The sequence below is a fragment of the Microbacterium album genome (genome assembly GCF_014643695.1).
Lineage (GTDB): Bacteria > Actinomycetota > Actinomycetes > Actinomycetales > Microbacteriaceae > Microbacterium > Microbacterium album.
Genome location: NZ_BMJY01000002.1, coordinates 376,221 through 433,891 on the forward strand (window position 1 = coordinate 376,221; position 57,671 = coordinate 433,891).

Genomic DNA, 57,671 nt, shown 5'->3' on the forward strand with positions numbered 1-57,671 from the left:
CGCAGGAGCAGCCGGATCCGCGGGTGCGCCGCCCGGTCATCCGGCGCGACGGGCTCGTGATCGCTCCGCTCGCGCCGGAGCATTCGCCGATCCTGACGTACAAGATCACCTATCCGCCGACCGACGCGCTGCCCGATCTGCGCGTGCACGACGGGTACGAGTGGCTGTACGTGCTGCGCGGGCGCCTGCGCCTCCGGCTGGGCGAGCAGGACCTGATGCTGCGCCGCGGCGAGGCCGCGGAGTTCGACACGCGCGTGCCGCACGCGATGTCGGCCGCGGGCGGGCGTCCCGCGGAGATCCTCAGCATCTTCAACGAGGCCGGGGCCCGCATGCACACCCACACGAGCGACGGGGCGACGGCGGACGAGAGCCGCTGAGCGATCAGCCGCCCGCCGCAGGTTCGCGGCGTGCGAGCAGACCGTGCTCGTCGACGAGCGCGAGCGAGAGCGTCTTGTAGCCCTCGCTCGCGAAGAAGGCCGTGAGGCGGTCGTCCTCGACGGACATCACGGTGCCCTCGCCCCACTCCGAGTGACGCACCCGGTCGTCCACCGCGAAGCCCTCGTCCGCCCCTCCGGTGCGGCCTGCGGGTGCGTCCGCGTACGCGGATCCGTCGGCGCACGTGTCGCAGTTGCCGCACGGTGCGTCCGGCTCCTGACCGAAGTAGCCCAGCAGGACCTGCCGGCGGCATCGCCGCGTCTCGGCATAGCCGCGCAGCATCTCGACGCGCGACCGGTCGATACGCTCCCGGGCGTCGGCGCGCTCGAGCGCATGCTCGACGGCCTTCTCGGGCGCGATGCCCCGGCGCAGGCGCGCGCCGCAGCGGTCCACCCGCACCGAGGCCGTGTCCGACAGGAGCGTGAGGAGACCGGTCAGCCGACGCGGCGACACGTCGGCGCGCGCGGCCAGATCCGCGCGACGGCGGGCACCGTCCTGGAGCGCGTCGACGACACGCCGGAGCTCGTCGGCCCCCGGGCTCCGGCTCGCGAAGTAGCGGCGCAGCGCCAGGTCCTCGGGACGGTAGTGGAGCGTCCCCTGCGCCGGGCCGCCGTCGCGTCCTGCGCGTCCCAGCTCCTGGTAGTACGCGTCGACCGAGTCCGGGGCGTCGGCGTGCACGACGAAGCGCACGTCCTCCTTGTCGATCCCCATCCCGAACGCCGAGGTCGCCGCCACGACGTCGACGGAGCCCTCGAGGAACGCCTCGTGCGCGCGAGCGCGTTCCGCGGCGCGCAGCCCCGCGTGGTACGGGAGCGTCCGCAGGCCGCGCTCGGCGAGCTCCGCGGCATAGCGCTCGGCGTCGCGGCGCGTGGCGGTGTAGAGCAACCCGGGGCCGTCCAGTCCCGCGATCTCGTCCAGCACCGCCTGGCGCTTGTCGTGCTCCTCCGCGTGCCGGTGCACGGCGAGCGAGATGTTGGGCCGATCCATGTCTCCCACGAGGACGGCGGGGTCGCGGAGCCCCAGGCGCTCCGCGATCTCCTCGCGCACGGGCGTCGAGGCGGTCGCCGTCAGCGCGACGATCGGTGGCCGCCCGAGCCGGTCCGCCATCGTGCCGACCAGCAGGTAGTCGGGGCGGAAGTCGTGCCCCCAGGAGGCGATGCAGTGCGCCTCGTCGATCACGAGGAGCGAGACGTCGAGCTCGGCGAGGTCGCCGAGGACCTCCTCCTTGGCGAGCTGCTCGGGAGCCAGCAGCACGTACTCCGCGTCCCCCGCCCTCAGGCGCCGCCACGCATCCCTGCGGGAACGGGATCCCCGCGCCGAGTTCAGCACGACCGCCTCGGGTGCGTCCGGAGCCTCCTGGAGGCCCGCCAGCTGGTCCTCCTGCAGCGCGATGAGCGGCGAGACCACGACCGTGATGCCGCGCCGGAGCGTCGCGGCGATCTGGTACACGGCCGACTTGCCGTATCCCGTGGCGAGCACGGCGAGCACGTCGCGTCCCGCCACCGCCGCCTCGATCGCCTCCCGCTGCGCGGGTCGCAGCGTCTCCAGGCCGAAGGACTCCCGCGCCACCCGTTCGATCTCATCCCTCTTCACCCGTCCACCCCAGCCCATCGCGCGCGGCGGCTCAACGGGGTTGCGCCGCACGCGCGCGGCATGCGGTGACGCGCGTGCGCCGTCACGGGGAACGGAAAGCCCGGGGGCCGCGGGCTGCGGCTGTCCGCTCACGGGGGTCGTGAGGGGCCCGTCCTCGTTGTCGTGTCCTGCCGGATCGAGGACACGCGCCTCTGGGGGGCGGGCGCGCCTGCCGCCGAATGTGGGGAGGGCGCCGCGGAGGGCGGTCGCCTGGCGCGTCGCAGGACGGGCACGCGCCGAGCAACGACGAAAGCGACCCCATCATGTCGATACCCGATCATTCCTCCCTGCGAACCGGAACGCGCGTGCGTCGCGGGACGTTCGCCCCACGGCGTGTGCGGCGCCCGCTCGGTACGACCGCGAGCGTCGCCCTGGTCGCGTCCCTCGTGGTGTCGGGCATCCTGGCCGCCGCGGCGTCCGCCGTGGCGAGTCCGACCGTCGCAGAGGACGATGCCGCGCCCATCCTCGAAGACACGGCACTCGCCCACGCGGACGGGGACGCCGTGGGTGGGGAGAAGCTCCCCGCGGCGACCCCGGAAACCGCCGCCGAGCCCGCGCGGGGCGTGTCCGAGCCCGCCCCGAAGGCTGTCTCGAACGAGATCCGGCCCGGCACGGCGCAGATCGTCCCCATTCGGTTCGAGGACGTGAGCGAAATCCTCGTCGTGAGCCACGGTGCGCCGCAGATCCGGATCCAGACGATCGACCCGCTCGACAACGTCCTGTTCAGCACGCAGGGAGGACCGACGACGCACCATCGCGTGCACGACGAGGGGCGGATCCTGCCGTCGGGTGTCTGGCGCGTCGAGCTCCACAACGACGGCGACCAGCCCGCCCGCGTGGCATACGAGATCGCCTCCCGGCGCGCGGACGTGGCGCTCACGCCGCAGGGGTTCCCGCCCGACCACGGACTCGCGGTCGGCACGAGAGCGCTCGTGAACGGCGAGCCGCTGCCCGCGGACGCCGTCGCGACGGCCATGGTCACGGCGCCGGACGGCTCGTTCCGCACCGCCCTCATGTATCGCTCCCCGGACGGACGGGACTGGCGGGCCGACTTCCCGGGTGCGTCCCCCGGTGTGTACGTGGCGCGCACGATGTTCGACGTCTCCGGCCGGCGTTCGTCCACGGCCTTCACGGTCGTCGCGGGTGTACCGGAGACGACGCCGCCCAGCCTGGAGCTGCTCACCGTCCCGGCCGCCTCGAACGCGCGCGGCTGGTTCGCGCGCGACGTCCAGGTCACGATCCGCGCCAGCGACGCCGGCTCGGGCGTCGCGCAGGTGGAGCGGCGGGTCGACGGGGGAGAGCCCCAGACGACCGGCGAGTCGGTCGTGGTGATCGACCTGGCGCACGGCGAGCACACGATCGAGTACCGCGCCGTGGATCGGCTCGGGAACGCGACCGGCTGCGCACGCGCGAGATCCGGATCGACACGGTCGCCCCGGAGATCGACGTGCAGCTGCCGGTCGACGGCGGCGAGTACGTCCGGGGCAGTTCTCACACGGTGCGGTACTCGTGCGAGGACGACCTGTCCGGCATGTACGAGTGCACCTCGGCCACACCGGACGGAGGCCCGCTCGACACGACCTACCCGGGCGAGTACGTCCTGCGCATGAGCGCGATCGACCGCGCCGGCAACCTCACGCAGCGCGAAGTCTCCTATCGCGTCGTGGAGCCGGCGCTGCCCACGGTCGGCCTCTCGATGCCCGAGCCCGACGGACTCGATGGCTGGTACCGGACGAGGCCGCTGTTCGCGCTCGAGGCACTCGAGGGCAACACGGAGGTGGCGAGCGTCCACTGGCGGTACTCGATCGACGGCGGGGAGCCCACCGAGGTCCGACGGGAGGGACCGCGCGCCGCATTCTCGCCGCCGCTCGACGGCACGTACGAGCTCACCTACTGGGCGGTCACGCGGGATGGCCGCGCCGGAGTGCCCGAGACGGTCACCTTCGGGGTCGACACCACGCCGCCGAATGTCGAGGTGCGCGCTCCCCGGGGCCCGGAGGTGGCGGCTCTCGCGCTCGCCAGCGGGCAGTACCGGCAGGGTGAGCAGCTGATCGCCGACTACGCGTGCGACGACGCGACCTCGGGCATCGTGGACTGCCGGGGCACCGTGCCCTCCGGCGCCCCGGTGCCGACGGACACGGTGGGCCTGCGGGAGTTCGTCGTCGAGGCGACCGACGCCGCCGGCAATGAGAGGCGGATCGTCGTGGCGTACGAGATCGTGCCCGCCCCGGCTCCGGGCGAGGATCCGCCGGGCGAGGACCCGCAGGGCGAGGATCCGCCGGGCGACCCCGGTGCCGACCCCGGTCGGGACCCCGGTCAGGACCCCGGCACGGATCCGGCTGCGGATCCCGGTGCTCAGCCCGCCCCCGCCGCGCCGTCGGCGGACCGGCGTCCCGCCGCGGGGGACACGTCCCGCCCCGCCGGTCTGGCGTCGACGGGCCTCGAGGTTCCGTGGGGGCTGGCGGGCGCGGGCATGGCCCTCCTGCTGGGCGGAGTGCTCCTCATCCGGAGGCGCGTGCGCTGACGCGCGAAGCGGTGCCGGCCCGATCCTTCACTCTGGATCGGGCCGGCGCACGTGCGTGTGCGGGGACGCGCTCAGTCCCTCGGCTCGCCCGCGCGCGCGCCGAACCCGGCCTCTCGCGCCATGACGATGAGCGCGCTGCGGTCCGGGGCTCCCAGCTTCGTGACGATGCTGTAGACGTAGTTGCGGACGGTCTTGCTGGTCAGCACCAGCGTGCGCGCGATCGAGCCGTTGTCGAGGCCCCGGGCGACGAGCTCCAGCACATCCGCTTCTCGTTCGGTCAGCTCCGGGAAGCGCGCCGGGCGGCTCGCCGAGGCGCTGCCGGTGAGATACGCCACAGCCCGGGCGGCGACGTCGGCGCCGAACAGTGCCTGCCCCTCGGCCACGGCCTGGATGGCGCGCTCGACCTCGCGCGGTGCCGCGACCTTGAGCAGGTACCCGCGTGCGCCCGCGCGCATGGCTGCGAACAGCGAACGGTCGTCGCTGTGCATGGTGAGAACGAGGACGGCCACCGAGGGGTGGCGCTGGGTGATGGTGCGTGTGGCGTCGAGACCGGACTCCTGCCCGAGATCGAGGTCCATCAGCACGACGTCCGGCTCTCGCGCGGCAACGAGGGCGAGCGCGTCGGCGACGGATGCCGCGTCTCCGACCACCTCGACGCCCTCGAGGGTCTCGAGCAGCGAGATGATGCCGCGCCGGAAGAGCGGATGGTCGTCCACGACGGCCACCGTGACCGTCCGCGCTGTCTCGCCGTTCATGACCGTCGTCTCCGTTCCCCGCCGTCGGCGCTGCTCCGCCCGTCCGTCGCCGCGCGCGCGGCCTCCCACACCGACAGTGGCCGTCCCAACGTCCTTGCCATCAGAGCGCTCCGTCCCGGATCGGCACCGGCGGCACCGCCTCCGCGCCCGGCGCGGCCGCCTCGGCGGGCATCGGCGGACGGTCGAGCGCGCCGAGGTGCGCCCCGGCCGGCTCTCGCGCGATCCGCACCCGGACCGACGTGCCGGAGCTGCTCGTCGAGACCGTGAGCTCGCCGCCCAGCGCGGCGGCGCGCTCGCGCATCGACGCCATTCCCACGCCCGGGACGGCGTCCGAGGGGATGCCCGACCCGTCGTCGACGACCTCGAGGACCGCCGCTTCCTCGGTCGCGCGGACGCGGGCCGTGACGCTGCGCGCGCCCCCGTGCCGCACGGCGTTCGCGATGGCCTCCGCCGTGATGAAGTACAGCGTCTCGGCGATGTCCGCCGAAAGGTCGGCGGCCCCGGTCGCGTCGGCGCGCACGCGCAGCTGCGGCGAGTCGAATCGCCCGGCCAGGCGCGAGAGCATCTCGGGAAGCTCGTCCGGCTCGAACTGAGGCGTCGACACCTCGTCGGCGAGCGCGCGCACCTCACGCGCTCGCTCGCGCACGTCGTCCGCGAGCTCCGTCAGCAGCGCGCGGGCGCGCTCCGGGTCGCTCGGGCCGATGTTCACGGCGGCGGCAAGGGCGAAGCCCGTGCCGGCGAGGGCGGGGCCGAGGCCGTCGTGCAGCTCACGGCGGATCGCACGGCGTTCTTCGGCGCGCCGTGCGGCGAGCGCCGCGCGCGCGGCCTCCAGCAGGCGGTGCGACTCCGCCAGCCGCACCACGGTGGCGACCAGACCGGCCACGTCCGCCAGGACGGTCCGCGTGCGGCGGTCCAGCCGTTGGCCGGGCACGGGACCCGCCGTCAGCTCGCCCAGGGGTGTGTCGCCGATGGTGAGCGGCGTGCGGACCGCGTCCGCGGTGCGCGCGGACCCCGAGCTGACGTGCAGCTCGGCGGTCCGGATCTCGAGCCAGCCCAGGCGCAGCACCCGGCGCAGGGTGTCGGCCAGTTCCCGGACCCCTGCGGCGCCCGGCGGCAGTTCGCCGATTCTCCCGCCCAGACGGCCGAGCAGAGCCCCGGCGTCGGCCCCCTCGCCGTAGATGAGGCGGTCGATGCGGCGCTGCAGCCAGCCGCGCAGCGGCAGCACCGCCAGGGCGATCACGACCGGAACCACGAACGCGAGGGCTCCGCCGGCGCCGATCGTCGCGGGCACGAGCGCCACGACGGCGAGGTAGAGCACGACGCCACTCACGCTGAGCAGGAGCCACAGCAGCACGCGGCTCACCACGATGTCCACACCCCAGAGCCGCTCGCCGAGGATCACGACCACGATGCCCGCGGGGAAGAGGATCTGACCGAGCACGGGCGTCAGGAATGCGAAGTCGATGATCCAGCGGGGCGCGCCGACGTACTCGGGCAGCGCCTGGGCGATGTACGAGGCGGTCACGAAGAGCTGCCCGACCGCCAGCCACGCCAATCCGAACCGGGCGCGCCGGCGACGCGAGGCACGCCAGCGCGCGAACACGACGCCGCAGGACAGCAGCGAGATGGCCAGTGCGAGGCCGGACAGCGTGGTGTAGACGGGCGGCAGCATCGCCTGGTAGGCGGCGACATCGACGCCGAGCGGATTACGGGGTGGGACCGGCGCCTGGTTGGTCAGGGAGGCGACCGTTGCGACCGCGGCGATGGCTCCGGTCCCCATCACGACCCCACGCTGCCACCGCGGCAGCCGGTTGCGCGTCACGAGGAGCGGCACCGCCGCGATCAGGAAGGTCCCGGGAACGAAGGCCCACCCCGCCGCATATGCCAGCAGCCCCCAGAGCGGCAGGCCGTCGACGCGCGTGCCCAGCAGTCCGTACTGGATTCCGAAGGCCGCGAGCCCGGACCCCACGGCGTAGCAGGCGAGCGCGATGCCCACGGGGTGCGGCCGTCGGGCGAGGATGAGCGCACTCGCGGGGCCGTAGACGAGGGCGACCGTGACGTCGATGGGGTAGGCGAGCCGCCGGATCTCCTGCGGCGCCTCGGAGAGGAAGACGTCCGGCAGCGGGTCGGTCGGCAGTCGTGCGCCCCAGGCGAGAAACGCGGACGCCGCCACCAGCAGCCACGACGCTCCCCAGACGGCCGCCGCGACGCCCACCCGTCCGCGCGTGGCCGCGGTCATCGTGGGAACTCCGCCTCGATCGTGCCGGCGCCGGCCGCGACCGCGTCGCCGGTGTGCGCCCCGAACTCCCGCGCGCGACGCCGGATCGTCCTCGCGTCCTCCGGGTCGAACGGCCCCGGCTCGACGTGCACGGAGATGCGCGTGGATGTGTCGCCGAGGACGATGGAGCAGCGCGCCCACCGGATCGACTCGCTGCGCCGCGCGAGGTTCAGGCACTCGGCCAGCAGCAGGTAGACGCGCAGCTGATCGTCCGATGCGAGCACATCGGAGCCCCGCGCATCGATCTCGACCTGCAGCTCAGGCCCGGAAACCGCGGTCGAGAGCTCGCCGAGCGCGCCCTCGAGGTCTCCCTGGTCGAGCGCGGTGGGAAGCAGCATGCGGGACAGCCGGCGCACGTCCTCGGTGAGCGCCGAGGTGTCGGCACGCAGCGCCCGAAGTTCGTCGTTCCAGCGGCGGTCGCCGCGCGAGAGCATCGTCTCGGCGGCCGACAGCCGCATTCCGATGCCGGCGAGGGCCGGGGCGAGCGAGTCGTGCAGCTCGCCGTGCAGGAGCCGGCGCTCCTCGCGCTGCACCTCGAGCGTGCGGCGTCGCGTCGCGGCCACCTCCTCGTTCACGACGGCCAGTTGCACCGCGACCGCGATCAGGCCGGCGGTCTGTCGCAGGACCGGCAGGACGGCGTCCTGCAGCGAGTGCCGTCCGCCGCCGGTGAGCGTGAGGGTGCCGACGGGGCGCCCGGCCGAAGCGAGCGTCAGCGTGATGGGCGCACCGTCGGGGTGGCCGGCGGTTGCCCGTCCGGCTGCTCCGAGGTCGATGTCGACCGAGGCGAGAGTCCACGTGTCCTTGAGTGCGGTGGCCAGGTCGCCGAGGCCGCCCGAGCCCGGCCGCGCGAGGTGCTCTCCGAGCCGCGCGAGGACCTGCCTCGCGTCGGGAGGCGGAACCGCGAAGACGGCGTCGAGCCGTGCCCGGGTCATGCGGACCGTGGCGCCGAACACCAGGGCGAGCGCCGCCGCCGCGAGCGCCCCGCCGAGCCGCGGATCCATGCCCACGGAGGCCGCCGCCACTTCCACGGCCAGGTACGCGCTGATGCCGAAGGCGAGGGACTGTGCCACCGCGACGATGTCTCCCGTGTGTCGCGTCCGCGAGGTGACACCGCTCAGAGCCAGGATGCCGAGCGGCAGGAAGGCGTGGGAGAGGACGAATCCGGCGTCGGCGAGTCCGATCAGCGGTGCGGGCAGCTGCGGCAGCAGGCGCGCATAGCTCGCCAGCAGCAGGCTGGCGCCGAGCAGGAACCACCGCGACGCCGCGCGTTCGCGCGGGCTCGAGGGACGCCAGCCGCGCGCGATCACGACCGTGGCCGTTCCCAGGCTGAGGATCGCGACGGCGAGCGGTATGGGAACGTCCCATCCGGCCGACGGCAGGATCAGCCCGCCGAGGGTGGCGGCGATCTCCAGCACGAGGGCGGTCGCGCCGATCGCGACGCCCGCCCGCGGTGCCGGAATGTGGCGCGGCATGAGCAGCCAGGCGAGCAGTCCGAGCGCGGACAGCTCGGCGAGGCTCCACAGGTGCGACGTGACGACCAGCACCGCGAACAGCGGTGCGACGTCGGGGGACAGCATGTGCAGCACCGAGAACAGCGCGACCCAGCCGCTGAGCACCGAGAGAGCCCCCTCGATGAGCGCGACGTCGTACCGGCGGAACCGGATGCTGACCGCCGCGACAGGGGCGTAGATGCCCGCCGTCGTGAGAAGCCGCACCCAGGGCGTCAGATCCGCGTCCGTGGCCATGCCGACCCCGACGGCCGCCGCTACCGGCGCGATCGCGGCGGCGAGGACGAGCCCGGCCAGGACGGCGCGCACGCCGACTCGCCCCGCGGGGCGACGCGCCGTGGTGGCCAGCGATCGGGTGGTCATCGGCACAAGTATCCCGGCGGGACCGCTATGGGGCGAGCGCTTCTTCCCCGGGCACGGGATCGTGCCGGCGTCCGGGCGCGGGCGACGGCCGTCCGTGCGCCTCGATCAGGGCGCGCCAGCACCGCCGCCACCGCGTCGTCTCGGCTCGCGCCGGCGGGCGAGCCGCCGCGTCACCCGGAGGGCGGCCGGGCTCTCGGCCGGCGCCGGATGAGGGCGTTGGGTGCCGGCCGGTAGGTGCCGCGTCGGTCGATCCAGGGCGGTGCTTTGATGACTGGGATACCTGCGCGCATGCGGATGTCCCATCCGGAGCGGTCGAGGTTGTGGTGGTGCCACCAGCAGACGAGTACTCCGTTGTCGGTGTGGGTGGGGCCGCCGTTCGCGTGTTCGTCGACGTGGTGGATCTCGCACCACGCCGCCGGGATCGTGCACCCGGGGATGACGCATCCGCCGTCGCGGGCGGTGATCGCCCGGCGCTGGTGGGCGTTGAACACCCGCTCCGGAGTGCCGAGGCGGATGATCCTCCCGGTGCGGTCGTGGATGATCTTCTGCACGGCCCCGGTGCACGCGATCCGGTGCGCGGTGGACACCGGCACGCGGGTGTCGTCGATGCGCGCCGCGGCAGTGGGGTCGTGGAGATCGTCCTCGGCGACGGTGACCACCAGGGTCGGGGCGGCACCGCCGAGCGTGGGGGTCTCCGTCGCCTTCGCGGCGGCTTGGATGATCACGGCGAGCACGTCGTGCCGTTTCTGTGTGTTCGTGCGGGGGTCGTGCACGGCCTCGTCCTGTGACCAGGCTTCGGTTTCGTCCCGGTCTTCGGGGTCGAGGGTGGGGGTGAAGCGGACGGCGGGGTTCAGGTGCGCGTCGAGCAGTCGCTGCAGCCCGGCGGCGACCTCCGGGAGGAGGGATCCGCGTAGTGGGACGAGCCCGTCCCGGGGTGTGCCGAGGGTGAGGCCTCGGTTGCGGGTGGCGCGTTCGGCGTCGGGTTCGGGGCCGTCCTGGTCCAGGTACGCCGCCCAGGTGCGTGCATGCATCTCGACTTCCGCGAACGTCGGCGGGATCATGCCGGCCTGCTCTTCCAGGGCACCGGTGGCGTACGCCACGGTGGTGGCTTCGGCCGCGTCCCACTGCTGAGGGTCGGCGCGGTCCTCCACCCGTGCGAGGGAGCCGGTGATCTCGTGCGTCGCGTCCACACCGAGGGTGCCGTCTCGTAGTGCTTGGCCGACGTGGGGGAACCGGGCCGGGAGTTCGTCTCCGGTCAGCGACATCCGGGGTCGGGTGCGCTTGTCCAACCGGATACGGGCGTTGATCGTCTTCGCCGACACCCGGGTGGTGCGCTCGAGCAGTTCGACCCCGTTGCGGCACCCGAACTTCGCCGAGAGGCGGTCCTCGGAGTCGCGGGCAGACCGGACGTCCACCTCGCCGGCCAGGCGCACTCGGGCGGCGTCGACCATCCGCCCCAGTGCCTCTACCGTGCCGACCGCGGCGACCAGATCGGCGTCCGCCAGGGCCCCGGTCTGCTGAATCAGGGCACGCAACGCATCGACCGAAGCGAGGACATCCCGCCCCTCGTCACTGGTCGCGTACCGCTGTTCCATACCCCCACGGTAGGCCGGACCACCGACATTCGAGGCGCCGGGAAACCGCCGATCCACACCTGAAAACCAACCCCGTGGACAACTCGCCCCGGGCCCGTGCTGGGGACGAGAAGTCGGCGCCGTCAGGGGAGCGGAGGGGCGGTGTCGAAGCCGAGACTCAGGCGGCGCAGCAGTGCCGCCAGGCGCTCGCGCTCCGTGCCCGTGAGGCGGCGCAGCAGCTCAGACTCGGCGTCCATGAGGCGCGTGATCGCGGCGTCCACCCGGACCCGGCCCTCGTCCGTGAGCGTCACCAGTACGCTGCGGCCGTCGGCCGGGTCGGACTCCCGCCGCACGAAGCCGCGCTCCACCAGCCGGTCGATGCGGTTCGTCATGGTGCCGCTCGACACCAGCGTCTGCTGCAGCAGTTGCTTGGGGCTCAGCTGGTACGGCTCGCCGGCCCGACGCAGCGCCGACAGCACGTCCCACTCCCACGGGTCGATGTCGGTGCGCCGGAACGCGTCCCGTCGCGCACGGTCGAGGTGGCGCGACAGCCGGTCCACGCGCGAGAGCACCTCCATCGGAGAGAAGTCGAGGTCGGGGCGCTGCTGCTCCCACGCGCCCACGATCCGATCGACCTCGTCCGTCTCCGATGCCATCCCGCCATTATCCCCCGGGGTGTCCGGTCCCCGCGGACCCGGGCGCCCGCGCGACGCGCGCGTGACGGCACCCCCGTCAGTGGCAGACTTGTCGAGCGGCCGCGCTTCGGTGAGCGGCCGCGGTCCGCCATGGTGTAACGGCAGCACGACAGCCTTTGGAGCTGTGAGGACCAGGTTCGAATCCTGGTGGCGGAGCATGACCCAGAGTGAGACGGCGAGCCAGGCCGAGCTGGCGATCGTGATCCTTGCGGCCGGTCAGGGCACCCGCATGCGGTCGGCCCTGCCCAAGGTCCTCCATCGCATCGGCGGACGCACCCTCGTCGGCCATGTGCTCCACACGGCTCAGCAGCTGCCGGCCTCGATCGTGCACGTGGTCGTCCGGCACGAACGCGACCGCGTCGTCGAGGCGGTCTCCGACGTGCCCGGCGTGCGGATCGTCGACCAGGACGACGTGCCCGGCACGGGGCGCGCCGTGCAGCTCGCGGTCGAGGCGCTGCCGGGCGAGTTCGACGGCGACGTGCTCGTCCTGAGCGGCGACGTCCCGCTGCTCGAGCCGGAGACGCTCGCCGGCCTGCTCGACGAGCATCGCGCCTCCGGGGCCGAAGCGACCCTGCTGAGCGCGACGCTCGACGACCCGACCGGCTACGGCCGCATCGTCCGCCACGACGACGGGTCGGTCGCCCGCATCGTCGAGCAGAAGGACGCCTCGCCCGAGGAGGCCGCGATCGCCGAGATCAACGCGGGCGTGTATGTCTTCCGGGTCGCCTCGCTTCGCGGCGGACTCACCCGCGTGGGGACGTCCAACGCGCAGGGGGAGATGTACCTCACGGACGTGATCCGGCTGCTGCGCGAGGACGGTGGGCACGTCGCGGTGCGCACCGCGGACGACGCGCGGATCGCCCTGGGCGTCAACGACCGCATCCAGCTCTCGGAGGCCGCCGCGATCCTCAACGCGCGCACCGTGCGACGCTGGCAGCGCGAGGGCGTGACCGTGCAGGATCCCGCCACCACGTGGATCGACGACACGGCGACGCTCGCGCAGGACGTCACCATCCTCCCCAACACGCACGTGCTGGGCGCCACGACGATCGGCGAGGGAGCCACGATCGGCCCCGACACGTCGCTCGTCGACTGCGAGGTCGGGGAGGGAGCGACCGTGCGGCGGGCCGACGCCACGCTCGCCGTGATCGGGGCGGGGGCGACCGTCGGGCCCTACGCCTACCTGCGCGCGGGCGCCGAACTGGCCCCGCGCGCGAAGGTCGGCACCTACGTCGAGGTCAAGAACTCCCAGATCGGCGAGGGCAGCAAGGTGCCCCACCTGTCGTACATCGGGGACACCACGATCGGCCGCGGCGTGAACCTGGGCGCCGGTGCGATCACCGCGAACTACGACGACATCACCAAGCACCGCACCGAGATCGAGGACGAGGTCCACACCGGCTCGCATAACGTCTTCGTCGCGCCCGTTAGGATTGCTGCTGGCGCGAAGACGGGAGCGGGGGCGGTCATCCGAAAGGACGTCCCGGCGGGGGCCCTGGCTCTGAGCGTCTCCCCTCAGCGGAACATCGAGGGGTGGGTCGAGAAGAACAGGGCGGGCACCGCCGCGGCCGCGGCCGCGGAGCGCGCCCGAACGGCAGAAAAGGCGGCCGATGGCGCGCAAGAGCAAGACGACGACTGACCACGAGCTGAAACGGGGCATCGCACCCGGACTGGTCGCCAAGACGAAGAAGCGGCTGGTGCTCGTGTCGGGCGGCTCGCACCCCGAGCTCGCCGATCAGATCGCCGCGCAACTCGACATCGCCGTCGCTCCGACCGAGCGCCGGACCTTCGCCTCCGGCGAGATCTACACGCGATTCGAGACGTCGATGCGCGGGTGTGACGTGTTCGTGATCCAGACCTTCGGCCAGCCGGTCAACGAGTGGATCATGGAGATGCTCATCATGATCGACGCGCTCAAGCGCGCGTCGGCCAAGCGCATCACGGTCGTCGCGCCCTACTATCCCTACTCGCGGCAGGACAAGAAGGGGCGCGGGCGCGAGCCCATCTCCGCGCGCCTGGTCACCGACCTGATTGCGACCGCCGGCGCCGACCGCATCATGAGCGTCGACCTCCACGCCGCCCAGATTCAGGGGTTCTTCGACGGCCCCGTCGACCACCTGTTCGCCAAGCCGATCCTGCAGCGCTACTTCGAGGAATCGCTGCAGGGGGAGGACCGCGAGACGCTGACGGTCGTGTCGCCCGACATGGGCCGCGTGCGCGTGGCCGACATGTGGGCCGACGCCTTCGGTGCGCCGCTCGCGATCATCCACAAGCGCCGCGATCCCAAGGTCGCCAACCAGGTGACGGTTCACGACATCGTCGGCGAGGTCGAGGGACGCACCTGCCTGCTGGTCGACGACATGATCGACACGGGCGGCACGATCGTCAAGGCGGCACAGGCGTTGAAGGCGAACGGTGCCGGCAAGGTGATCGTCGCCGCCACTCACGCGATCTTCAGCCATCCCGCCGTCGAGCGCCTCCAGGACGCCTCGATCGACGAGGTCGTCGTGACCGACACCGTGCCGCTCGACCCGGAGCGGCGCTTCGACAAGCTCACGGTGCTCTCCGCCGCGCCGCTCCTCGCGCGCGCGATCAAGGAGGTCTTCGACGACGGGTCCGTCACGAGCATGTTCGACGGCGCAGCCTGAGTCGGCGCGCTCGTACGGCGGGCGGGGGAGCGCTGCTCCTCCGCCCGCCGTGTCGTTCAGGCGTCGGCGCGCGGCACCTCGACGTCGAGCACCCACGTCACGCCGAAGCGGTCGCGCAGCATGCCGTACAGGGGCGCCCAGCCCGACGGCCCGAGCGGCACGACGACCGAGGCGTCGGCCGACAGGGCGTCCCAGTAGCGCGTGAGCTCGGATGCGTCCTGGCCCCGCACCGACACGAAGACCGGGATCACCCCTGGTTCGTAGGCCGTGTGCCCCGGCACGTCGTACGCCATGATCCGGAATCCGTCGCGCGACGCCACCTGGCCCCACATGATCTGGCCCGCCTCGGCCTGGTCGGTGACGGCGCCCGCGTCGGCGTAGGTGACGACCGCGAGCTCCCCTCCGAACACGTCGCGGTAGAACTCCAGCGCGCGGCGCGCATCGCCGCGGAAGTTGAGATGGGTGGTGGTCTGGATGGCCATATCGGCTCCTTCTCGCTGATTCAGCCGCCTCGACGCGGGCGGTCCCCTCACTCTCCCGGGGGTAGAGGTCAGATCTTGTCCGCTACCGGAAATAGGGTGGGCACATGGCTCAGACGACGTCGCGGCTCCTCCTGCTGCTGTCGCTGCTTCAGGCCCGCCGGGAGTGGCCCGGCCCGGAGCTGGCGGCGCGGCTAGCGGTGGCACCGCGCACGCTCCGTCGCGACGTCGAACGCCTGCGCGAGATGGGATACCGGATCGACGGGGCCAAGGGGCCCTACGGCGGCTACCGTCTCGCAGCCGGATCCGACCTGCCGCCGCTGCTGTTCGACGACGAGCAGGCGCTGGCTCTCGCGGTGGCGCTCCGCTCGGCGAGCGTGGCCGACGCGGGCCTCGGCGAGGCGGCCGCACGTGCTCTCGCCTCACTCCGGCAGGTGATGCCCGGCCGGTTGCGCAGCCGGATGTCTGCGCTCGCGTTCAGCACCGCCCCCGACATCGCGACGCCCCGGCGCGCCGTGCCGTCGCCCGACGTCCTGACGACGCTCTCGGCTGCCGTGCGCGACCTGGCGGTGGTGCGGTTCGACTATGAGCCGGCGCCGGGGCCCGCAGCCGACGGCGGCCTGCACGTGGATGGGACGGAGCATCCGGAACGGCTCCGTCACGCGGAGCGGCGACGCGTGGAGCCGCACGCGCTGGTGACCTGGCGCTCGTGGTGGTACCTGCTCGCGTGGGACCTCGACCGCGAGGACTGGCGCACGTTCCGGGTGGAGCGCATCCACCCGCGCACGCCGACGGGACCGCGCTTCCGTCCGCGTCCTATCCCCGGGGCGGACGCGGGCCGTTTCGTCGCGGCCCGGTTCCGCGGCGCCGAGCGGCACGACGAGTGGCCCTGCGTCGGCACCGTCGTGCTGGGTCTTCGCGCGGCCGCGGTGATCCCCTTCGCCGGCGACGGAGTCGTGGAGGATCTCGGCGGCGAGCGCTGTCGGCTACGCGTCGGATCGTGGTCGTGGGTCGCGCTCGCGGCCGCGCTGGGCCGCTTCGACGCCACGATCGAGGAGGCGTCTCCCGCTGAGCTCGTCGATGCGTTCGCCGTGCTGGCGGGCCGTTTCGCGCGCGCGGCGGGCCAGACCTCTGCGTCGGTGCGGGCTCAGGGGCCTGGCGCGGGCTGAGTGCCCGGCTCCGCCCGAGCTCCCGCGGGCGCGGCGGGTGCGTCCTCGGCCGCCCGCGCGGTGGCGCCGGCGGGAGGAGTCGCCTGTGCCCCCGGGTCGGGCGGTTTGGCCGGGAGCGTCACCGCGAAGGTCGTGTCGCCCGGGGTGCTCGTCACACGGATGTCACCGTGGTGGGCGTCGACGATCGCCTTGGCGATCGACAGCCCCAGGCCCGTGCCGCCCGTCGCGCGGGCGCGCGACCGGTCGCCGCGCGCGAAGCGCGTGAACAGCTCGCGCTGCAGGCCAGGAGAGATGCCCGGGCCGTCGTCGTGCACGCGCAGGACCGCCCGCGTCGCACTGCCCTCGCCCGCCCGTGCCAGCGACACCGACACCGTCGTTCCAGGCGGCGTGTGCGTGCGCGCGTTCGCGAGCAGGTTCCCGACCACCTGATGCAGGCGCCCGGCGTCCCCCGCCACGATGACGGGCTCGTGCGGCATGTCGATACGCCAGTTGTGCTCCGGGCCGGCCACCCGCTGATCCGCGACCGCTTCCAGCGCGACCTGCGCGAGGTCGACGGCGCCGTACACCAGCTCCTGTCCCTCGTCGAGCCGGGCGAGCAGCAGGAGATCCTCCACCAGCGCCGTCATCCGCACCGACTGCGCCTGGATGCGCTCGAGCGAGGGGGCGATGACGCTGTTGCCATCCGCCCGTCCCAGAGCGGGATCGCGCAGCGAGAGCTCGGAGTATCCCCGGATCGAGGCCAGAGGAGTGCGCAGCTCGTGGCTGGCATCCGCCACGAAGCGCCGCATCCGCTCCTCGTTGCGCTGGCGTGCATGCAGCGAGGCGTCCACATGGTCGAGCAGCGTGTTGAGGGCCGCGCCCACCTGCCCGATCTCCGTGCGGGGATCGGCCTGCTCGACCGGCACGCGCTCCTCGATCGACACGGTGCCGTGGTCGAGGGGACGGCGCGCCACGCGGGTCGCGGTCTCCGCCACGGCACGCAGCGGCTTGAGCCCCTGACGGATCACCACCGTGATGGCGCCGCCCAGCACGAACAGCCCGCCCGCCGTCGCGAGCGTGATGGTCGTGAGCATCTGCCCGACCGTGGCCCGCACCTCCGCGGTGGACTGCCCCATGAGGACGTAGGCGCCCGGGGTCCTGCCGAGGCGGACGCGGTAGTCGCCGAGGCCCGGGATCGTCGCGGTCGCGATGTCGGAGTCGCGGCGGTCGACCGTGAGCCCGGCGAGCTGAGCGGGCGTGAGCCTGTCGATCGAGAGGTTGTCGTCGACGACGGCGCCGCTGCGCTGCCCCTGGGCTGTCTCCAGGATCAGCACGGTGCCGGGCGGGACGGGCCTGCCGTCGAGCACGACCGCGGCGTCCTGCCCGGGGGCCGCCGTCACGAGCCACCCCTCCGCGCTCGCCACCATGGCGTTCACCTGATCGGTGAGGCGCCCCTCCAGCACGCTGTTGAGGATGAGGCTCGTGACGAAGGCCACCACGACGAAGATCAGCGAGACGAACCCGAAGACCGTGAGCATGAGCCGCGCCTGGAACGACAGCGGCCGGCGCTCCCGCGCGCGTCGCTCGTCGGCCGCGCCCTGCTCGTGCATCATGGCCGGCTCCGGCGGATCACTGGGGGGCCTTGATCATGTACCCGACGCCGCGGACCGTGTGGATCAGCGGCTCGCGCCCATGGTCGATCTTCTTGCGCAGGTAGGAGATGTACAGCTCGACGACGCTCGAGCGGCCCCCGAAGTCGTAGTTCCACACTCGGTCGAGGATCTGAGCCTTGGACACGACGCGGCGCTGGTTGCGCATGAGGAAGCGCAGGAGCTCGAACTCGGTCGCCGTCAGCTCGATCTCCGTGCCCGCGCGCTCGACCTCGTGGCTGTCCTCGTTCAGGCTCAGGTCGCCCACGCGCAGGATCGGCTCGGCGTCGGCGGCATGCACGCTGCCGGCACGGCGCATGAGGGCGCGGAGGCGGGCGACGACCTCCTCGAGGCTGAACGGCTTGGTGACGTAGTCGTCGCCGCCGGCCGTGAGCCCGGCGACGCGGTCCGAGACGGCGTCCTTGGCGGTGAGGAAGAGCACGGGCACGTCGTCGCCCGATTGCCGCAGCCGCTGCAGCACGGACATCCCGTCGAGGTCGGGCATCATGATGTCCAGCACGAGGGCGTCGGGGCGGAACTCCTTCACGGCGCTCAGGGCCTCGAAACCGCTGCCGGCCGTGCGCACCTCCCAGCCCTCCATCTTCAACGCCATCGACAGCAGGTCGGTGAGCATCTGCTCGTCGTCGACCACGAGGACGCGCACGGGCGTACCGTCGGCGCGCAGCAGGGGAGCAGGGGAGGCGCTCATGGCCCCATTCTGCGCCGGTTCCTATGACGTTGCTATGGAGAAGGCTATGCGTGGGGTGTGAGCGGTGGCGCGGTCCGGCATGACCGGCTCAGTGCGTGTCCTCGGCCTCCACCTCGGTGCGGTCGCCCGACCACAGGGTGTGGAAGGTGCCGGGCTTGTCGATCCGCTTGTAGGTGTGGGCGCCGAAGAAGTCGCGCTGGCCCTGGACGAGGGCGGCGGGGAGTCGCTCGGCGCGGATGCCGTCGTAGTAGGCCAGCGAGGAGGAGAACGCGGGGGAGGGGATGCCGGCCTGCGCGGCTGCGACGACGACGCGGCGCCAGGCGGCCTGGCCGCGGGAGAGCGCGTCGGCGAAGTAGGGCGCGGCCATGAGCAGGGGCTGGTCGGGCGCTTCGCCGTACGCGTCGGCGATGCGGTTCAGGAACTGGGCGCGGATGATGCATCCCGCGCGCCAGATCTTCGAGATCGCGGCGAGGTCGATGCTCCAGCCGTACTGCTCGGCGCCGGCGCGGATCTCGTCGAAGCCCTGCGAGTACGCGACGATCTTCGACGCGAACAGCGCCTGCCGCACGTCCTCGATGAACGCGTCCGCATCGGCCACCTCGAACTCCTCGTCGGGGCCCGGGAGCGCGGCGCCGGCGGCGCGCTGGTCGGGACGCGACGACAGCGACCGCGCGAACGTGGCTTCGGCGATGCCCGAGACCGGGACGCCCAGCGACAGCGCGGTCTGCACCGTCCAGGCACCCGTGCCCTTGGCGCCGGCCTGGTCGAGGATGACGTCGACGAGGGGCTGACCGGTGGCTGCGTCCACCTGGCGGAGCACCTCGGCGGTGATCTCGATCAGGTACGACTCCAGCTCCCCGGTGTTCCACTCGGCGAACACGTCGGCGATCTCGGCGGGGGTCTTGCCGGTGCCGCGGCGGATGAGGTCGTACGCCTCCGCGATCAGCTGCATGTCGGCGTACTCGATGCCGTTGTGCACCATCTTCACGAAGTGGCCCGCGCCGTCGTGGCCCACGTGCGTCACGCACGGCTCCCCGTCCGGGGCGACCGCCGCGATCGACCGCAGGATCGGCCCGAGCGTGACCCACGACTCGTCGGGGCCGCCCGGCATGATCGACGGTCCCGTCAGGGCGCCCTCTTCGCCGCCGGAGATGCCCGCGCCGACGAAGTTGATGCCGGTCTCACGCACCGCCTTCTCGCGGCGGATCGTGTCGGTGAACAGCGCGTTGCCGCCGTCGACGATGATGTCGCCCGGCTCGAACACCTCCGTCAACGCGGTGATCACCGCGTCCGTGGCCGCGCCGGCCTTGACCATGATGATCGCGGTGCGCGGCTTCGCGAGCGTCGCCGCGAACTCCTCATACGAGTAGGCCGGCACGAACTCGGCCTCGGGGTGCTCCGACACGAGCAGATCCGTCTTGTCCCGGCTGCGGTTGAACACCGCGACCGTGTTGCCCTCGCGGCTGGCGAGGTTGCGGGCGAGGTTCGAACCCATCACCGCGAGGCCCACGACCCCGATGTTGGCAACGGCAGGGGCGGTCGAAGCGTCGGTCACGCGGATCTCCTGGGCATCAGGTCCGGACGGGGTACGGCACCAGGCTAGCCCCACCCGGCGACGCGGCGCGCGGCCCGGGCGGCCCGGTCGCGCCGGGTGGACCGAGTCGCTCAGTCCTTGCGGTAGCCCGAGCGGCCGAGCGCGAAGAACGCGCCGACGATCAGGACGCCGCCGATGGCGGACATGAGACCGATGATGAGGACGAGGAGGTGCGACGGGTCGATCACGGGTGCTCCTTGGCTGAGGGCGGGGCAGAGGGCGCGTATTCACGGTACCCGTTCGTCGGGTAGCATGGGTAAACGACCTCGGCGAGGGCGAGCCGCGCGCGTGCGCCGGCAGCCGTTATCGACGCGGGTGGTGCGAGCCTCGGGGCCTCTCCTCACGCGTCGGCGCCTCTCAAGCAGACGCTCGAGTCGAGAACACACAGACCATCGCGCGGCACAGTTTCCGTCGCGTGCCCACGAGGAGAGACAGCATGTCCGACCAGACCACGCTCAGCGCCGAGGTGCGCACCCAGTTCGGCAAGGGCTTCGCCCGCCGTCTGCGCGCCGCGCACAAGATCCCCGCCGTCCTGTACGGCCACGGCACCGAGCCCGTGCACCTGGCGCTCCCGGGCCACGAGACGCTCCTGCTCGTCCGTCGCGCGAACGCGCTCGTCGAGCTCGACATCGAGGGCCGCAAGCAGCTCGCGCTCGTGAAGGACGTCCAGCGCGACCCGGTGCGCCAGGTCATCGAGCACGTCGATCTCGTCGTGATCAACAAGGGCGAGAAGGTGCACGTGGATGTGCCGCTCGTGGTCGTCGGCGAGCCCTTCGCCGGCACGATCGCCAATCTCGATGCGACCTCGCTGTCGCTGGAGGTGCTCGCCACCGACATCCCCGACCACATCGAGGTCGACGTCGAGGGCCTGGAGGACGGCGCGCAGATCACCGCCGCCGACGTGAAGCTGCCCGAGGGTGCCACGCTCGTGACCGAGCCCGACACGCTCGTGATCGCGGTCGCGACGCCGCAGCTCGACACGACCTCGGACGCCGAGGGCGACGCCGAGGCTCCCGCCGAGGAGAGCTCCTCGGACGAGGCCGCCGAGTAACACCGGCTCTGCTACGGCACGAGGGGGCGCGAGCGATCGCGTCCCCTCGTCCTGTTCTGCGGCAGGATCGAGGCGGGTCGAGACGGGCGGCCGGAGGAGGAGGGCATTCGCGATGGCGGAGACATGGCTGATCGTGGGGCTGGGCAACCCCGGCCCCCGCTACGAGGCGACGCGGCACAACGTCGGCCAGATGGTCGTCGACGAGCTCGCGGCGCGCCGCTCCGAGCCGTTCCGGCAGCACAGGGCGAACGCGCGCGTCGCGGAGACCTGGCTGCGTCCGGGGGCCGCGAAGCTGATCCTCGCCAAGCCCAACTCCTTCATGAACGTCTCCGGCGGGCCCGTGGCCGGTCTGGCGCGCTTCTACAGCACGGATGCCGCGCACGTGGTCATCGTGCACGACGAGCTCGACATCCCGTTCGACTCGCTGCGGCTCAAGTCCGGCGGCGGTCACGGCGGCCACAACGGCGTGCGCGATGTCGCCAAGGCGCTCGCCACGCCCGAGTTCCTGCGGGTGCGCGTCGGCATCGGCCGGCCCCCGGGCCGTCAGGACCCTGCCGACTGGGTGCTCGACCCCTTCAGCGCCGGGGAGCGCCAGACCCTCCCGATCCTGATCTCGGACGCCGCCGACGCCGTCGAGCGGATCGTCGAGGACGGACTCGTGGCCGCCCAGCAGAGGTTCCACGCGCCGAAGGGCGAGTAGAGCCGGCTCCGGCGGCACCTCCCGAGGCCGCGCCGCTGAGCGGCCCGGCCTCAGAGGGCCGCGGTCGCGCCCATGCCGATGCTCAGCCCGACGAACGCCGCGAAGCCGGCGACGGCCGGGCCGATTCCGGCGACGACGATCGCGGCGATCGCGCTGCCGCGCCCCCGGCGCTGCACCGTCGCGACGATGCCCTGCACGAGCGCCCACACGCCGAGCCCCGTGCCCGCCCAGCCGGCGATCTCGGCCAGCAGGACCCACGAGCGCACGGGGGTGAGGAGCTCGGGCCCCGGGTTCACGGCGCTCAGGAGGTCGTCGCCCACGCCGGCGCCGATCGCGCCGCACGCGATGGCGAGCGCGGCGCTCGACCCGATCGTCGCGATCAGCGCCAGCAGCAGCGCGATGCGCCCGAGAGCGGCGGATCGTCGGGGCTCGGGAGCCTGCAGCGCCGCCGCGTAGCGGGGATCGCGCGGCGGCACATACGGCGCAGCCGGGGGTGTGTAGCCCGGCACGGGCTGCGGCGGGAAGTCCGGATGGTGCGGGGCGCTCACGGCACCACCCTATGACGCCGGGTGGCAGCCCGGGAGCGCGGCTCACCATGCGCAATACGCGCTCGAAGCCGGTCGTCGTGTAGCCTGTGCGCATCTCGCATGCAAGCACTGGCACAAATGCCAGTATACAGGCCGGAGGGGCGCATGGAGGCCGGAGGGCGCATGGACTACGCCGGGTTCGTCGCTGTGCACCGCCTCCGCGCGCCGTCCGTGCCCGCGGAGGTGCGCCGGCGCGCTGGGTCGGACGCGGTGCTCGCGGACGCCCTGATCGGCTACGAGCTGGCGTGCCGCTGGGGCGAGATCCTGCACCGCCTCCTGTCCGACGGATCCCGTCCGTCCTACGACGAGCACGTCTCCCTGCTCGACGACGAATACGCGCCCTGGGCCAACCGCTGGTACTCCGAGCTGCTCGTCAGCATCTGGGCCTACCGCGAGGCCGTCTCGGCGTACCTCGCCTCCGCTCCGGCGACCGGCGGGCGGCCGGCGCCCCCTCCCGAGCTCCTCGCCGAGACGCAGCGGCTCACGGGACTGCTCGACCTTCTGCGCTTCCATGTGTCGCAGCGGTTCTTCCAGGCGGGGTGGATGGGCACGCTGTTCCCGGAGCGCTTCGGTCGCCGCGGCACCGAACGGTTCTTCCCCGGGATGGCCGCCCGAACGCGGCTGAGCATGGCCCGCCAGGGCGTCGATCTGGTCGAGCTGCGCGAGGCGGCCGCATCGCTGGAGGCGCGCGGCATCGACGAAGCGCGCGAGCTGCGTCGCGCGACGAACGGCGTGCTCGCCGAGCTGGACACGGGCGTGATGCTGGCGGAGTCGATCGCGCGCTACCCGCAGGACCGGATCGCGGCCCTGCCCGCGCCCCCGCAGTTCGAGCAGTTCGCGGGCCCCGCCAACGCCGACTTCCTCCTGATCGACGTGAGGTCCCGGCGCGTGCGCGGCATCCAGGTGAAGTCGACTGTGCGCGCTGTGCAGAAGCGCGACATCGACGCGGATCGCATCTCGCTGCTGTCGGTGGCCGAGGACCTCCAGAGCTACGCGGTCCCGCCGGGGGTGCAGCGGGCGGGGGAACGCGTCCCGTGGCCCGGTGTCCTGGCGCTGCGCGCGCTCACCGTCGGAACGTACGTCACGGCGCTCGCGAGCCACATGTCGCGCAAGGAGTTCGAGGCCTACAAGAGCCGCGCCACGGAGCTGCTGCCCGACAGCATTCCCGAGGCGTCGCGCCGGCTCGTGGTGATCGCCGAGTCGGCCGAGCGGGAGCGTCGAGCCACGCCCGCGCGTCCGCCGCGACCGGTGTCGGCGAAGGTCGCATGGCGCCGGTTCAAGCAGCGGGAACGCGCGCGCTTCGATCAGATCGTGTCCCTCGCGTATGCGCGCGCTCTCGAGGACCTGGCCGCCCCCGAAGGGCGCGTCCCGCGCTCCTGACGGGCCGAGCCTAGAGGAGGCGCATGCGCCCGAATCCGTACGTCGTGCGCGCGCCCGCCCCCAGGTACTCGGCCATCCGGAGCAGCGAGGCGAAGCGCGCCAGCACGACCTCTTCGTCGCCGCGGTACGTGACTTCCCCGACGAACCCGGGCACGATGCGCTGATTCGCCAGCCGCAGCACCTCCGTGCGGCCCGCGACGCGGGAGACCCAGAGGGTCGCGCGTTCCGCGGGTGTGGCCTCGAGGCGGGGGATGCCGGCCGGGGCGAGCGTGTTCCAGCGCGCGGCGAGCGACACGAAGAGCGAACCCGGGTCCACCCAGGGGGTCGTGCTCTTCCCGTGCCGCAGGGTCGTGGCGGTCAGGTACCGCACCGCGAGCAGCCGCGGTGCCGAGCCCGGTTCGCACACGAGGCGCGTCCAGGGGGCGGCGCTGTCCGGGCCGGCGGACGCCTCGCGGAGGGTGAGGACCGCCTCCCCGAGACGCAGCCGGCCATCATCACGCGCGCGCCGCAGCAGGCGCTGCGCGAGCGCGGGACGCGCCACACCGACCTCGAGCACGCCGCCGTCCGTCTGCGGAGTCCACCACGCGCTCCACGCCTTCGCCGGTCCGTTGTGGGGCGACAGCGCGTCCTCCTCCTCGTCGCCGAGCCAGGCACTGACCGCGCCGTGCAGATGGTGCGGGCGTGGCGGTTCCGCCGATCCGGCGAAGCGCAGCAGATACCGCGCGAGCGCCGCGTCCGCAGCGCCGGCGGCGCCCAACGGCGCAGGATCCCGCACGGAAACATCAGCATATATGCGGGTGTCCACGATCGATCACGCTAGTGGAGCGGTCGAGGCTGGGACAAGGGCCGCGCGCATCCGGGTCGCGTCCCGGCGGTGGATCCCCGGGAGCCCCGGCCGCATCCGCCGCGTAGAATCCTCTGGTGACTGTTCAGGGGATCGTGCGCGCCCTCGAGACCGCCGAATCGTTCCGGGACGCTCTCACCGCCTCGTCCGTCGATGCCGATCTGTCGCTCGTCGACGGTCTCGACGCCCCCGCGCTCGCCGCGCTCCTGGCGCGCCGAACCGCGGCGGGCCAGCCCGCGGCCCTGCTCGCGATCGCCCCGACGGGGCGGCGCGCCGAGAGCCTCGGCGCCGCCCTCGGCGCGCTGATGCCCGGCGCCGAGGTGCTGCACTTCCCCGCGTGGGAGACGCTGCCCCACGAGCGGCTCAGCCCCAGCGCAGAGACGGTCGGGCGCCGTCTTGCCGTGCTGCGCCGTCTTGCCGACGGGGACGGCGCGACGCCGCTCGTCGTGACGGCCTCCGTGCGGGCCGCCATCCAGCCGCTCGCGCGCGACCTCGACCGGGTCGTGCCGATCCGGCTCGCGGTCGGAAGCCGCGGCCACGACCTCGACGACATCGCGGCGCGTCTCGTGGCGCTCGCCTATGCGCGCGTGGACATGGTCTCGCGACGCGGTGAGTTCGCCGTGCGCGGCGGCATCCTCGACGTCTTCCCACCCGTGGCGGACCACCCGCTCCGGATCGAGCTGTTCGGCGACGAGGTGGATCAGATCCGCGCGTTCTCGGTCGCGGACCAGCGGTCCCTCCCGGGTGAGGTGCGCGAGGTCGAGCTCGTGCCGAGCCGCGAGCTGCTGCTGACCGACGCGGTGCGCGACCGTGCCCGAGAGCTCCGCGACGAGCTGCCGGGCGTCGCGCAGCTGCTCGAGAAGATGGCGCAGGGCATCCCCGTCGAGGGCATGGAGTCGCTCACGCCCGCCGTCGCCGGCCCGCTCGTCTCGCTCCCGACGTACCTGCCGCGCGGCACCGCCGTCGCCCTCGTCGATCCCGAGCGCGCCGTGTCCCGCGCCCTGACCCTGGGGGAGACCAACCGCGAGTTCCTTCAGGCGGCCTGGAGCGCCGCGACGAGCGGCGCCGAGGCCCCCATCAACCTGGACGCGGGTGACTTCCTCACCCTTTCCCGCCTGCACGAGGACGTGCGCGAGCGCGGGGGCGTCTGGTGGACGCTCAGTCCGTTCGACTCGGGCGCCGCCGAGACCGCGGCGGAACTCGACGAGCTCGCCGGCGACGGCGTGACGATCGCCCCCGATCCGGGGGCCGCGATCCGTGTCGACGGATCCGCGGTGCCCTCCTTCCAGGGTAACATCGACGGCGCGACCGCACACGTGGCCCAGCGGCTCGGCGAGGGGTGGCGCGTCGTCGTGGCGGCCGGCGGCGCCGGTCTCGTGGAGCGGGCGCGCGACGTGCTCGCCGAGCGGGGCCTGGCGGCGCGCATCGTGGACTCGCTCGACGAGGAGCCCGAGGCGGGGGTCGCGACGCTCGTCTGCGCGAGCATCGAGCGCGGATTCGAGTCGCCCGAGGCGCGCCTGGCCGTCCTCACCGAGAACGAGTTCTACGGGCGCACGATCGGCGGCGATTCCCGCGTCGTCAAGAAGCTCGCGACGCGGCGCCGCAACGTCGTCGACCCGCTCCAGCTCAAGCCCGGCGACTACGTCGTGCACGCCACTCACGGCATCGGGCGCTTCGTGGAGATGACGCAGCGCGAGGTGTCCGGGGGTGGCCGCAACGCGACCAAGAGCACGCGCGACTATCTCGTGCTCGAGTACGCGCCGTCCAAGCGCGGCTATCCGGGCGACAAGCTGTACGTGCCCACCGATCAGCTCGACCTGCTCTCGAAGTACGTGGGCGGGGAGTCGCCCGCGCTGTCGAAGATGGGCGGCAGCGACTGGGCGCAGGCCAAGGGCAAGGCGCGCAGGGCCGTGCGCGACATCGCCGTGGAGCTGGTCAAGCTCTACTCGGCGCGGATGGCGGCGAAGGGCCACGCGTTCGGCCCGGACACGCCCTGGCAGCGGGAGCTGGAGGAGGCGTTCCCGTTCGCGGAGACCCCGGACCAGCTGCAGACCATCGACGAGGTCAAGCGCGACATGGAGCGGCCCATCCCGATGGACCGCCTGCTGTCGGGCGACGTCGGGTTCGGCAAGACCGAGGTCGCCGTGCGCGCCGCGTTCAAGGCCATCCAGGACGGCAAGCAGGTCGCGATGCTCGTGCCGACGACGCTCCTGGTCAAGCAGCACCTCGACACCTTCACGGAGCGCTTCGCGGGCTTCCCCGTCACGGTCAAGCCGCTGTCCCGGTTCCAGACCGACAAGGAGGCCAGGGCGACCATCCAGGGCCTGCTCGACGGCACGGTCGACATGGTGATCGGCACGCACCGCATCCTGACGGAGCAGGTGGCCTTCAAGGACCTCGGGCTCATGATCATCGACGAGGAGCAGCGCTTCGGCGTCGAGCACAAGGACGCGCTGAAGAAACTCAAGACCAACGTCGACATCCTCGCCATGAGCGCCACGCCCATCCCGCGCACGCTCGAGATGGCGGTGACGGGCATCCGCGAGATGTCGACGCTGGCGACGCCGCCGGAGGACCGCCACCCGATCCTGTCGTACGTCGGCCCCCGGAACGACAAGCAGATCGCCGCGGCGATCCGGCGCGAGCTGCTGCGCGAGGGTCAGGTCTTCTACGTGCACAACCGCGTCAGCTCGATCAACTCGGTCGCGGCGCACCTCGCCGAGCTCGTGCCCGACGCCCGCATCGCGGTGGCGCACGGGAAGATGGGGGAGCACCAGCTCGAGCAGGTCGTCGACGACTTCTGGGAGCGCAAGTTCGACGTCCTGGTGTGCACGACCATCATCGAGACCGGCATCGACATCACGAACGCGAACACGATCATCATCGACCGCGCCGACAAGTACGGGCTCGCCCAGCTGCACCAGCTGCGCGGACGCGTGGGCCGCGGACGCGAGCGCGCGTACGCGTACTTCGTCTACGACGAGAACAAGCCGCTGTCCGAGACCGCGGCCGACCGTCTGCAGACGATCGCGGTGCACAACGACCTCGGCTCGGGGATCCAGGTCGCGATGAAGGACCTCGAGCTGCGCGGCGCGGGCAACCTGCTCGGCGCCGAGCAGGCCGGCCACATCGCCGGCGTCGGGTTCGACCTGTACCTGCGGATGATCGGCGAGGCCGTCGCGACGTTCCGCGGCGAGGACACCGAGGGGCCGGTCGAGCTGCGGCTGGAGCTGCCCGTCGAGGCCCGCCTGCCGGAGTCGTACGTGGACGCCGAGCGCCTGCGCCTCGAGGCCTACCAGAAGCTGTCGGCCGCCGCGACAGCGACGGCCAAGGACGACGCGATCGACCTCGTGGTGGAGGAGCTCACCGACCGGTACGGCGCACCCCCGCCCGAGGTCGACGGGCTCGTGGCCGTCGCGCGCCTGCGCCGCCGCGCGGCGCAGGCCGGACTCACGGACGTCGTCGCCATGGGCCGCAACCTGCGGATCGCCCCGGCGCGGCTGCCCGACTCGATACGCGTGCGCCTGCAGCGCCTCTACCCCGGCGCGAAGCTGCTCGCGGGCGGCGAGGCCATGGTCGTGCCGCTGCCGACGGCAGGCGGCGAGCCGCTCGCGGACGCCGACCTGCTCGCCTGGGTCGCGCGCCTGATCGACGTCATCTTCCCCGCGCGGGACGGCGAGGCCGCCCCGGCGGCCACCGGCGCCGCCACGCCCTGAGGCGGCCCGCACGCCCCGGGGGCTTGAGCGCTTCGCACGCCCGCGCTTGGATGGGCGCATGACGGATCCCGAGGCGACGACGCCGCACGTGCGCATCACCGAGAACCCCGAGCACAGCCGCTTCGAGGCGCATCTCGCGGGCGACAGCGCGGAACCCGAGGGGTCGGCCGACGGCGAGCTCGTCGGGGTCCTGGCTTACTCGGACGACGAGGACACCCGCACCCTGCTGCACACCGTGGTCGGCGAGGAGCACTCCGGCCACGGCATCGGCGGCGAGCTCGTCGCGCGGGCGTTCGCCGAGGCGCGCGAGCGGGGGCGGCGCCTCGTGCCGGTCTGCACGTTCGTCCAGGCCTGGCTCGAGCGTCACCCGGACCAGCGCGACCTCGTCGCCTGATCCGCGGCGCCGTCCGCGGGCGACGACGCCGAGCGACCGGCCGCCTGGGCGCGGTGCCGGGGCGTTGTCGGCGCATCTCGGTAGGATGGATCGCGGAGTGCCGGGAAGTCTGGTCGGCGACGGACACCCGTGTGTCCGTACCACCGCGATCCCGTCCGCCGCGCGGACGATGAAAGGCATGTATGAAGCTCTTGCGCTCAGAGCGCTTTCCCGCGATCCTCCTCCTGGTCGCCGCGGCACTCGGCCTGCTCATCGCGAACCTGCCCTTCGGGCCGGCGGTCGTCGAAGCGAGCCACGCGCATCTGGCGATCCCGGGAACACCGATCGATCTGTCCCTTGCGCACTGGGTGTCCGACGGCCTGCTCGCGATCTTCTTCTTCGCTGTCGCGGTCGAACTGCAGTACGAGCTGACCAGGGGTCAGCTCAACAGCCCACGCAAGGCCCTGCAGCCCGCGATCGCCGCGGTCGGCGGCGTGGTCGTGCCGATCGCCGTCTTCCTCGTCATCGCGGGCGGCGACCCCGTCGCGCGGGCCGGCTGGCCCATCCCGACCGCGACCGACATCGCGTTCGCGCTCGGCGTGCTCGCGGTGTTCGGCAAGGGCCTGCCCTCGCCCGTGCGGATCTTCCTGCTCGCGCTGGCCATCATCGACGACATCGTCGGCATCATCTTCATCGCGGTGCTGTTCGCGCAGGACATGAACCTGGGTGAGCTGGCCATCGGAATCGTGCTCGTCGTGGTGTTCGCGGTGCTGAGCCGCCTCGAGACGACGAGCCGGGGCACGCGTCTCACGATCCGTACGCTCATGCTCCTGGTCGCGATCGCCGCCTGGGTGTTCGTCCTGCTCTCGGGTGTCCACGCCACGATCGCCGGCGTGATGCTGGGTCTCGCGATCCGCCAGGGCACGGGTATGCACGTGCGCCACACTCTGGAGCCGTGGATCAACGCCGTGATCCTGCCGATCTTCGCCTTCGTGGCGGCGCTCGTGGTCATCCCGCGCGTCTCGCCGGAGGCGCTGTCCCCGGCGCTGTGGGCGATCCTCGTCGCGCTGCCCGTCGGAAAGATCCTCGGCATCGGCCTGTTCGGCTGGATCGGGATGCGGTTCCGGCCGCGCGGAACGGCGCCGGCCGTCGCGATGCCCGACGTCCTCGCGGCGGGCGCGCTGGGAGGCATCGGCTTCACGGTCTCGCTGCTGCTGGCGAACCTCGCCTACGCCGACACCCCGCTCGTCCGCGACGAGGCGATCCTCGGCGTCCTGGGCGGCTCGGTGCTCTCGCTCGTCATCGCGGCCGTGCTGGTCTCGTGGCGCGCACGCCACTACCGCCGGCTCGCGGCGTCCTCGTCCTCGGCGACCTCGTCCTCATGACCGGCGGCGCGGTCGGGAGCGGTGCGGATGGCGCCGCTCCCGACGCGCTGCGCCGGGCCGTGGACACCATGCGGGCCGTGCGCGACCGCTGCGTGTGGTCGCAGCAGATCGATCACCGCGCACTCGTGCCGTACCTCATCGAGGAGAGCCACGAGCTCGTCGACGCCGTCGAGTCGGCGGACCCCGTCGCGATCCGCGAGGAGCTCGGGGACCTGCTCTGGCAGGTGCTGTTCCACGCCGAGATCGCGTCGCGCGCCGTCTCCGACGGGACGTCTGCGGCCGCGTTCGACATCGACGACGTCGCGGAGACGCTCGTGGAGAAGATGGTGCGCCGGCATCCTCACGTCTTCGCGGGTGAGACGGCGCAGACGCCCGAGCGCGTGCTCGAGCTGTGGAACGCCGCCAAGGCGGCCGAGAAGACGCAGCGCAGCAGCGTGCTCGACGGGGTCGCGCGCTCGATGCCGTCCCTCGCGCTCGCCCAGAAGCTGATCGGCAAGGCCGCGCACGTCGGCGTGGGTGACGAGCTCGCGGTCGCGGTGCACGACGCCGCGGAGGTCGGAGCCGCACCCGAGTCCGAGGAGGAGCTCGGCGATCTCCTCCTGACGCTCGTCGCCACCGCCCGCGCGAACGGCTGGGACGCCGAGCGCGCCCTCCGCGAGCGCCTGCGCACCCTCGAGATCGACATCCGCGCCGCGGAGGCCTGACCCCGAGCATCCCTCCCCGCGCCGACAATCCGTCCCCGCGCCGACAATGCGTGTGGGGTACGGATGCTCGGCGCAGGGACGCATTCTCGTGGCGGGGATGCGCGGGGGATAATGGACGGGCTATGGCTTCCGTGAATGCGCCGCGCGGCATGCGCGACTTCCTGCCCGCCGACAAGGCTCGTCGCGAGCGCGTGCTCGCCGTCATCCGGGAGCGCTATCGCGCGCACGGCTTCGATGAGATCGAGACGCCCGTGGTCGAGGAGTACGCGCGCCTGCACGCGGGTATCGGCGGCGATAACGAGAAGCTCGCGTTCAACATCCTGCGCCGCGGGCTCGACGCCGACGCCATCCGGGCGGCCGCGGAGGACCCCGCCGCGCTGACCGACCTGGGGTTGCGCTACGACCTGACGGTGCCGCTCGCCCGCTTCTACGCGACGAACCGGGCCGAGCTTCCCGCCGTCTTCCGGTCGATCCAGATCGCGCCGGTGTGGCGCGCGGAGCGCCCCCAGAAGGGCCGCTACCGCCAGTTCCTGCAGTGCGACATCGACATCATCGGCGACGCCTCCGCGCGCGCCGAGGCGGAGCTGATCGTGGCGTCGCTCGATGCGGTCGCAGCGCTGTCGCTCGCGGACGCGAGCGTGCGCATCAACGACCGGCGCGCGCTCGACGCGATGCTCGACGTGTTCGGCTTCCCCGCGGACGAGCGCCCCGGCGTGCTCATCACGATCGACAAGCTCGACAAGATCGGCGCGTCCGGCGTGGCGGCCGAGCTGCGCGAGCGCGGGGCGAGCGCGGCGGCCGTCGACGCGTTCGAGGCGTTCGTGCTGCGCACACAGACGAGCCAGGCCCAGCCCTACGGCGAGGCGCAGATCCGCGCGGCGCTGCCCGAGGGCGTGCCGGACGATGTCGTGGCGCACCTCGTCGGCGTGGGGGAGTCGGTCGCGGCCGCCCGCGGCGGAGAGGACGCCCCTCTCGTGTTCGACCCGTTCCTCGTGCGCGGGATGGGGTACTACACGGGCACGATCTTCGAGCTCGCCCACCCGTCGGTGCCGTACTCACTGGGGGGCGGCGGCCGGTACGACGGGATGATCGGGCGCTTCCTGGGTCAGGACGTGCCGGCGGTGGGCTTCTCGATCGGTTTCGAGCGCATCGTGGACCTCGTGGAGGCGGGCGCCGGCGAGGACGAGCGCTCGGTCGTGCTCGTGCACGACCGGGACGTGCCGGTCGCCCGGCTGCTGGCGCTCAAGAGCGGGCTCGTCGCCGAGGGGGCGCGCGTGCGGCTCGAGCAGCGCACCAAGAACGTCAAGGGTCTGCTCGCTCGCGCGGCCGCCGACGGGTACCGCACCTTCGCCACCGTCTCGGCGACGACGACGCGCGACGACCTCGACCTCAAGCCGCTGGGCTGAGCCCGACCGGCCACGTGCCCGGCTCGCTGCGGAGTCAGGCCTCGTCGAGGCGTCGCACGAGGGGAGCCGGAGCCGTCGCCGCGTACGAGTCGACGACCAGCTCCCGGATCCACGCCCAGTCGGTGCCGGGGCCGAGGTCGATCCCGGTCCAGCCGGCGGCGCCGAGGTACGCGGGGGACGAAGGCGCCGGGGCTCGCGCGCAGGCCGACGCGCTCCTCCGGCGCCGACTGCACGACCAGGGCGTGCGCGTGCTCGATCCACTCGCCGTCGCGCTTGACGCTCGCCCCGTAGTAGGCGAAGACCTTGCGCGTGTAGAACGCGGGACGGCCGTGAGACACCTTCTCGGCCGACTCCGGCAGGGCGAGGCAGACGTCCCGGATGCGCCGCAGCAGCGGATCCGCGTCGTCGAACATCACCGGATGCGTCATGGCGCGTCGCGGTCCTCCGCCTCCGCCCGGCGTCGTTCGCGCGCGAGCCGGATCGCCCGCCCCGCGATCCCGACAGCGACGACGGCGATGCCGGTCAGCACGCTCTGCCACGGCAGGGTGAACGCCAGCAGGACGCAGCCGAGGGCGCCGGCGACCTGCAACCAGCGCGGGTAGCGGCGCACAGCCTCGCCCTGGCGCAGCGCGGCGAGGTTCGCGATCAGGTAGTACAGCAGCACGCCGAAGGACGAGAAGCCGATCGCTCCGCGCAGGTCCGCGAAGGCCACGACCGTGACCACGATGACGCCGACCGCGACTTCCATGCGGTGCGGCACGCGGAAGCGCGGATGGATGGCGGACAGCTGCGTCGGCAGGTCGTGCTCGCGCGCCATCGCCAGTCCGGTTCGGCCGATGCCCGCGATGAGCGCGAGCAGCGCGCCGAGCGAAGCTGCCGCGGCTCCGACGCGCACGACCGGCTCGGCCCACGTCCAGCCCGAGGCGACGACCGCGTCCGCGACGGGTGCGGTGGAGGCGGCCGTCCCGTCGGCTCCCAGGGCGGACAGGACCGCGGCGCCCACCAGGGCGTACACCACGAGCGCGGCGAGGAACGCGATCGAGATCGCGCGCGGGATCGTGCGCGCGGGATCGCGCACCTCCTCGCCCATGGTCGCGATGCGGGCGTACCCCGCGAACGCGAAGAACAGCAGCCCGGCGGACTGCAGCAGGCCCCACACGCCGGCGGGGAGCTCACCGGCGAAGGACGCGCTGTCGGCCGCCGCGGGAGCGCCCAGTCCCGCCGCGACGGCGATCGCGAGCGCGACCAGTGCGATCGTCACGATGATCTTGGCCGCCAGCGCCGTGCGCGTGACCCCCAGCAGGTTGACGCCGGTGAGCGCGACGACGGCGAGGATCGCGACGGGCCGTTCCCATCCGGCCGGCGCGGCATACGCGGCGAAGGTCATCGCCATGGCCGCGCAGCTGGCGAGCTTGCCGATCATGAAGCACCAGCCGGCGGTGTATCCCCACCACGCGCCGAGCTCGGCGCGGCCGTAGGCGTAGGTGCCGCCGGCGATCGTGTGGACGGCCGCGAGCTGCGCGGACGAGGTCGCGTTGCAGTACGCGACGAACGCGGCGATCGCGAGCCCGGCCAGCAGCCACGTGCCGGCGGCCTGTGCGGCGGGGCCGAAGGCCGAGAAGACCCCCGCCCCGATCATCGCGCCGAGGCCGATGGCGATCGCGTCGCCCAGTCCAAGCCGGCGGGCGAGGGTCGTCGTCATGCCGCGGAGTATAGGTGAGCAGCATTGCCGGGAGATGGCGAGATGACGAACATCCGTCCGCTAATGTTCTAGTTGCGCTACAATAACCGCATGCTGATCCGGATCGACCCGACGCGCGACGAGCCTGTCTTCGCTCAGCTCGCCGACTCGATCCGTGCCGACGCGGCCGCCGGGCGCATCTCCCCGGGCGACCGCCTTCCCTCCGCGCGGGAGGTGGCGGCCTCGGTCGGCGTCAACCTGCACACGGTGCTGCACGCCTACCAGGAGCTGCGCGACGAGGGCCTCCTGGACATCCGCCGCGGGCGCGGCGCCGTCGTGACGGATGCCGCGGCGCCGCTGGCCGAGCTGCGCGGCGACGTGGAGGCGCTGCTGCGACGGGCGCGGGAGCTGGGCGTGCCCCGCGAGGCGCTCGTGTCGCTGATGAGGGATGTCCGGGAGCCGGACGCGGAACCGAGCGGGTGAAAGGAAGAGGATGACGCACTCCAACGAGGTCCTGCGGCGCCGGGCCGTCGCCCGATTCCGGGCCGTCGGGCTCGTCGCGCCCGTGGTCGTCGCCGTGCTGCTCGCGCTGGCGCAGTTCGCCATGCTGCCGCTCGTACCGGGGACCGTCGCCGTCCACTGGGACCTGAGCGGAACCCCCGACGGCTTCGGCCCCGCCTGGACGTTCCCGCTCCTCACGCTGCTCGTCGTCGGAGCCCTGTCCGCCTTCATCGCCGCGATGGCGCTCGCGGGCGCCGGGAGGGCGACCGGACGGCAGCAGTTCCGCATCCTCGCCGCCATCGTCTGGTGGGAGATCGGGCTCATCGGAACGCTCGCGACGGGGTCCCTGGTCCTCCAGGTCGGCGTCGCCGGCCCGGAGGAGGCTCCCGGCATCGCGCCGCTGCTGGCGGGAGGCTTCGTCCTCGGCGTCGCGCTCGGCGCGCTCGCCTGGCGCATCACGATGGATCCCCCGGCGCGCGACGGCGACGGCGCCACCCCCGCCCCGCTGGACCTCGCCCCGGATGAGCGCGCCGTCTGGCTCCGCACCGTCGCCCTCTCCCGGGTGGGCCAGCTCGCTCTCTGGGGCCTCATCGTCGCGGTCGCGGCGATCGTCGCGGTGACCGCCGCCGCGGAGCTGTCGCGGTCCGGGGTGCTGGGCGCGGGCGCCTGGATCGGGATCGGGTCGCTCGCCCTCGTCGTGGCAGGCGTGGTCACGATGACCGTGTTCCACGTGCGCGTGGACGATGCCGGCCTGACGGTGCGCTCGGCCGTCGGCTGGCCGCGCGTCGCCGTCCCGCGCGAGCAGATCGAGCGCGTGGAGGTCGTGCAGGTGGACCCGATGGGGGAGTATGGCGGCTGGGGCTGGCGGTTCGGCGGCAACGGGATCGGCATCGTCGTGCGCCGCGGTGAGGGCCTGCGCGTCCACCGGCGAGGGCGGTCGGCGGTCACCGTGACGGTCGACGACGCCGACACCGCAGCGAGCCTGCTGCGCGGGATCACGGAGCGCGGGACGACGGAGAGGAGCGCGGGATGATCGGGGACACCGACGACACCGGAGTGCGCGCGGCGAGCGGCGGGCACGGGGTCGCGGGTGCGCGATCCGAAGCGACCCCGGGCGCAACCGAACGCGCGACCGTGCCGTGGGCGGCAGTCGCCGTGTTCCTCGTCGTGGCGTTCGCGCTGGCCTGGGCGCTCGCGCTCCCGCTGTGGCTCGGGGGCGGGCTGGCGTCCCCCTGGGTGACTCTCGTGGCGTCCGCGATGATGTTCACGCCCGCGGTCGCGACGCTCGTTGTCTGTCTCGTGCTGCGGACCCCCGAGCGCGGCCGCCGCCTGCGCTCGCTCGGGATCTGGCCCCTGCGCCCCGCCGGTCGCACGATCCGGTTCGCGGTCGCGGCGATCCTCGCGCCGCCCCTCATCGTGGCCGCCGCCGTGTTCGCCTCCGCCGCGCTCGGGATCATCCGGCTCGACCTGGTGGGGCTGTCCGGCTTCGCCCAGGTGATCGGGCCGTCGCTCGCCGCATCCGGCGTCGACCCCGCGTCCGTGCCGCTGTGGCCGATCGTCGTGGGCCAGCTGATCGCCATGCCGCTCGCGGCGGTGATCCCCAACGGCATCCTGGCGTTCGGCGAGGAGGTCGGCTGGCGCGGATGGCTGCTGCCCGCGCTGCGCCCCCTCGGCGCGTGGCCCGCCCTGCTGCTGTCCGGCGCGATCTGGGGGCTGTGGCACGCGCCGCTCGTCCTGCTCGGCTACAACTTCGGGCGTCCGGATGTGCTCGGCGTGCTGCTGATGGTGGGCGCGTGCACCGCGTGGGGCGTGCTGTTCGGCTGGACGCGCCTGCGTACGGGGTCCGTCTGGCCCGCCGTGTTCGGCCACGGCGCGCTCAACGCGTCGGCCGCCCTGGTCGCGGTGTTCGTGGCGGCGGGCGAGCGCATCGACATGGCCGTGGTCGGCGGCCTCGGCCTGGTCGCGTGGGCGGTCATCGCTGTCGTCATCGCGGTCCTCGCGGCGACCGGCCAGTTCCGGCGCACGGCCCTCGACGCCGCCCTCGGACACCGCTGATCTCCGCCGCGGGAGGGAGGCCCGGCGGGGATCCCCCGCGGGAGGATGGACGGCATGACGAGCAGGCAGCCGCCGATGCGCCGTATCGACGCGCCGCGGCTCGATCTGCGCCGGTTCCTCCCGGGATGGGCGGCGGGGGCCGTGGGGATCCCCGGGCACTCGTCCTTCGCGCGGCTGCGCGAGGACGTCGCCGGCATCGCCGAGCACCGGGCGCGTGTCGCGCGGCTCTCGGACGACGAGCTGCGCGACGCCGGTCGGGATTGGCGGCGGAGGGGGAGGGTCGGTCCTGCGCCGTCGCTGCTCGCGCTGATCGAGGAGGCGACGCGCCGCACGCTCGGCTGGACGCCGTACGAGGGACAGCTCCTGGCAGCCATCGCCCTCTCTCGCGGCTTCGCGGTGGAGCTCGACACCGGCGAGGGGAAGACGCTCGCCGGCGCCATGGCCGCGGCGCTGCACGCGCTGGCGGGACGCAGCGTCCACGTGCTGTCGGTCAACGACTACCTCGCCGGACGGGACGCGCAGTGGATGGGGCCGCTCCTCGGGGCGCTCGGCATCGACGTCGCGTGGATCGGCCAGGCGTCCACAGCGCACGAGCGCAGGGACGCGTATCGTGCGCCCGTCGTGTACGCGCCCGTCACCGAGGTCGGGTACGACGTGCTGCGTGACCGGCAGGCGACCGGGGCGGACGAGCGCGTCGAGCCGCGCTTCGATGTCGCGATCGTGGACGAGGCCGACGCGGTCATGATCGACGAGGCGATGACGCCGCTCGTGCTCGCGGGCGCGTCGGACGAGGGCGCGGAGGACCTGTCGACGGCGACGGAACTCGTGCGCTCCCTCGAACCGGACGCGCACTATGCCGTCGACGAGGACCGTGCCACGGTCGCGCTCACCGACGCGGGCCTGGACCTCCTCGAGGGGACGCTGGGGGTGAACCTCTTCGCGTCCGAGCACGCCGGGCTGCTGACCCGCATCAACCTCGCGCTGCACGCGCGCGTCCTGATGCGCCGCGACGTCGACTACCTCGTGGTCGACGACGGGATCCACTTGGTCAATAGCGCGCGGGGCCGCGTGGCTCAGCAGCAGCGGTGGCCGGACGGTCTGCACGCGGCGATCGAGGCCAAGGAGGCAGTGCCGATCACCCCGCCGGGGATCGTGCTGGACACCCTCACCGTGCAGGACCTGCTGCTGACGTACCGCACCCTGAGCGGCATGAGCGGCACCGTGCTGCCCGTCGCCGACGAGCTGATGGAGTTCTACGGGCTCCCGTCCGGGCGTGTCGAGCGGCACCGCCCGAACCGGCGGACAGACGAGCCGACGCGGGTGCTCGCCTCGCGCCAGGAGAAGGACGCGGCGATCGTCGAGGAGATCCTGCGGCGCCACGAGGCGGGCCAGCCGGTGCTCGTCGGAACGCAGACCGTGGCGGAGTCCGAGGAACTGGCTGCCCGTCTGCCCGCTCGCGTCGGCGCGCGCGTGCTCAACGCTCGCAACGACGCCGAGGAGGCCGAGGTGGTCGCGCGGGCGGGGGAGCGTGGGGCCATCACGGTCTCGACCCAGATGTCAGGGCGCGGCACGGACATCCGCCTCGGCGGTGCCGACGAGCGCGACCGCGACCGGGTCGTGGCGGCGGGAGGGCTCGCCGTGATCGCGACATCCGTGTATCCCTCGCGTCGGCTGGACCTGCAGCTCCGCGGCCGTGCGGGACGCCAGGGCGATCCCGGCGTGTCGCTCGCGTTCGCGAGCCTCGAGGACGAAGTCGTCGTCGCGAACCTCACCGCGAGATGGCGCCGGCGGATCGCACGCCCTGCGGCTGTGCCGGACAGCGTGCGGCGCACGATCGTGCACGAGGCGCAGGGCATCTCAGAGGCCGTTCGCCTCGGACGGCACCGCAGCACGTGGCAGTACAGCCGTGCGCTCACGGCGCAGCGGACGAAGGTCCTTGCCGTCCGCGAGGACGTCCTTCGCGGCTCCCGCGGGTGGCTGGATGCGGCGATCGCCGGCCCGGTCGGAGCCCTGGCGTCGGTCGCTGCCACGGAGACGGTCGACCGAGCCGTCACGCTCATCGCGCTCCATCATCTCGACCGGCGGTGGAGTGACCACGTGGCGGTGCTCTCCGAGTTGCGCGACGGGATCCACCTGCGCGCCCTCGCCGGGCAGAACCCGGCCGACGAGTTCCACCGGCTGGCCCTGCGCGAATTCGAGGGGTTCTTCGACGTGGTCGCGCAGGACGTCGCCGCCTCCCTGCGCGACCTGGAGACGCACGGCCTCGACGATCCCCTCAGGAGCCTGGGACTGCGCCGCCCCTCGGCGACGTGGACGTACATGATCCGGGACAACCCCCTGGGTGACCCGGCAGGGCGGGCGGCCGAGGGCCTGCGGAGCCTGTTGCGCGGCGAGCGCCGGCGCCACTGATCCCCGCGGCCTGCCGGCCTGCGCCAGGAGCGGAGATCTGCACGATCGCGGAGGGATGGCGCGGAAGCGTCCGAATTCGTGCAGATCTCCGACGCGACGGCAGCGGGGCGGGCGCGGGACCGGGGCGGTGACGGGGGAGCCCGGGTCGTAGACTGACCGCGGGGCTGTCGGGCCCCTCACCGTCCACTCAGAGGGAGTCATTCCGTGGCACTGATCGAAGCTGTAGGCGCGCGCGAGATCCTGGATTCGCGCGGTAACCCGACCGTCGAGGTGGAGGTGCTGCTGGACGACGGGATCGTGCAGCGCGCCGCGGTGCCGTCGGGCGCGTCGACCGGCGCCTTCGAGGCGTACGAGCTGCGCGACGGCGACAAGGGCCGCTACGCGGGCAAGGGCGTGCTGAAGGCCGTCGAAGCCGTCATCGACGAGCTCGGCCCGGCGATCGAGGGTCTCGAGGCCAGCGAGCAGCGCGTCGTCGATGCCGCCCTCATCGAGGCGGACGGAACCCCGAACAAGCAGCGCACCGGCGCCAACGCCATCCTCGGCGTGAGCCTCGCGGTCGCCAAGGCCGCCGCCGACAGCGCCGACCTGCCGCTGTTCCGCTACGTCGGCGGACCGAACGCGCACGTCATGCCCGTGCCGCTGCTGAACGTCATCAACGGCGGCGCGCACGCCGACACCGGCGTGGACATCCAGGAGTTCTTCCTCGTGCCCCACGGCGCAGACACCTACGCCGAGGCGCTGCGCTGGGGCGTGGAGACCTACCACGTGCTCAAGAGCGAGCTGAAGGCGGGCGGCTTCGCCACCGGACTCGGCGACGAGGGCGGCTTCGCGCCCGACCTGCCCAGCAACCGCGAGGCGCTGGACTTCCTGCTCAAGGCGATCGAGAAGGCCGGCTTCACGCCGGGCACCGACATCGCGCTCGGCCTCGACGTGGCCTCGACCGAGTTCTTCTCGGACGGCGCCTACGCGTTCGAGGGCAAGAAGCTCACGAGCGAGCAGCTCACCGACTACTACGTCGAACTGCTCGACGCGTACCCGCTCGTCACGATCGAGGACCCGCTGGCCGAGGACGACTGGGACGGCTGGAAGGCTCTCACGGACCGGATCGGCTCGCGCGTGCAGCTCGTGGGCGACGACCTGTTCGTCACGAACCCGCAGCGCCTCGCCGACGGCATCGCGCGCGGCGTGGGTAACTCGCTGCTCGTCAAGGTCAACCAGATCGGCACGCTCACCGAGACGCTCGACGCCGTCGCGCTGGCCCACTCCTCGGGCTACACGGCGATGATGTCGCACCGTTCGGGCGAGACCGAGGACACGACGATCGCCGACCTGGCGGTCGCGGTCAACTGCGGTCAGATCAAGACCGGTGCGCCTGCTCGCAGCGACCGCGTCGCGAAATACAATCAGCTTCTGCGGATCGAGGAGGAGCTGGGGGCCGGCGCGACGTTCGCCGGTCGCGGCGCCTTCCCGCGCTACACCGCCTGAGGAAGGGCGGCGTCGCCAGGCGGAGAAGAAGCCGGGCGCGAGAGGCCAGACGAGGGAAGGGGGAGTCGTGGTGAAGAGACCCGCGGCTCCCTCTTCGCCGTCCCGCCCCCGCCGCCTTCCGTCCGAACGCGGCTCGGCGCGAGTGACGGCGGCGGAGGCGCGGGAGTGGCTCAGCAGCATCCGCTTCTCGGGCTTCGCCGTCATCATGCTCGGGCTCGTCGTGCTCGGCGTGTTCGTGCTCGCGCCCACCGTTTCGACGTATGTCGAGCAGCGCCAGAAGATCGCCGCGCTGGAGGACGCGATCCAGGTCACGGAGGACGAGATCGCGGCTCTCAAGCGCGAGCGCGACCGCTGGCGCGATCCCGCCTACATCACGACGCAGGCACGCGAGCGCCTCTACTACAACATGCCCGGTGAGGTGTCCTTCCTCGTGGTCAACGACCTCGAGGCGACCGATCTCGCGCGCGAGCCGGAGCCGATCAGCGCGGAGGTCGAGGAGTCTCGCTCCGAATGGACGACGCACCTGCTGTCCTCCGTCATCCAGGCGGGGCTCGCGCAGGTCGCGGTGGAGGCACCGTCCGAGCCTCCCGCGGACGAGCCTCCCGCCGACGAGGCGCCCGCTCCCTGATCCGCCGGTCTCCGGAAGACCCGAATCGGGGGCGGCGACGAGCCGGCTGTCAGGCGAGCGCCGTTAGCCTGGGATGGTGACGACACCGCCATTCGAGCCCGTGCGACCGATCGACCTCGAGGTCGTGTCGGCGCAGCTCGGCCGCCCCGCGCGCGGGGTCGTCGGTGTCGCGGCCCGCTGCGTGTGCGGCAACCCGACCGTGGTGGCGACGTCGCCACGGCTCCCCGACGGCACGCCGTTCCCCACCTTCTACTACCTCACCCATCCCGAGGCGGCCGCCGAGATGTCGCGGCTCGAGGCGGGCCAGGCGATGCCGGAGCTTGCGGCACGGCTGACCGAGGATCCCGAGTTCGGCGCGCAGTACCGTCGCGCCCACGAGGCGTACCTGGAGGACCGGTCGCGGTTCGGCGAGGTGCCGGAGATCGCCGGGATCTCCGCCGGCGGCATGCCGATGCGGGTGAAGTGCCTGCACGCGCTCGCCGGTCACGCGCTCGCCGCAGGACCGGGCGTGAACCCGGTGGGCGACGCGGCCCTCGAGCGCTCCGCGTGGTCGCCCGACCGCTGCGCGTGCGCCGATCCGGGGAGGGCGGCATGAGGCGGCGTCTGCTGCTCGTCGTCGGCATCGCTCTGACGGGAGCCCTGCTGACGGGGGCGACCCCGAGCCCGGACCCGACCACGGCCGAGGACGAGGACCCGATCCGCTCGCAGCAGTACTGGCTCGAGGACTACGGGATCACCCAGGCGTGGGAGACCACGCGGGGGGCGGGCGTCACGATCGCGGTCATCGACTCCGGCATCGCGGACGGACCACCCGAGTTCGAGGGCGCGGTCATCGGAGGAACGGACGTCTCCGGTGTCGGCACGCCCGACGGGCGCACGCCCGTCGACGTCATCAACCGGAACCACGGCAGCCAGGTGGCCTCGCTCGCGGCGGCGCGCGGCACCGGGGAGGACGCCGGGATGATCGGGGTCGCGCCCGAGGCGAACCTGCTCTCGATCTCCCTCGGCTTCGGAGCGTCCGCGACGGTGCCTTTCAGCGAGCAGGTGGCCAAGGCCATGGTCTGGGCCGTCGACAACGGCGCGGACATCATCAACCTGTCCTTCACGACGAACCGCACCGGGTGGGATGAGAGCTGGGACGAGGCCTTCCTCTACGCGTACGAGCACGACGTGGTCGTCGTGGTCGCGGCGGGCAACCGGGGCAGCGGCACCGACGTGGTCGGGGCGCCCGCGACCATTCCGGGCGTCCTGACGGTCGCCGGCGTGGACCCCGAGGGACGTGCCAGCATCGAGGCGTCGACGCAGGGGATCACGATCGGCATCTCGGCCCCGAGCGAGCGGCTGCTGGGCGTGACGCTGGACGGCAAGGTCGAGGGCTGGAAGGGCACGAGCGGCGCCGCCCCCATCGTTGCAGGAGTCGCCGCGCTCGTGCGGTCGGCCCACCCCGAACTCAATGCGGTTAACGTGATCAACCGGATCATCCAGACCGCGCGGACGCCCCCGGGCGTCACGCGAGTGCCCGACCCCTTCTACGGCTACGGGCTCGTGGACGCGGCGGCGGCCGTCGAGACGAACGTGCCGCGGGTGACGCAGAACCCCATGGGAAGCCTGCCGCGATGGATCGAGCTGAACCGCCGCAAGGAGGTCGGCCCGCAGCCCACGCCGACCGTCACGCCCGTCGAGATCCCGCCCCTGCCGCCGGCCGAGCCGCCCGCCGCGGCCGCCGCGCCGGGCCTGCCCACCGCGGACAGCCTGCGGTACGGGACGTTGCCGCTCGTCGCCCTCAGCGGCGCTGGTATCCTCGTGGTGCTGGGCGGCATCGCGACCGCGCGACGCGTCCGCTCGGCCCGTGTGCGGCGTTCGCCGGGCAATCTCTGACTCAAGGAGTACTTCTCTCGTGCCCAAGATCCTCATCGTCGGCGGTGGCTACGCGGGTTTCTACACCGCATGGAAGCTCGAGAAGCATCTGCGTCGCGGAGAGGCGGAGGTCGTGCTCGTCGACCCGCTGCCGTACATGACGTACCTGCCCTTCCTCCCGGAGGTCGCGGCGGGGTCGATCGAGCCGCGCCACACCGTGGTCTCGCACCGTCGCCACCTGAAGCGGACGAAGCTCGTCACGGCCAAGGTCACGAGGATCGACCACGCCAACAAGACGGCGACGATCTCGCCCGAGGGCGGCGAGCCGTACGAGTACGCGTACGACCACGTCGTCGTGACGGCCGGGTCCGTCTCCCGCACGTTCCCGATCCCCGGCATCGCGGAGAACGCCATCGGCCTCAAGTCGGTCGAGGAGGCGATCGCCGTCCGCGACACGCTGATCGCCAACTTCGAGAAGGCGGCGGCGCTGCCGGCCGGCCACCCGCTGCGCCAGCGCCTGCTGACGGTCGTGATCGTCGGCGGCGGCTTCGCGGGCATCGAGACCCTCGGCGAGCTGCGCTCGCTGGCCTCGTCGCTCGTGGGGACGTTCCCGGAGATCTCGTTCGAGGAGACGCAGTTCCACCTCATCGAGGCGATGGGTCGGATCATGCCCGAGGTCTCGCTGCCCACGAGCGAGTGGGTGCTGAAGGACCTCGCCAAGCGCGGCGCCAACGTGCACCTCGACACGCAGGTGACGAGCGCGGTCGACGGCGTCGTGGAGACCTCGACCGGCGCGAGCTACCCGAGCGACCTCATCATCTGGACCGCCGGCGTCATGGCCAATCCCGCGGTCGTGCGCGGCAGCGACCTGCCGACCGAGCCCCGCGGACGCATCACCACGCAGGCGGACCTGCGCGTCGTGGACGGCGAGACGGTCGTCGAGGGCGCGTGGGCCGCGGGCGACATCGCGGCCGTGCCCGACAAGACGGGCGGCCTTCCGGATGGCACGTGCGTGCCCAACGCGCAGCACGCCGTCCGCCAGGCGAAGCTGCTCGCGAAGAACATCGTGGCCGTGCTGCGCGGCGACGCGCCCGTCGAGTACGAGCACAAGAACCTCGGCGCCGTCGCCGGCCTCGGCCTCTACACCGGTGTGTTCCAGTCGGGCAAGTTCGCCCTGAAGGGCTTCCTCGCCTGGGCCGCGCACCGCGGCTACCACGGGCTCGCCATGCCGACGTGGGAGCGGAAGTGGCGCGTGCTCTGGGGCTGGTGGCACAACTTCTTCCTGGGCCGCGACACCGTGCAGCTTCAGACGGCGCGCACCCCGCGAGCGTTCTTCGAGGCGTTCGCGTCGCGTCCGAAGCCGGCCGCGGAGGCTCCTGTGGACCCGGCGCCGCCCGCCGCCGCCACGCCGGAGGCGCAGAAGGCGGACGCCGCCGAGCGCCCGATGCCGACGCCCTCGCCGGGTGCCGAGGGCCCCGGTGCCGAGGGGCCGGCCGCCGACGCCGCCAGCGCCGCGCCCGAGGCGGTGCCCGCCGCGAGCGAGTCGCCCGCCGCGGACACGGCCGAGGCAGCGGCCAAGAAGCCCGCCGCGAAGAAGCCCGCGCGCACGCCGGCCGCCAAGAACGCCGCAGAGTAGCGAATCGACGACGAAGCCCGCCACGCCCGTGGCGGGCTTCGTCGCGCCACGGCGGTACGGTGGAGCCACAGGCCCCCGTAGCCCAATGGCAGAGGCAGGCGACTTAAACTCGCTCCAGTCTGGGTTCGAGTCCCAGCGGGGGTACGGATCGGGAGCGCGTGGTGCCGAGCGCGCGGCCGTGGCCGACGCCGTGCCGACGTCCCGCTACCGGTCGGCGAGCGCTGTCCGCACGGCCTCCAGGAACCACGCGTGCGCCGACGACAGCTCGGCGTCGCGATGCGAGATGAGGTGCACTCCCGTGCGCGGCGACGGGAAGGGCAGCTCGAGCAACCTGGTGCCCTCCAGGCCGGTGATGAGACGCGAGAAGGCGTCGACCGGCACGATCGCGAAGAACCCGCACTGGGCGACGATGCGGGGCAGCGAGGTGAAGCGGTTGACCTCGACGTGCGGCACGTCCGACAGGATCCCGGCTCCCAGGGTTGTGACCGCCTCCGTGATCGTCCGGTGCCCCGCCGACGGTCCCACCCGCACCTCCGGGAGGCGGCGCAGGTCCTCGACGCTGACGGTGCCGTCGCGCGCCTCGAGGTCCTCGGGCACGAGGCAGCCGTACCGGTCGTAGAAGAGCACCTCCTGAGCGACGGGACCGCGCACAGGCGAGCTGCCGATCGCCGCGTCGACGTCGTGCGAGAGCAGGTCCTGCACGACGGTCTCGATGTCGAGCGGGACGGTCTCGATCTGGATCCCGGATCCCGCGCTGCCGGTGGCCTGCAGGATGCGAGGCAGGAGCCCGGCCTCGCCGAGATCGGTGAGCGCGATGCGGAAGCGCCGGGTCGATGTGGCCGGGTCGAACTGGGTGCGGTCCTCGGTGCTCGCCGCGATCTGCGACAGGGGGCCGTTGATCTCGGCGTAGATGCTCGTGGCCAGGCGCGTGGGCGTGACGCCCGCACGCGAGCGCACGAACAGCGGGTCGTCGAAGTGGTCGCGCAGCCGTTTCAGGGCGTGACTCACGGCCGGCTGCGACAGGCGCAGCGTCTCGGCCGCACGCGTGATGTTGCGGGTCCGATAGACCACCACGAAGGTGCGCAGGAGGTTGAGGTCGACGTGCAGGTTCACGGGTTGATATGCACCAGATGAATAGCGATGATGATGGCTATCTATTGGACGAACTTTCTCGCCCACCATAGCGTGAGACCGCGCGGTCGACGAGGACCGGGAAGGGTACGGGTGATGACGGAGACGATGAAGGTCGCCGACGCCGTGGGACGGGTGTTGAGCGAGCTGGGGCTGGCGCAGGTGTTCGGCGTCGTGGGCAGCGGTAACTTCCGCGTGACGAACGCGCTGCTGCGCGGCGGGGCGGAGTTCGTCGCCTCCCGGCATGAAATGGGCGCGGCGACCATGGCGGACGCGTACGCGCGCGTCACGGGCAAGGTCGCGGCCGTCTCGCTGCACCAGGGCTGCGGTCTCACGAACGCGCTGACGGGGATCGCCGAGGCTGCCAAGTGCCACACGCCCGTGCTCGTGCTGGCCGCGGACACCGCCCAGGGCGACGTCACGTCGAACTTCTACATCGATCAGGACGCCGCCGTCGCCGCGGTCGGCGCCACCCCGATGCGCCTCCACACCGCCGCCTCCGCGGTGGCGGACGCGGCTCGCGCGTACCGCGTCGCCCAGGTCGAGCGGAAGACGGTCGTGCTGTCGATGCCGCTCGACATCCAGGAGGAGATGGTCTCCTACCCGGCGGCGCGCCCCGCGACCGAGCTGAGCCGGCCGGACGTCACCGTGTCCCCGCAGGACGTCGACGCGCTCGTGCGTCTGCTCGACGAGGCAGAGCGGCCGGTCATCGTCGGCGGGCGCGGCGCTCGGACGTCCAAGCACGACATCCGCGCGCTCGCCGAGGCGGCCGGCGCCCTGCTGATCGCCTCGGGAGGCGGCCGCGGTGTGTTCGAGGGCGACGAATGGGCGCTCGACATCATGGGAGGCTTCGCGACCGAGGGCGCCGTCGGCCTCCTCCGCGAGAGCGACCTGATCGTCGCGTTCGGCGCGGCCCTGAACACGTGGACGACCCGGAACGGGGCGCTGACCGACGGCACGCGGCTCGTGCAGGTCGACGACCGCGCCGAGGCGATCGGGAAGCACCGCCTCGTCGACCTCGGGATCGTCGGCGACGCGGGCGCCGTCGCGCGGGCCGCACGCGAGGGCCTGCTCGCCTCCGGCCCCGCGCGGACGGGATATCGCACGCCCGAGATCGCGGACCGGGTCGCGACCTCGCGTTACTGGAAGGATCAGCCCGTCGAGCAGGTCGACGAGCCCGGGTATGTCGATCCCGCCGAGCTGACGAACGCGCTCGACGCGCTCGCGCCCATCGAGCGCACGGTCGTCGTCGACGGCGGCAACGTGAACTGCTATCCCGGCGCGCACCTGAGGGTGCCGGACGACGACGGCTTCGTCCTGCCGCTGTCGTTCCAGGCCATCGGCATGGGGCTCGCGAGCGCGATCGGAGCCGCCGTCGCCCGCCCCGACCGGATCACCGTGCTCGGCATCGGCGACGGCTCGCTGCTCATGGCAGCGGCGGAGCTGGAGACGGCCGCGCGACTGGGCCTCGGAATGCTGATCGTCGTCTACAACGACGCAGCGTACGGGGCGGAGATCCACCTGTTCCCCGATTCCACGGAGGAAGAGCAGCGCATCGTGCGCTTCCCCGACACCGACATCGCCCGCGTCGCGCGCGGATACGGGTGCGACGGAGTGACGGTGCGCTCCATGGACGACCTCGACCCCGTGCGCGCCTGGCTCGAGTCGCCGCGCGAGAGACCGCTCGTGGTCGACGCGAAGATCACGGGAAGGCCGTCCTGGATGATGATCTCCGGCCACAGCCCAGACCACAAGTAACCGGGGCTCCGCCCCTCGCACCGCAGAAACAAGGGAGTTTCCGCATGAACAGCACAGCACCGTGGTCCGCCCCTGCCCGACGGTCACGCCGGCTCGCCCTGGTGGCGTCCGGCGCGACCGCCCTGCTCGTCCTCGCCGGTTGCGCGGCGGGTGACGGCCTCGGCACCAGTCCCGGCGGAGGTGGAGGCGGCGACGACGACGGCGGGGGAGCGGGCGGCCCCATCCGCATCGCCTATCTCGCGACCGGCTCCTCCCTGCCGCTGTTCCTCATGGCCGAGAAGTACGCGGAGGAGGTCGGCATCGAGGTCGAGATGGTCGAGGTCTCCAGCGGCAACGACTCGATCACGGGTGTCGCGACGGGGCAGTACGAGACAGGCTTCGCGGGGATCGGATCGGCCGCGTACAACGCGTTCGCCGAGGGCCTGCCCGTGCGCTACGTCGCGCCGATGCACGCCGGCTACATCGAGGACTACTTCATCCTGTCGTCACAGGTCGCCGGCTCGTTCGAAGAGGCGGCCAGCGTCGCCGAGGACATGTCCGATTACGCGGGTGAGACCTTCGCGGTGAACGGTCCGGGCGTCGTGACGGAGGCCGTGCTCGGCTTCGCGCTGGAGCGCGTCGGACTGTCGATCGACGACATCAACCTCGAGTACATCCCGTTCCCGGACCAGGTTCCGGCGCTCGCGAACGGCGGGATCGTCGGAGGCGTGCTCTCCGAGCCGTTCCCGACGCAGGCCGAGGGCAACGGCGCCGGCTTCCGCCCGTGGGAGACACCGGACACGGCACCGATCCCGTTCACGGGCATCCTGTTCAACACCGATTGGGCGGAGGCCAACCCGGAACAGGCGACGGACTTCATCCGCGCCTACGCGATGGCCGCCGAGGAACTGGCGACGGGCGGCTGGGACACGCCGGAGATGCTCGATCTCGTCGAGCAGTACACCGGCGCGGATCCGGCGGTCGTCGCGGCCTCGCGGCAGCACCACATCAACGCCGACCTGAGTGTGGACCTGGACATGGTGCTGGAACTGCAGGAGTTCTACATGGAGCGCGGGTCGCTGAACTACGACGAGATCATCCCGGAGGAAGAGATCTGGGACTTCACGTGGCGTGACGCGGCGCTCGAGAACTGACCGGAAGGCGGCACGCCCATGACCGACCCGACGGCCGACGCCAAAGTGCGACTGACCGGCGTCACCAAGCGGTTCCCCGGTGCGGAGGAGGTGACGGCCCTGCAGGACGTGTCCCTCGAGATCGGCGAGTCGGAGTTCGTCGCCATCGTCGGGCCGTCGGGATGCGGCAAGTCGACGCTCCTGAGACTCGTGACGGGACTGCAGGCGCCGACATCCGGGACCGTCGACATCAGGCAGTCGAAGCCCGGCCGGCCCAAGACGGCGATGGTCTTCCAGGAGCACGCGCTCTTTCCCTGGCTGTCCGTGCGCGACAATGTCGCCTTCGGGCCGCGCAACCGGGATGTGCCGAAGAGGGAGGCGGCGGAGATCGCCGACGCGCAGCTCGCGCGGCTCGGCCTCGGCCGCTTCGGCGACTTCTACCCCCATCAGCTGTCGGGAGGTATGAAGCAACGGGTCGGCATCGCGCGCGCCCTCGCGCAGGACGCCGAGATCCTGCTCATGGACGAGCCCCTCGGGGCCCTCGACGCGCAGACGCGCACGCTCCTCCAGGAGCAGATCCTGGAGCTGCGGCAGGAGTCCCGGCCGACCGTGCTGTACATCACGCATGCCATCGACGAGGCAGTCTTCCTCTCGGACCGGGTCGTGCTGATGTCCGCGCGCCCCGGCCGGATCCGGGACATCATCGAGCTGGACTTCCCGCTGGACCGAAGCCCGGAGCTGCGCGGGACACCGGAGTTCGCCAAGCTGTCCCAGGACATCTGGAACCACCTGCGCGACGAGGTCCAGGCGGCCATGACCGGCGGGGACCAGTGACCCGGCTGCTGCACTTCCTGCGTGAGCGGTGGGCGCTCGTCGTGGGTCCCGTCGTTCTCCTGGCGGTGTGGGAGGTGCTCTCTCGGAACGGAGTGATCCCGCCGACGTTCTTCCCGCCCCCGACCCGGATCGCCGCCGGAGCGTCTATCATCGTCGAGCTGGACGGCGGCCTCGGAAGCGACATCCTCATGACGATCTTCCGCCTCGTCGTGACGGTGGTGCTCGCCGTGATGATCGGCGTGGGCCTCGGCATCGCGATCACGGCGTCGGAGTGGGCCGAACGAGGGGTCAGCACCGTGCTGGCGTTCGTCTATCCGATTCCGGGTGTGCTGTTCTTCCCGTTCCTCACCTTCATCCTCGGGCGCACGGAGGCCGCCGTGCTGCTGACGGCCCTCGTGACGCCGCTGATCGTCATGGTGCTGTACACCGTCGCCGGCGTCCACAGCATCAGCAGGACGCTCATCGAGGTCGCGGACAACTACGACTGCCGTGGCGCGCGGAGGTTCTTCCGCCTGCTCCTGCCCGGTGCGCTGCCGTCCATCGTGACCGGCATCCGGATCTCCCTGGGCTTCGGTCTCATCGCCGTGATCGCGATCGAGATGATCGGCGCCTCCGCGGGACTGGGCAACTTCCTCTGGGAGAACTGGCAGATCCTCCGAGTGACCGACATGTACGTCGCCCTGCTCTGCATCGCCGTGCTCGGGTTGCTGACCACCGTGGGCTTCGACGCGATCGCCGATCGCATCGTGCCGTGGCGTGCCGACGCGAGGAGTACCTCATGAGCCCCGGGGTGCGGCGTGCGCTGCAGACCTGGACGATCCCGATCGCGGTCGTCGTGCTCTGGGAGATCACCACGCGGACCGGGGTGCTCGACCCGCGCTTCTTCGTGCCGCTGAGCGAGGTCATCGCGACCATCGCCGACCAGCTCACGGCCGGGCGTCTCGGCGGCGACATCGTCATCACGATCCAGCGGCTGATCATCTCCTTCGCGATCGCGGCCGCGCTCGGCGTGGCGATCGGCGTCGCCTCGGGCGTGTGGCGCACGTTCGAGCTGCTGATCCGGCCGATCACGGACACGCTCTACCCGCTTCCCAAGATCGCGGTGCTGCCCCTGTTCATCATCATCGTGGGCAGAGGAGAGATCGCCTACATCCTGACGGCGTTCGCCACGGCGTTCTTCCAGATCATCATCAGCACGCGCAGCAGCGTCCGGAACATCGACAGCGAGATCCTCGAGGCCGGGCGCAACTTCGGGGCCACGGGCTGGAAGTACGCCACGAGGCTGCTGTTCCCCTCGATCGCCGGTCCGTTGCTCCGCGGGCTCCGGCTCGGCATGGCGACGTGCCTGATCACGCTGATCGCCGCGGAGTTCGTCGGCGCCGAGACGGGCATCGGAGCCATGATCCGCCGGGCCGGGCAGCAGTTCGCCGTGGACCAGATGTACGCGGGCCTCGTACTGACCGGCGTGCTCGGCCTGCTGATCAACCTCGTCTTCCGGGTGATCGAGCCGGTGCTGCTGCCGTGGGAGCGCGGAGCCTCGCGTGACCGTCACGCCGTCGTGACGGGCGCGTGACACGATCCTGGGCGACCCGCATAGGATGGGTGGCAACACCGAGGGGGGTTCCTCATGGAATGGCTGATTCCCGTTGTCGTCGTGCTCGCGATCGTGATCATCGCGGGCGTGTACCTGTGGGCCACGTACAACTCGCTCGTGCAGCTCAACGTGCGCGTCGACGAGGCCTGGAGCGACATCACGGTCCAGCTGAAACGGCGCGCCGACCTGATCCCGAACCTGATCGAGGCGGTCAAGGGCTACGCGGCGCATGAGAAGGCCGTCTTCGAGAACGTCACCCGCGCACGGGCCGAGACGCTGTCGGCCAAGGGTCCGGCTGAGGCGGGGGTCGCGGAGGGGCACATCCAGCAGGCGCTGAAGAGCCTGTTCGCCGTGGCCGAGTCCTACCCTCAGCTCCAGGCCAGCCAGAACTTCCTGCAGCTGCAGCACTCGCTCGTCGACACCGAGGACAAGATCCAGGCATCGCGCCGCTTCTACAACGGCGGCGTGCGCGAGCTGAACACCAAGATCAAGGTGTTCCCCAACAACCTCTTCGCACGCAACCTCGGCTTCACCGAGCGCGAGTTCTTCGAGGTGGTCGACGGGGCGGCGATCGCCGAGCCCCCGCGCGTCCAGTTCTGATCGGGCACCTGCTGGTCGGGTCGGATCGGTGGCGATGCGGCGGCGGATGGGCAGGGTGACGGCGTGACGGGCGTTCCGCGGTGCGTGATCGCCGGTGGAGGTCCGGCGGGGATGGTCGCCGGTCTCCTGCTCGCACGCGCCGGGATCGACACGACCGTGCTTGAGAAGCACAGCGACTTCCTGCGGGACTTCCGCGGTGACACGATCCATCCGTCGACCCAGCTGCTGCTCGACGAGCTCGGCCTCGCCGACCGGTTCCGCCAGATCCCGTCCTCGCGAGTCGAGAGCGTCCGTGTCCCGGCAGCCGAAGGCGGCGATGTCGCGGTAGCCGACTTCGCGCGCCTGCGACATCCCTATCCGTTCATCGCAATCGCACCGCAGTGGGACTTCCTCGACCTGCTCGCGGAGGCGGGCCGGCAGGAGCCGAGGTTCCACCTGCGGATGCGGAGCGAGGTGACGGACGTGATCCGCCGCGGGGGCAGGATCGCCGGGGTCAGGTTCGTGGATCGCCAGACGGGCGAGAGCGAGGAGCTCGAGGCTACCGTCACCATCGCGGCAGACGGGCGCGGCTCGGTGCTCCGCGACCTGGCGGGCATCCCCATGCGCGAGTTCGGCGTGCCGTTCGACGTGCTGTGGTTCCGGATCCCCGCCCAGGGGCGGGACGGATCTCCCGTCGACGTCGGACGCGGTCTGCTGCCCCGTGGGTCGGCCGGCCGGCTGTTCATCCTCATCCCGCGCGGCGACTACGTGCAGGCGGCGATGCTCATCCCGAAGGGGCGGTACCCGGCGCTGCGCGCGGCGGGCGTCGCGGCGTTCCGAGCCGACGTCGCGCGGGCAGTGCCGGAGCTGACCGCAGCGGTGGGGCGGCTCGAGTTCTCGGACGTCCACGTCCTGGACGTCCGGCTGAACCGTGCACGCCGCTGGTGGTCGCGCGGCCTGCTCTGCATCGGCGACGCGGCGCACGCCATGTCACCGGTGGGCGGGGTAGGCGTCAACCTCGCCGTGCAGGACGGCGTGGCGGCCGCCGCGATCCTCGCAGGGCCCTTGCGGGACGGGCGGATGAGCGACCGCGTCCTGGCGGCCGTGCAGCGGCGCCGAGCCTGGCCCGCCGCCGTGACGCAGGCCGCGCAACGCCTCGTCCACCGGGGTATCGGTGGCGCCTTCCGCCGGGGATGGACCCCACGACCGCCACGTCCGATCGTCATGCTGCTGCGGCGGATGCCCGCTCTGACGGCGCTGCCCGCCCGGCTGGTCGGCATCGGCGTCCGGCCGGAGCACGCCCCGGACTTCGCCCGCCGCTGAGACGCAGATCTCCGCCGCACGCCCGCACGTTCGAGGAGCTGTGGCGTACTTCTGAGGAGATGCGCAGCGCCGAGGGCGCTACGGCGCGGGATGCCCTCGATCCTGCGCGTGTCCTCGCGCGCGGCAGGCGGGTCCTCGACGGCGCGCAGGGCCGAGGACGGGACGAGTGGTCGGGGCTGGGCCGAGGACGGGAGGTCAGGCGGCCGGGGGCGGAAGGCCGCGCTCGTGCCGCGCGGCGTCGGGCATGACGCCGGCGAGGTCGTCGGTCGCGTCTCCCCAGTCCGAGATGGACACGCGCTCGAGGCCTTGCCAGTCGGCGGCCTCGCGCAGCGCGACGGCGACCCGCTCGGCGGTGGCGGCGGTGACGCCCGGCTCCCACCAGGCCGACTGCACGCGCAGGGTGGAGGCGGGGCGATCGGCCTTGAGGTCCACGCGACCGACCAGCCGGTCGTCGACGAGCACGGGGAGCGAGTAGTAGCCGTAGCGGCGGCGATCCGCCGGGGTGTAGATCTCGATGCGGTAGTCGAAGTCGAACAGCCTCTGGGCCCGCTCGCGGAACCACACGACAGGATCGAACGGCGTCAGGACGGTGGCCGCTTCGATCCGGCGCGGCGTGGTCGCGTCCCGGTGCGCCCAGGCCGGCAGCGAGCGCCCCGCGCGGGACCAGCCCGCGACGGCCACGGGAACCAGCTCGCCCGCGTCGGTGAGCTCACGCACGGCCTCGAGCACCGCGCGCCGGTCGCGGAGGCGGTAGTAGTCGGCGAGGTCGGAGGCCGTCGCGACGCCGTACGAGCGGGCCGCGCGGCGCACGAGCTCGCGGACGGCGTCGGCGTACGACACATCGCGCTCCCGCAGGTGCGCGGGCACGACGTGCTCGGCCAGGGCGTACCGGCGCTCGAAGCCGCGGCGTCCGGCGATCGCGACCTCGCCGAAGCGCCACATCAGCTCGAGCGCGCGCTTGACGGCGTCCCAGTCCCACCACGGACCCCGCCGACCGCGACGGGAGTCCGACTCGATCTCCGCGGGCCGGAGCGGCCCCCGCGCCGCGAGCTCCGACCGCACCCACGCGACCGTCTCGGCGTTCGCGGCGAACCAGCTGTCCTCGCCCGCGTAGCGGTCGCGCATCGCCTCCATGCGGAAGCGCCACAGCGGCCAGTCCTCGACGGGAGTGAACGTCGCCTCGTGCGCCAGGTACTCGACGTAGCCGCCGGTGCGCCGCGGGCGGCCGTCCGGGCCGTGCCGGAGCACGAGCCGATCCAGATCGGTCGTGTCGTAGGCGCCGAGGCGCGAGAACAGCGGCACGTAGTGCGAGCGCGCGAAGACGTTGACCGAGTCGATCTGCAGCACACCCATCCGGGCGATCGTCCCGTTCAGCTGGCGGACCCCCGGAGCGGAGGCGGGGCGGCGGCGCGCGAAGCCCTGCGCGGCGAGCGCGATACGGCGGGCCTCGGGAAGGGACAGGTCGTACTTCACCTCGTCACCCTAACCGGGGGTCCCGACGTATATTCCGGTCGATGGACGCACCGGCTTTAGACTGACCTCGATGAGCGACGACACGTCCCGCACGGGCTTCTGGGACATCTTCCGTCACCGCCCCGCCGAGCCGCCGACCCCGGCACCCGGGGACGGCGTCGTGCCCCCGGGGCTGCGGATCGCCACCGCCTACGCGTGGCGGTTCCTCGTGCTCGCCGCGGCGGCCGGCGTGCTGGTGTGGCTGGTCATCCAGTTCAAGCTCCTGGTGATCCCGCTGCTGGTCGCCATCCTGATCACCGCGCTCGTGTGGCCGGCGCTGTCGTGGCTGCTGCGGCACCGGGTTCCGCGCTGGCTCGCGATCGTGATCACGCTGCTCGGGACGATCGCGATCGTCACCGGGCTCGTGTGGCTGGTGGTGTGGCAGATCTCGCAGGAGATGGGCGGCGTCCGCGCGCGCATCGTCGAAGCCGTCGTCGCCCTGCGGGACTTCCTCGTCGACCTGGGCATCTCCGAGGCGGAGATCGACGGATACATCACCGAGGGGGTCCAGCTGCTGCAGGAGCAGGCGGGCACGCTCTGGAGCGGCGCGCTCGCGGTCGGCACCACGGTCGGCCACCTCGGCGCCGGCATCCTCCTGGCGCTGTTCGCCCTCATCTGCATCCTCGCCGACGGGGGCGGCATCTGGCGGTGGACGGTCCGGCTGTTCCCGCGACGCGCGCGCGAGGCCGTCGACACCGCGGCGCGCAACGGCTGGCGCACCGTCATCAACTACGCCCGCACCCAGCTGCTCGTCGCCACGATCGACGCGGTCGGGATCGGCCTGGGCGCGTTCTTCCTGGGCCTGCCGCTGTCCATCCCGATCGCGGTGATGGTGTTCCTCGGCTCGTTCGTCCCGCTCGTCGGCGCGATCGTCACCGGAGCCATCGCCGTCTTCATCGCGCTCGTCTACAACGGCTTCTGGATCGCGGTGGCGATGCTCGCGGTGGTGCTGGCCGTCCAGCAGCTCGAGAGCCACGTGCTCCAGCCGATCCTGATGGGCTCGGCCGTCAAGGTGCACCCGCTCGCGGTCGTCATGGTCGTGGCGGGCGGGACCATGATCGCCGGGATCCCCGGAGCCCTGTTCGCCGTGCCGCTGGCCGCCTTCGTGAACGTGGTCGCCGTGACGCTGTCCTCCGGGTCGTGGCGCACGGGAGCTCCGCCGCAGGGCGACCTCATCTGGGACACCATCCCCAAGACGATCGGACCGCATCGATGACCACTCTGGAACCCGACCGCGAACAGGCCCGCGAGGCGGCGAAGCCGCCCATCCCGAGCCTCGCCGAGATCGAGGCCGCGGCGCGCAGCCTGGCGGGCGTGGTGGAGCACACCCCGCTCGAGTACTCGCTGCACCTGACCGAGGTGCTCGGTGCGCCCGTGCGGCTGAAGCTCGAGAATCTGCAGCGCACCGGGTCGTTCAAGGTGCGCGGGGCGACCTACCGCCTGGCCCAGCTCACCGCGGAGGAGCGCGCCCGCGGCGTGGTCGCGGCCTCGGCCGGCAACCACGCGCAGGGCGTCGCGCTCGCGGCGCAGCAGCTCGGGATCCCCGCGACGATCTACATGCCGCTCGGCGTGCCCGTGCCCAAGCTGCTCGCGACGCGCGGCTACGGCGCGGAGGTCGTGCTCGAGGGGGCGACCGTCGCGGTCGGCCTGCAGCGTGCCGCCGAGCACGCCGCCCGCACCGGCGCGGTGCTCATCCACCCCTACGACCATCGCGACATCGTCATCGGCCAGGGCACGCTCGGGCTCGAGATCATGGACGACGCCCCGGACGTGACGACCATCGTCCTCGGGATCGGCGGGGGAGGGCTGATCGCGGGGGTCGCGGCCGCCGCGAAGGCCCGCGCGGCCGCGGAGGGGCGTCAGGTCCGCATCATCGGCGTGCAGGCCGAGAACGCCGCGCCCGTGCCGCTCTCGCTCACCGCCGGCCACCCCGTCGAGATCACGACGCGTCCGACGATCGCCGACGGCATCCTCGTGAACCGACCCGGCGACGTCCCGTTCGAGGTGATCCGCGAGCTCGTCGACGAGGTCGTCACGGTCAGCGACGACGACATCGCGCGCGCCCTCCTGGTGCTGCTCGAGCGTGCCAAGGTCGTCGTCGAGCCCGCCGGCGCGGTCGGCGTGGCCGCGATCCTCGCCGGCAAGGTGCGCGCGCACGGGCCGACGGTCGCCGTGCTGTCGGGCGGCAACATCGACCCGCTGCTGCTGCAGCGCATCGTGGCGCACGGTCTCGCGGCGTCGGGGCGGTACATGACCGTGCGGATCCCGCTGCCGGACCGGCCCGGCCAGCTCGCACGCGTGTCCGAGCTGATCGCCGAAGCCGGAGCCAACGTGGTCGAGGTGCTGCACACGCGGCACGGCCAGGGCCTGCAGATCAGCCAGGTCGCGCTGCAGATCTCGGTCGAGACGCGCGGCAAGGAGCACCGCGAGCTGACGCTCCAGATCCTCCGCGACGCCGGCTTCGAACCCGAGGTCTTGCCTGATTGAGGTTGTCCGGCGGCGGGGTCAGCCGGTGAAGGTCTCGACCTTCACGATCTCGACCGGGATGTCCTTGCCGTTGGGAGCCTTGTAGGAGGTCTTGTCGCCCTCCTTGAGGCCCAGGATGGCGGCGCCGAGGGGGCTCTGCTCGCTGTAGACGTCGAGGTCGGTGCCGCCCGCGATCTCGCGGCTGCCGAGCAGGAAGCGCTCCTCGTCGCCGAGCACGAGCGCGGTGACGACCGTCCCGGGCTGCACCGTGCCGTCGGACTGCGGGGCCTCGCCCACGACGGCCTCCTTCAGGAGCGCCTGCAGGGTGCGGATGCGGGCTTCCTGCTTGCCCTGCTCGTCCTTCGCGGCGTGGTAGCCGCCGTTCTCCTTGAGGTCGCCCTCCTCGCGGGCTGCCTCGATGCGCTTGGCGATCTCTTCACGGCCGACCGTCGAGAGGTGCTCGAGCTCGGCGGCCAGGCGGTCGTACGCCTCCTGCGTCAGGAACGTGACCGGTGCGTCGTTCGACACGCTGTTGTTTGCCACGGGGGACTCCCTTCGATCGGGCGAAGATAGGCAAGACGCCCCGGCGAGTCGCCGGGGCGTCGGTGATGATCACGACCAGATTACGTGACCCAGCACGAGTTGACCAAACCGGTCGTCGCCTGCGCGACGGTCGGGATCGTCTCGGTGTGCGACCGGGCGTGCCGGCCGTCCGCCCCGTATTCGACGATCCGCCAACCCACGACGCCGAACTCCGCGTCCAGCGCCTCGAGGGCGCACGCGATGTCGCGGCCCGGGGGCGCGGAGAGTTGGAAGGACACCTCCACGGTGTGCTCGTCGCGCACGGTGTAGCCGAGATCATCGACGCCGACGGCGTGGAGCGTGCGTGACACGGTGCTCCACCCGAGCCACACGGTCCCGCCGATCGCGACCAGCGCGACGGCGATCCAGAAGGCGAGCACGGCACGCGGCC

General features: G+C 72.5%; 49 protein-coding genes and 2 tRNA genes (2 of these 51 cut by a window edge). 34 read left to right on the forward strand and 17 right to left on the reverse strand.

What is annotated here, in order from left to right:
* A protein-coding gene (locus IEX37_RS04275) for a helix-turn-helix domain-containing protein (RefSeq protein ID WP_188755000.1) crosses the window boundary here: on the forward strand, nt 1-377 show its 3' portion. It extends 202 nt beyond the left edge of the window; 377 of the gene's 579 nt are visible here — the last part of the coding sequence; its start codon lies beyond the left edge, outside the window; the stop codon is at nt 375-377.
* Between the two features lie 4 nt (nt 378-381).
* On the opposite strand, the gene IEX37_RS04280 is transcribed toward IEX37_RS04275, so the two are convergent.
* Nucleotides 382-2,028: a RecQ family ATP-dependent DNA helicase gene (locus tag IEX37_RS04280; RefSeq protein WP_373286245.1), complete on the reverse strand. Its 1,647-nt coding sequence runs from the start codon at nt 2,026-2,028 to the stop codon at nt 382-384.
* 374 nt (nt 2,029-2,402) lie between these two features.
* Between IEX37_RS04280 and IEX37_RS04285 the strand changes: the two genes are divergently transcribed.
* Together IEX37_RS04285 and IEX37_RS04290 are read left to right on the forward strand one after the other, a co-directional pair.
* Entirely contained in the window at nt 2,403-3,677 is a 1,275-nt protein-coding gene (locus tag IEX37_RS04285) for an OmpL47-type beta-barrel domain-containing protein (protein ID WP_188755001.1), read from the forward strand.
* A complete protein-coding gene (locus IEX37_RS04290) occupies nt 3,599-4,591 on the forward strand; it encodes an LAVTG motif-containing sortase-dependent surface protein (RefSeq protein ID WP_188755122.1) in 993 nt (330 codons plus the stop codon). The genes IEX37_RS04285 and IEX37_RS04290 overlap by 79 nt, the downstream gene beginning before the upstream one ends.
* Before the next feature lie 71 nt (nt 4,592-4,662).
* Here IEX37_RS04290 and IEX37_RS04295 read toward each other — a convergent pair whose 3' ends face one another.
* From IEX37_RS04295 to IEX37_RS04315, 5 genes are all read right to left on the reverse strand, one after another.
* Nucleotides 4,663-5,346, reverse strand: coding sequence for a response regulator (locus IEX37_RS04295; RefSeq protein WP_188755002.1), 684 nt, complete (start codon nt 5,344-5,346; stop codon nt 4,663-4,665).
* A gap of 100 nt (nt 5,347-5,446) precedes the next feature.
* The gene (locus tag IEX37_RS04300; RefSeq protein ID WP_188755003.1) at nt 5,447-7,585 is read right to left on the reverse strand and encodes a sensor histidine kinase; all 2,139 of its coding nucleotides are present in this window, start codon (nt 7,583-7,585) and stop codon (nt 5,447-5,449) included.
* A complete protein-coding gene (locus IEX37_RS04305; protein ID WP_188755004.1) occupies nt 7,582-9,495 on the reverse strand; it encodes a sensor histidine kinase in 1,914 nt (637 codons plus the stop codon). The genes IEX37_RS04300 and IEX37_RS04305 overlap by 4 nt, the downstream gene beginning before the upstream one ends.
* A gap of 170 nt (nt 9,496-9,665) precedes the next feature.
* The gene (locus IEX37_RS04310) at nt 9,666-11,090 is read right to left on the reverse strand and encodes an HNH endonuclease signature motif containing protein (RefSeq protein ID WP_188755005.1); all 1,425 of its coding nucleotides are present in this window, start codon (nt 11,088-11,090) and stop codon (nt 9,666-9,668) included.
* 122 nt (nt 11,091-11,212) lie between these two features.
* A complete protein-coding gene (locus tag IEX37_RS04315; RefSeq protein WP_188755006.1) occupies nt 11,213-11,725 on the reverse strand; it encodes a MarR family winged helix-turn-helix transcriptional regulator in 513 nt (170 codons plus the stop codon).
* 123 nt (nt 11,726-11,848) lie between these two features.
* On the opposite strand from IEX37_RS04315, the gene IEX37_RS04320 reads away from it, so the two are divergent.
* The 3 genes from IEX37_RS04320 (at nt 11,849) to IEX37_RS04330 (ending at nt 14,412) form a co-directional block, all read left to right on the forward strand.
* Nucleotides 11,849-11,920: transfer RNA gene (locus IEX37_RS04320), tRNA-Gln, on the forward strand.
* Nucleotide 11,921: 1 nt separating this feature from the next.
* Nucleotides 11,922-13,403 (forward strand): bifunctional UDP-N-acetylglucosamine diphosphorylase/glucosamine-1-phosphate N-acetyltransferase GlmU, encoded by a 1,482-nt coding sequence (gene glmU, locus IEX37_RS04325; RefSeq protein WP_188755007.1) that lies wholly within the window; start codon nt 11,922-11,924, stop codon nt 13,401-13,403.
* Entirely contained in the window at nt 13,375-14,412 is a 1,038-nt protein-coding gene (locus IEX37_RS04330) for a ribose-phosphate diphosphokinase (protein ID WP_188755008.1), read from the forward strand. The genes glmU and IEX37_RS04330 overlap by 29 nt, the downstream gene beginning before the upstream one ends.
* Before the next feature lie 56 nt (nt 14,413-14,468).
* On the opposite strand, the gene IEX37_RS04335 is transcribed toward IEX37_RS04330, so the two are convergent.
* Nucleotides 14,469-14,894 (reverse strand): VOC family protein, encoded by a 426-nt coding sequence (locus IEX37_RS04335; protein WP_188755009.1) that lies wholly within the window; start codon nt 14,892-14,894, stop codon nt 14,469-14,471.
* A 104-nt stretch (nt 14,895-14,998) separates the two neighbouring features.
* Between IEX37_RS04335 and IEX37_RS04340 the strand changes: the two genes are divergently transcribed.
* Nucleotides 14,999-16,060, forward strand: a complete 1,062-nt coding sequence (locus IEX37_RS04340; RefSeq protein WP_188755010.1) for a helix-turn-helix transcriptional regulator — start codon at nt 14,999-15,001, stop codon at nt 16,058-16,060.
* On the opposite strand, the gene IEX37_RS04345 is transcribed toward IEX37_RS04340, so the two are convergent.
* The 3 genes from IEX37_RS04345 to gnd all read right to left on the reverse strand — a co-directional run bounded on the left by IEX37_RS04345 (nt 16,039) and on the right by gnd (nt 19,952).
* Nucleotides 16,039-17,652: a sensor histidine kinase gene (locus IEX37_RS04345; protein WP_229663056.1), complete on the reverse strand. Its 1,614-nt coding sequence runs from the start codon at nt 17,650-17,652 to the stop codon at nt 16,039-16,041. The genes IEX37_RS04340 and IEX37_RS04345 overlap by 22 nt on opposite strands.
* A gap of 16 nt (nt 17,653-17,668) precedes the next feature.
* On the reverse strand, nt 17,669-18,397 hold the full coding sequence (locus IEX37_RS04350) for a response regulator transcription factor (RefSeq protein WP_229663057.1): 729 nt from the start codon (nt 18,395-18,397) through the stop codon (nt 17,669-17,671).
* An 88-nt stretch (nt 18,398-18,485) separates the two neighbouring features.
* Nucleotides 18,486-19,952, reverse strand: coding sequence for an NADP-dependent phosphogluconate dehydrogenase (gnd, locus tag IEX37_RS04355; protein ID WP_188755011.1), 1,467 nt, complete (start codon nt 19,950-19,952; stop codon nt 18,486-18,488).
* A 475-nt stretch (nt 19,953-20,427) separates the two neighbouring features.
* On the opposite strand from gnd, the gene IEX37_RS04360 reads away from it, so the two are divergent.
* Entirely contained in the window at nt 20,428-21,042 is a 615-nt protein-coding gene (locus tag IEX37_RS04360) for a 50S ribosomal protein L25/general stress protein Ctc (protein ID WP_188755012.1), read from the forward strand.
* A gap of 112 nt (nt 21,043-21,154) precedes the next feature.
* Nucleotides 21,155-21,742 carry an aminoacyl-tRNA hydrolase gene (gene pth / locus IEX37_RS04365; RefSeq protein WP_188755013.1) on the forward strand — a complete coding sequence of 196 codons (588 nt, stop codon included), beginning with the start codon at nt 21,155-21,157 and terminating at the stop codon, nt 21,740-21,742.
* A gap of 50 nt (nt 21,743-21,792) precedes the next feature.
* Here pth and IEX37_RS04370 read toward each other — a convergent pair whose 3' ends face one another.
* Complete coding sequence (locus IEX37_RS04370) at nt 21,793-22,290, reverse strand: MotA/TolQ/ExbB proton channel family protein (RefSeq protein ID WP_188755014.1); 498 nt, start codon at nt 22,288-22,290, stop codon at nt 21,793-21,795.
* 117 nt (nt 22,291-22,407) lie between these two features.
* Between IEX37_RS04370 and IEX37_RS04375 the strand changes: the two genes are divergently transcribed.
* A complete protein-coding gene (locus tag IEX37_RS04375) occupies nt 22,408-23,709 on the forward strand; it encodes a hypothetical protein (RefSeq protein ID WP_188755015.1) in 1,302 nt (433 codons plus the stop codon).
* 10 nt (nt 23,710-23,719) lie between these two features.
* Here the strand turns inward: IEX37_RS04375 and cas6 are convergent, their stop codons facing one another.
* Entirely contained in the window at nt 23,720-24,484 is a 765-nt protein-coding gene (gene cas6 / locus IEX37_RS04380) for a CRISPR system precrRNA processing endoribonuclease RAMP protein Cas6 (protein ID WP_188755016.1), read from the reverse strand.
* A gap of 146 nt (nt 24,485-24,630) precedes the next feature.
* Here cas6 and mfd point away from each other — a divergent pair, with 146 nt between their 5' ends.
* From mfd to hisS, 5 genes are all read left to right on the forward strand, one after another.
* Nucleotides 24,631-28,269, forward strand: a complete 3,639-nt coding sequence (mfd, locus tag IEX37_RS04385; protein ID WP_188755017.1) for a transcription-repair coupling factor — start codon at nt 24,631-24,633, stop codon at nt 28,267-28,269.
* 58 nt (nt 28,270-28,327) lie between these two features.
* Nucleotides 28,328-28,663, forward strand: a complete 336-nt coding sequence (locus IEX37_RS04390) for a GNAT family N-acetyltransferase (RefSeq protein WP_188755018.1) — start codon at nt 28,328-28,330, stop codon at nt 28,661-28,663.
* 182 nt (nt 28,664-28,845) lie between these two features.
* The gene (nhaA, locus tag IEX37_RS04395) at nt 28,846-30,027 is read left to right on the forward strand and encodes a Na+/H+ antiporter NhaA (protein WP_188755019.1); all 1,182 of its coding nucleotides are present in this window, start codon (nt 28,846-28,848) and stop codon (nt 30,025-30,027) included.
* Nucleotides 30,024-30,731 (forward strand): nucleoside triphosphate pyrophosphohydrolase, encoded by a 708-nt coding sequence (locus IEX37_RS04400; protein ID WP_188755020.1) that lies wholly within the window; start codon nt 30,024-30,026, stop codon nt 30,729-30,731. The genes nhaA and IEX37_RS04400 overlap by 4 nt, the downstream gene beginning before the upstream one ends.
* Nucleotides 30,732-30,853: 122 nt before the next feature.
* Nucleotides 30,854-32,137: a histidine--tRNA ligase gene (gene hisS / locus IEX37_RS04405; RefSeq protein WP_188755021.1), complete on the forward strand. Its 1,284-nt coding sequence runs from the start codon at nt 30,854-30,856 to the stop codon at nt 32,135-32,137.
* A gap of 424 nt (nt 32,138-32,561) precedes the next feature.
* On the opposite strand, the gene IEX37_RS04410 is transcribed toward hisS, so the two are convergent.
* Nucleotides 32,562-33,839 (reverse strand): APC family permease, encoded by a 1,278-nt coding sequence (locus IEX37_RS04410; RefSeq protein WP_188755022.1) that lies wholly within the window; start codon nt 33,837-33,839, stop codon nt 32,562-32,564.
* 90 nt (nt 33,840-33,929) lie between these two features.
* Here IEX37_RS04410 and IEX37_RS04415 point away from each other — a divergent pair, with 90 nt between their 5' ends.
* The 10 genes from IEX37_RS04415 (at nt 33,930) to IEX37_RS04460 (ending at nt 44,533) form a co-directional block, all read left to right on the forward strand.
* Nucleotides 33,930-34,301 carry a GntR family transcriptional regulator gene (locus IEX37_RS04415; protein ID WP_188755023.1) on the forward strand — a complete coding sequence of 124 codons (372 nt, stop codon included), beginning with the start codon at nt 33,930-33,932 and terminating at the stop codon, nt 34,299-34,301.
* 10 nt (nt 34,302-34,311) lie between these two features.
* Nucleotides 34,312-35,352 carry a DUF1648 domain-containing protein gene (locus IEX37_RS04420; RefSeq protein WP_188755024.1) on the forward strand — a complete coding sequence of 347 codons (1,041 nt, stop codon included), beginning with the start codon at nt 34,312-34,314 and terminating at the stop codon, nt 35,350-35,352.
* Complete coding sequence (locus tag IEX37_RS04425) at nt 35,349-36,374, forward strand: CPBP family intramembrane glutamic endopeptidase (protein ID WP_188755025.1); 1,026 nt, start codon at nt 35,349-35,351, stop codon at nt 36,372-36,374. Before IEX37_RS04420 ends, IEX37_RS04425 begins: the two co-directional genes overlap by 4 nt.
* A gap of 54 nt (nt 36,375-36,428) precedes the next feature.
* Nucleotides 36,429-38,783 (forward strand): accessory Sec system translocase SecA2, encoded by a 2,355-nt coding sequence (gene secA2, locus IEX37_RS04430; protein ID WP_188755026.1) that lies wholly within the window; start codon nt 36,429-36,431, stop codon nt 38,781-38,783.
* A 204-nt stretch (nt 38,784-38,987) separates the two neighbouring features.
* Entirely contained in the window at nt 38,988-40,268 is a 1,281-nt protein-coding gene (eno, locus tag IEX37_RS04435; protein WP_188755027.1) for a phosphopyruvate hydratase, read from the forward strand.
* 142 nt (nt 40,269-40,410) lie between these two features.
* Complete coding sequence (locus IEX37_RS04440; protein WP_229663058.1) at nt 40,411-40,896, forward strand: FtsB family cell division protein; 486 nt, start codon at nt 40,411-40,413, stop codon at nt 40,894-40,896.
* Nucleotides 40,897-40,972: 76 nt separating this feature from the next.
* Entirely contained in the window at nt 40,973-41,491 is a 519-nt protein-coding gene (locus IEX37_RS04445; RefSeq protein WP_188755028.1) for a DUF501 domain-containing protein, read from the forward strand.
* Nucleotides 41,488-42,774, forward strand: a complete 1,287-nt coding sequence (locus tag IEX37_RS04450) for a S8 family serine peptidase (protein WP_188755029.1) — start codon at nt 41,488-41,490, stop codon at nt 42,772-42,774. Before IEX37_RS04445 ends, IEX37_RS04450 begins: the two co-directional genes overlap by 4 nt.
* A gap of 19 nt (nt 42,775-42,793) precedes the next feature.
* A complete protein-coding gene (locus IEX37_RS04455) occupies nt 42,794-44,389 on the forward strand; it encodes an NAD(P)/FAD-dependent oxidoreductase (RefSeq protein ID WP_188755030.1) in 1,596 nt (531 codons plus the stop codon).
* A gap of 71 nt (nt 44,390-44,460) precedes the next feature.
* Nucleotides 44,461-44,533: transfer RNA gene (locus tag IEX37_RS04460), tRNA-Leu, on the forward strand.
* Nucleotides 44,534-44,593: 60 nt separating this feature from the next.
* Here IEX37_RS04460 and IEX37_RS04465 read toward each other — a convergent pair.
* A complete protein-coding gene (locus tag IEX37_RS04465) occupies nt 44,594-45,502 on the reverse strand; it encodes a LysR family transcriptional regulator (protein WP_188755031.1) in 909 nt (302 codons plus the stop codon).
* Nucleotides 45,503-45,616: 114 nt separating this feature from the next.
* On the opposite strand from IEX37_RS04465, the gene IEX37_RS04470 reads away from it, so the two are divergent.
* The 7 genes from IEX37_RS04470 (at nt 45,617) to IEX37_RS04500 (ending at nt 52,720) form a co-directional block, all read left to right on the forward strand.
* Nucleotides 45,617-47,278: a thiamine pyrophosphate-binding protein gene (locus tag IEX37_RS04470; RefSeq protein ID WP_229663059.1), complete on the forward strand. Its 1,662-nt coding sequence runs from the start codon at nt 45,617-45,619 to the stop codon at nt 47,276-47,278.
* A gap of 44 nt (nt 47,279-47,322) precedes the next feature.
* Nucleotides 47,323-48,411 carry an ABC transporter substrate-binding protein gene (locus tag IEX37_RS04475; protein ID WP_188755032.1) on the forward strand — a complete coding sequence of 363 codons (1,089 nt, stop codon included), beginning with the start codon at nt 47,323-47,325 and terminating at the stop codon, nt 48,409-48,411.
* An 18-nt stretch (nt 48,412-48,429) separates the two neighbouring features.
* Nucleotides 48,430-49,224, forward strand: coding sequence for an ABC transporter ATP-binding protein (locus tag IEX37_RS04480; RefSeq protein ID WP_188755033.1), 795 nt, complete (start codon nt 48,430-48,432; stop codon nt 49,222-49,224).
* Nucleotides 49,221-50,006, forward strand: a complete 786-nt coding sequence (locus IEX37_RS04485) for an ABC transporter permease (protein WP_188755034.1) — start codon at nt 49,221-49,223, stop codon at nt 50,004-50,006. The genes IEX37_RS04480 and IEX37_RS04485 overlap by 4 nt, the downstream gene beginning before the upstream one ends.
* Nucleotides 50,003-50,797 (forward strand): ABC transporter permease, encoded by a 795-nt coding sequence (locus tag IEX37_RS04490; RefSeq protein WP_188755035.1) that lies wholly within the window; start codon nt 50,003-50,005, stop codon nt 50,795-50,797. The genes IEX37_RS04485 and IEX37_RS04490 overlap by 4 nt, the downstream gene beginning before the upstream one ends.
* A gap of 54 nt (nt 50,798-50,851) precedes the next feature.
* A complete protein-coding gene (locus tag IEX37_RS04495; protein ID WP_188755036.1) occupies nt 50,852-51,418 on the forward strand; it encodes a LemA family protein in 567 nt (188 codons plus the stop codon).
* A 63-nt stretch (nt 51,419-51,481) separates the two neighbouring features.
* Nucleotides 51,482-52,720, forward strand: a complete 1,239-nt coding sequence (locus IEX37_RS04500) for an FAD-dependent oxidoreductase (RefSeq protein WP_229663060.1) — start codon at nt 51,482-51,484, stop codon at nt 52,718-52,720.
* A gap of 195 nt (nt 52,721-52,915) precedes the next feature.
* Here IEX37_RS04500 and IEX37_RS04505 read toward each other — a convergent pair whose 3' ends face one another.
* Nucleotides 52,916-54,193 carry a winged helix-turn-helix domain-containing protein gene (locus IEX37_RS04505; RefSeq protein WP_188755037.1) on the reverse strand — a complete coding sequence of 426 codons (1,278 nt, stop codon included), beginning with the start codon at nt 54,191-54,193 and terminating at the stop codon, nt 52,916-52,918.
* A gap of 70 nt (nt 54,194-54,263) precedes the next feature.
* Between IEX37_RS04505 and IEX37_RS04510 the strand changes: the two genes are divergently transcribed.
* A complete protein-coding gene (locus IEX37_RS04510; protein WP_188755038.1) occupies nt 54,264-55,448 on the forward strand; it encodes an AI-2E family transporter in 1,185 nt (394 codons plus the stop codon).
* On the forward strand, nt 55,445-56,719 hold the full coding sequence (gene ilvA, locus IEX37_RS04515) for a threonine ammonia-lyase (protein WP_188755039.1): 1,275 nt from the start codon (nt 55,445-55,447) through the stop codon (nt 56,717-56,719). Before IEX37_RS04510 ends, ilvA begins: the two co-directional genes overlap by 4 nt.
* Before the next feature lie 18 nt (nt 56,720-56,737).
* Here ilvA and greA read toward each other — a convergent pair whose 3' ends face one another.
* Entirely contained in the window at nt 56,738-57,226 is a 489-nt protein-coding gene (gene greA, locus IEX37_RS04520) for a transcription elongation factor GreA (RefSeq protein WP_188755116.1), read from the reverse strand.
* Nucleotides 57,227-57,321: 95 nt separating this feature from the next.
* Nucleotides 57,322-57,671, reverse strand: the 3' portion of a protein-coding gene (locus IEX37_RS04525; RefSeq protein WP_188755040.1) for a DUF4307 domain-containing protein. 46 nt of this gene lie beyond the right edge of the window; the window shows 350 of its 396 coding nt (coding positions 47-396); the start codon falls outside the window, past its right edge — the gene reads right to left on this strand; it ends in the stop codon at nt 57,322-57,324.

Coding starts and splice junctions, on each gene's coding strand:
- IEX37_RS04290 (WP_188755122.1), top strand. CDS start 3,599: ATGTACGAGTGCACCTCGGCCACACCGGACGGAGGCCCGCTCGACACG.
- IEX37_RS04295 (WP_188755002.1), bottom strand. CDS start 5,346: ATGAACGGCGAGACAGCGCGGACGGTCACGGTGGCCGTCGTGGACGAC.
- IEX37_RS04300 (WP_188755003.1), bottom strand. CDS start 7,585: ATGACCGCGGCCACGCGCGGACGGGTGGGCGTCGCGGCGGCCGTCTGG.
- IEX37_RS04305 (WP_188755004.1), bottom strand. CDS start 9,495: ATGACCACCCGATCGCTGGCCACCACGGCGCGTCGCCCCGCGGGGCGA.
- IEX37_RS04310 (WP_188755005.1), bottom strand. CDS start 11,090: ATGGAACAGCGGTACGCGACCAGTGACGAGGGGCGGGATGTCCTCGCT.
- IEX37_RS04315 (WP_188755006.1), bottom strand. CDS start 11,725: ATGGCATCGGAGACGGACGAGGTCGATCGGATCGTGGGCGCGTGGGAG.
- glmU (WP_188755007.1), top strand. CDS start 11,922: ATGACCCAGAGTGAGACGGCGAGCCAGGCCGAGCTGGCGATCGTGATC.
- IEX37_RS04330 (WP_188755008.1), top strand. CDS start 13,375: ATGGCGCGCAAGAGCAAGACGACGACTGACCACGAGCTGAAACGGGGC.
- IEX37_RS04335 (WP_188755009.1), bottom strand. CDS start 14,894: ATGGCCATCCAGACCACCACCCATCTCAACTTCCGCGGCGATGCGCGC.
- IEX37_RS04340 (WP_188755010.1), top strand. CDS start 14,999: ATGGCTCAGACGACGTCGCGGCTCCTCCTGCTGCTGTCGCTGCTTCAG.
- IEX37_RS04345 (WP_229663056.1), bottom strand. CDS start 17,652: ATGATGCACGAGCAGGGCGCGGCCGACGAGCGACGCGCGCGGGAGCGC.
- IEX37_RS04350 (WP_229663057.1), bottom strand. CDS start 18,397: ATGAGCGCCTCCCCTGCTCCCCTGCTGCGCGCCGACGGTACGCCCGTG.
- IEX37_RS04360 (WP_188755012.1), top strand. CDS start 20,428: ATGTCCGACCAGACCACGCTCAGCGCCGAGGTGCGCACCCAGTTCGGC.
- pth (WP_188755013.1), top strand. CDS start 21,155: ATGGCGGAGACATGGCTGATCGTGGGGCTGGGCAACCCCGGCCCCCGC.
- IEX37_RS04375 (WP_188755015.1), top strand. CDS start 22,408: ATGCCAGTATACAGGCCGGAGGGGCGCATGGAGGCCGGAGGGCGCATG.
- IEX37_RS04390 (WP_188755018.1), top strand. CDS start 28,328: ATGACGGATCCCGAGGCGACGACGCCGCACGTGCGCATCACCGAGAAC.
- nhaA (WP_188755019.1), top strand. CDS start 28,846: ATGAAGCTCTTGCGCTCAGAGCGCTTTCCCGCGATCCTCCTCCTGGTC.
- IEX37_RS04400 (WP_188755020.1), top strand. CDS start 30,024: ATGACCGGCGGCGCGGTCGGGAGCGGTGCGGATGGCGCCGCTCCCGAC.
- hisS (WP_188755021.1), top strand. CDS start 30,854: ATGGCTTCCGTGAATGCGCCGCGCGGCATGCGCGACTTCCTGCCCGCC.
- IEX37_RS04410 (WP_188755022.1), bottom strand. CDS start 33,839: ATGACGACGACCCTCGCCCGCCGGCTTGGACTGGGCGACGCGATCGCC.
- IEX37_RS04415 (WP_188755023.1), top strand. CDS start 33,930: ATGCTGATCCGGATCGACCCGACGCGCGACGAGCCTGTCTTCGCTCAG.
- IEX37_RS04420 (WP_188755024.1), top strand. CDS start 34,312: ATGACGCACTCCAACGAGGTCCTGCGGCGCCGGGCCGTCGCCCGATTC.
- IEX37_RS04425 (WP_188755025.1), top strand. CDS start 35,349: ATGATCGGGGACACCGACGACACCGGAGTGCGCGCGGCGAGCGGCGGG.
- secA2 (WP_188755026.1), top strand. CDS start 36,429: ATGACGAGCAGGCAGCCGCCGATGCGCCGTATCGACGCGCCGCGGCTC.
- IEX37_RS04450 (WP_188755029.1), top strand. CDS start 41,488: ATGAGGCGGCGTCTGCTGCTCGTCGTCGGCATCGCTCTGACGGGAGCC.
- IEX37_RS04470 (WP_229663059.1), top strand. CDS start 45,617: ATGACGGAGACGATGAAGGTCGCCGACGCCGTGGGACGGGTGTTGAGC.
- IEX37_RS04475 (WP_188755032.1), top strand. CDS start 47,323: ATGAACAGCACAGCACCGTGGTCCGCCCCTGCCCGACGGTCACGCCGG.
- IEX37_RS04480 (WP_188755033.1), top strand. CDS start 48,430: ATGACCGACCCGACGGCCGACGCCAAAGTGCGACTGACCGGCGTCACC.
- IEX37_RS04490 (WP_188755035.1), top strand. CDS start 50,003: ATGAGCCCCGGGGTGCGGCGTGCGCTGCAGACCTGGACGATCCCGATC.
- IEX37_RS04495 (WP_188755036.1), top strand. CDS start 50,852: ATGGAATGGCTGATTCCCGTTGTCGTCGTGCTCGCGATCGTGATCATC.
- IEX37_RS04510 (WP_188755038.1), top strand. CDS start 54,264: ATGAGCGACGACACGTCCCGCACGGGCTTCTGGGACATCTTCCGTCAC.
- ilvA (WP_188755039.1), top strand. CDS start 55,445: ATGACCACTCTGGAACCCGACCGCGAACAGGCCCGCGAGGCGGCGAAG.